Genomic DNA, 57,671 nt, shown 5'->3' on the forward strand with positions numbered 1-57,671 from the left:
GTTTCGACGTAAAATCACACCAACACCGTTGGCATTCGCAATAATGTCAGGTTTGTTGATTGTTAAGGTAACGCTTTCTAATGGGTAATACTCAAACAAAGTATCCAACATCTTTTTGCCGAGCGCCTCTAACAATTGAAAACTGCTATTGCTAGCCACTTGAGACAGAGTTTCTGCAATATGACCGTAATCAATCGTGTCTGAGATGTTATCGGTACTACTCGCCAAAGTGAGGTCGGTGGCAATTTCGATATCGACAATAACCCGTTGTTTAGCATTACGCTCAAAGTCGTACACGCCAATAATTGAGGACAACTCTAGCCCCCTAATAAATACAGTATCTTTCATATTATTTGTACATCAGACCAGTTATCACGTCGAACAAGATATCTGGAAATACGTTCGACAGTTTAGTACCCTTGACTGTTAGTTTATCTAATTGCCTGTTGCAAGTACATGACAACGTGGATAGTTTTTTACATCATTTTAGCCTATTTTGCTGGCGCAATATCTAGCGCAATATTGATATGCAAACTATTTAATAAGCCTGATCCTCGGTCTCAAGGTTCAAAAAACCCTGGCGCGACAAATGTACTGAGAGTCGCAGGAAAACTACCTGCAATACTTGTGCTTGTTTTTGATGTATTGAAAGGCGCACTACCTACGTACGCGGCGTATATTCATGGTATCGACGGTTGGGCATTGGGCATCGTCGGGATTTGTGCATGCTTAGGCCACATGTATCCTGTCTATTTTAAGTTTAGCGGTGGCAAAGCAGTAGCAACCGCACTTGGCGCAATGTTTCCCATTGGTTGGCCGCTCGCATTAAGTTTGCTAGGTACGTGGCTTATTGTATTTCGCTTAAGTGCCTACTCATCGCTTGCAGCCATTATCACGCTGCTACTCGCGCCAGTATATACCCATTTTTACAAGCCCGAATTTACACTTGCCGTCGCCATGCTATCGATGCTGATTTTAGTGAAACATAAATCAAACATATCACGCTTAATTCGCGGTGAAGAAAAAGCGATCAAATCCAAGAAAGACTAGGGCGTGTTGATATGGTTTACGGAATTTAAATCGCCGACAGGCTTTCTAACGGCCAACGCGGCATAGACCTTGCTGAAATATCCGTGCGTTCACCAGCAAGTAGTCGCTTGCATCCCGCATAGGCAATCATGGCACCGTTGTCAGTACAGTATTCAAAACTCGGATAAAATACCGTGTATTTTTCTTTTTTGCTTGCAAGGTCAAATGACGCGCGCAAACGTTTGTTAGCCGCCACGCCACCCGCCATGACTAGACGCTTACGACCCGTTTGTTTTAATGCCCTGCGACATTTAATCAATAAGGTGTCAACAATCGCTTCTTCAAACGCCAGCGCAATGTTTGCGTGAGTTTGCAATGCGCCGTCACTGGCACGTATTGTGTTTGCCGCGAACGTTTTAAGGCCACTAAAACTAAAATCTAACCCTGGCCTGTCAGTCATTGGTCTTGGAAACTTGTAGTGTCCGGCGTGACCTTGCTCAGCAAGTTTTGATAATAAAGGCCCACCCGGGTAGTCTAATCCAAGTAATTTAGCCGTTTTATCGAAGGCTTCCCCGGCGGCATCGTCAACCGACTCGCCAAGCACAACATAGTTACCAATACCTTTTACATCGACTAACATTGAATGTCCGCCAGAGACTAACAAGGCGACAAAGGGAAACGCAGGGGCGTTTTCATCTAACATAGGCGCTAAAAGATGCCCTTCCATATGATGAACACCCACCATCGGTTTTTGCCATGCATACGCTAGCCCACGCGCCATTGACGAACCTACGAGTAAAGCACCTATTAAACCGGGGCCTCGAGTATAGGCAATACCATCAATGTCATCTTTGCCTAGACCAGCGGATTTCAGCGTACGCTCAACAAGCGGGACAATTTTGCGTACATGATCACGCGAGGCAAGCTCAGGCACGACACCACCATAGTCGGCATGCATCTTTACTTGGCTATATAATTCATGCGCAAGCAAGCCATTCTTATCATCGTATATGGCAATGCCTGTTTCATCGCAAGATGTTTCTATTCCAAGAACTTTCATGGGTACCTCTCCGTTAAGGCTGCGAAGTATAATTCGTTGACGCAAAACGTCAAAACAAAACTGTAAAAATGCGTTATACTGCTCTCCCATCAATGAAGACTCATGTATCCGTGTTTTTTTGTATAAAACCCGCTAATATTTGTGAATTAAACCTTTACATCTTTGCGTTAAAAAAGTATTATTCCGCACCATTTTTTAGCCCGGGTAATTAAATTAACGCAGAGATACCCGGTTGATTTAATTTCTGAGGTGAGACCTGAATGCCAATTGTTAAAGTAAGAGATAACGAACCGTTTGACATCGCTCTAAGAAGATTCAAACGTTCATGTGAAAAAGCTGGTGTACTTTCTGAAGTACGTCGTCGCGAGTTTTTCGAAAAGCCTACGTGGGAACGTAAGCGTAAGAAAGCTGCAGCGAAAAAGCGTCACATGAAAAAATTGGCGCGTGAAAACGCACGTCGCGTAAAGCTTTACTAAAGCATTAGCGAAAGTTTTCAAAAAAGGCGTCGAATGACGCCTTTTTTTGTGAGCGAAAAAGCTTACAATATAAAATTCAGCATCAAAAACATATAACTAAAAGCAAGAAAAGGAAGCCAAATATGTCGTTATTAGAAACCCTTAAGTCAGCGCAAAAAGACGCTATGCGTGCAAAAGATAAGCTCACGCTAGGTACAATTCGTATGGCGCTTGCTGCTGTAAAACAAAAAGAAGTAGACGAACGCGTTGAAGTAACTGAACAAGATGTATTACAAATATTGACAAAAATGGTTAAACAACGTCAAGAAGCGGCAAGTCAATTTGTGCAAGGAGAACGTCAAGACCTAGCAGATAAAGAACACCAAGAAATTGACGTACTAAAACGTTTTTTGCCAGCCCCATTAAGTGAAGACGAAATTGCCGAGATCATTGAAAAAGCAGTGGCAGATGCCGGCGCAACTAACATCAAAGACATGGGGAAAGTCATGGGAATCGTTCGCCCTCAGGTTCAAGGCAAAGCTGACATGGGCAAGGTAAGTGGATTAATAAAGAGCAAGTTGGCTTAGTGCAAAAACGTATCGCCTAGTTATGGCAGGTCGTATCCCTCAAGACTTCATAGAAGACATTGTTGCACGTTGCGACATTGTCGACATTATTGATAGTCGCGTAAAACTAAAGAAAGCAGGCAGAAATTATCAGGCCTGCTGCCCTTTTCATAACGAGAAAACCCCCTCTTTTTCGGTCAGCCAAGAAAAACAGTTTTATTATTGTTTTGGGTGCGGCGCCAAAGGCAACGCCATCGGCTTTTTAATGGAATACGATCGCTTAGAGTTTGTCGAAGCAATTGAAGAATTAGCAAGTACGTTAGGCTTGCAAGTACCACGAGAAGGTTCAACAGCCAACGCAACACCCACCCGAAGTAAAAGCGAACGAGAACTTGATTACCAAGTAATGGAAGACGTTTCTCGTTTTTACGAATTTCAATTAAAGCAACACAAGAATAGACAAAAAGTCATCGATTACCTCAAAGGCCGTGGTTTATCAGGAGAAATCGTCAAATATTGGGGAATAGGATATGCACCTGATGAATGGGACACTGTATTAGGCCAATTTGGTGAATCGACTGCCCGCCAATCCCAATTATTAGCCTTAAAACTGGTCAACGAAAACGACAACAAAAAACGTTATGACTTTTTTAGAAACCGATTGATGTTTCCCATCCGCGACAAACGAGGAAGAGTGGTCGCATTCGGTGGCCGAGTCATTGATGATGACGGCCCAAAATATTTAAACTCACCCGAAACACGTATATTTCACAAAAGTAACGAGTTATACGGTTTATACCAAGCCAGAAAAGAAAACCGCTCACTGGCTAAGCTGCTGGTTGTCGAAGGCTATATGGATGTGGTTGCGCTATCGCAGTTTGGCATAAACTACGCGGTAGCGGCGCTTGGCACAGCTACAACGCCTGAACATATACAAACAATGTTTAAATCCACACAGGAAGTGGTCTGCTGTTATGACGGAGACAGAGCGGGTCGAGACGCCGCATGGCGTGCCTTAGAAAACGCCCTACCCTATCTAAAAGATGGCGTAATAATGAAGTTTTTATTTTTACCCGACGGCGAAGACCCCGACACCATGGTAAGACAAGAGGGCAAAGAAAATTTTGAAGAGCGCCTTAATGGCGCGATGCCTTTGTCTCAATTTTTCTTCTCGACAATGCGCGAAAAGCACAGTTTAACAAGTATCGAAGGTAAAGCCGCCTTAAAAGCTGATGCAATGCCCTTGATAAATAAAATTATTGGTGAAAACCAAAAAGATATGATGCTTGCCGAGCTAAACAAACTGTGTGGCGACGGGCATAGTTTTACCACGCAGTTAGACATAAAAAAGGCGAAACAATACGCAAAGCCTAAAGATAAAACGTTTCAAAAGGTGACGGTAAAACAATCACCGGTTAGACTAATGATGAGGTTGTTGCTTGATACCCCAATCCTCGCGACAAATCACCCACAGGTCAAAATCCAAGCATTCATGAATGCTGATATTCCAGGTATCCAAGTGCTAGGCGATTTACATCAATATTGTGTTGAACACCCATCGGCTAATACCGGCAGTATTTTAGAGGCATTTAGACAACACCCTAACATTCAGCATTTAGCTAAATTACTTGCCACGGAATTACATGAAGGGACTGACGTAAATAAAGAATATGTCGCATGTTTTAAAACGCTACTAAAACAGTATTTTGATGCGCGATTAAATGCGCTTCAGTATATGGCAACATCGCCGCAGGGTTTAAGCCCTGAACAAGAAAAAGAACTCAATTTTTTAATCACTAAAAAATCAGCCATGTAACAACTTGCTATGCGATATTGGTTCAGTATTACGTAAAATTAAGGGGCGCTAATTATCCATTATTACGCATCTAAATTACTTTCAACAAATCCAAACCCCCTTTGTTTCACGTACAGATTTTAAGTTGGAATTTTAAGCGAAAAACATGCTATACTAGGTGATTCGCTGCAAAGTGGTACGACAAGTAAGTATGGCCAATATTAGTTGGCATATTTATCTTCAATATAGAGGCTTCTGTGATTGTTTTATTTCAATCGCAACTAACGTGTAAGGTATATTGTGCAAAGTAAGCAATCCCAGATTAAACTCCTGATTGCCAAAGGCAAAGAGCAAGGATATTTAACATTTGCTGAGGTAAACGATCACTTACCTGCAGATATCGTTGATTCAGACCAAATCGAAGATATCATCCGCATGATCAATGATATGGGAATTCAGGTATTCGAATCTGCTCCTGATTCCGATGAGCTCTTGATGCAAGAGACCACCACAGATGAAGAAGTAGCTGAAGCGGCTGCTCAAGCACTTGCTACGGTTGAAAGTGAAATCGGTCGAACAACTGACCCCGTGCGTATGTACATGCGCGAAATGGGTACTGTAGAGCTTTTAACACGTGAAGGCGAGATTGAAATTGCTAAGCGCATCGAAGATGGCATTAATCAAGTGCAATGTTCTGTTGCTGAATACCCCGAAGCAATTACCTACCTACTAGACCAATGGGATTTATACGAAGCAGAAGAAATACGCCTAAGCGATATTATTTTAGGCTTTGTCGATCCTAACGAAGAAGATGTTGCCCCTACCGCTACTCACATTGGTTCTGAATTGTCTGAAGAAGAATTAGACGACGAAGATGATGATGACGATGATGATGACGAAGACGAGGAAGATGACAACAGCATCGATCCTGAGTTGGCGAGAGAGAAGTTTTCTGCACTGCGTGACCAATACTCAAAAGCACGAGATGTTATTGAGAACAAAGGTCGTGCACACAAAGATGCTAAAGAACAAATTGCCGCATTAAGTGAAGTATTTAAAGAGTTTAGGTTAGTACCTAAGCAATTTGATCGCATGGTTAGAAACATGCGCGAAATGATGGATCGTGTACGTATTCAAGAACGTTTGGTAATGAAGTTTTGTGTCATAAAAGCCAAAATGCCAAAGAAAGATTTCATTCGCATGTTTGCTGGCAACGAAACAACCACTGATTGGTTAAAAGAAGCATTAGCTGGTGACGCGATATATGTGCCGAAACTACAGATCTTCAGAGAAGAAATAGAACGTTGCGTTAGCAAAATGAACGCTGTTGAGCAAGAAACCGGCTTAACAATACTCGACATCAAAGACATTAACCGTCGTATGTCGATTGGCGAAGCTAAAGCACGCCGTGCGAAAAAAGAAATGGTAGAAGCCAACTTACGTTTGGTTATCTCAATTGCGAAAAAATACACTAACCGTGGCCTTCAGTTCTTGGATCTTATCCAAGAAGGTAATATTGGTTTGATGAAAGCAGTAGATAAATTTGAGTATCGTCGTGGTTATAAGTTCTCAACTTATGCAACATGGTGGATACGCCAAGCAATTACTCGCTCTATTGCAGACCAAGCACGTACTATTCGTATTCCGGTGCATATGATTGAGACCATCAATAAACTTAATCGTATTTCGCGCCAAATGCTGCAAGAAATGGGGCGTGAACCCACCCCAGAAGAATTGTCGGAGCGCATGCTAATGCCTGAAGACAAGATTCGCAAAGTCCTTAAAATTGCTAAAGAGCCAATTTCGATGGAAACACCTATTGGCGATGATGAAGATTCGCATCTTGGTGACTTTATTGAAGATACAACGATTACACAGCCACTTGACAACGCGACAGGCAACAGTCTGAAAAATGCCACTCAAGAAGTTCTTGCAGGCCTTACTGCAAGAGAGGCTAAAGTACTGCGTATGCGCTTTGGTATCGACATGAACACCGACCATACGCTTGAAGAAGTAGGCAAGCAATTTGATGTAACGCGCGAACGTATACGTCAGATTGAAGCAAAAGCACTACGTAAATTACGTCACCCGAGCCGCTCAGAGCAACTTAAGAGTTTCTTGGACGAATAAAAAGCGTTTGTAAGAATGAAAAAGCGTTGGGCTCGAAATCCAGCGCTTTTTTTATTTTCAGCGCTTAACTAACATTTACGACTACGCAAGAATTTTAGTTGCTACGTGACCATGCACATCGGTCAATCTAAAATCTCTACCTTGACTTCGATAAGTTAGCCTGGCGTGATCTATGCCAAGTAGATAGAGCAATGTTGCATGTAAATCGTGCACGTGCATTTGCTTATCCACAACCGAGTACCCCAAATCATCTGACTTACCGTAAACCATTCCCGGTTTAATTCCTCCGCCAGCCATCCACATTGAAAAACAATTAATATGGTGATCTCGACCTGATCCCTGAGACATGGGCGTGCGGCCAAACTCCCCTCCCCATATCACTAGCGTATCTTCCAATAAGCCCCGCTGTTCTAGATCTAGCACCAGCGCCGCTGACGCCTGATCTACTGTTTTACATATATTAGGAAGTTGCCCATCAATATTACTGTGGTGATCCCAACCTCGATGATATAACTGAATAAAACGAGAACCGCCTTCAACCATCTTTCTTGCCAACAAACAGTTACGAGCAAAACTGTCGTTGCCCTTACCTATTCCATACATGTCTTTAATATAGTCTGGTTCATCATCAATATTCGCTAATTGGGGTAGACTCTTTTGCATTTTAAACGCCATTTCATATTGCAAGCTACGAGTCAATTCCTCTGGATCACGCAACCTTTCTGACGATATCTTATTCATTTGTTTAATGTACTCTACCACTTGTTGCTGGTGTTCTCTTGCAGTACCAGGGTTTTGTAGATAATGAACAGGCACCGCACCAGATTGAAATTCTATGCCTTGAAAACGACTAGGTAAAAAGCCTGAATGCCATTGACTTGCCGCGAGAGGTTGCGGACTGCCAGCTAACTCTTTAGATACCATGACGACATAGGGAGGTAAATCATGAGCATCCGCACCTAAGGCGTAATCGACCCAAGAACCAACGCAGGGACGTCCAGCGACTCCATGCCCTGTATTCATAAAGTTGTGCGCGGTTGCATGATTGATTTGTTCTGTCTTCATTGAGTTAATTAAGCACATTTTATCTGCTAAATTTTCGCCAATATTAGGCAACAAGCTAGACATGTTAAGGCCCGATTGCCCATAACGCTTATATTCAAAACTAGGAGCGCGAACTTTCAGCTCTTTCCCCTGTAGCTGAGCCAGTTGTTGACCTTTAGTAAGAGATTCAGGCATCGCCGTGTCATGATATTTTATTAAATCAGGCTTAAAATCAAATAAATCAACATGGGATGGTCCGCCTGCCATATACAACCAAATCACCCGTTTGGCTCGCGGCGTTGCATGATATTGTGGTAAAGCGCCAAGCCACTTACCTTGGTTTAAATTAATGTTAGCTAAAGCAGGAAGAACGGATGTCATTCCTATACCAGTTGCCGCGCTTGCAGCTGAAAATTTTAAAAAACTTCGACGTGAAATTTGCATTCTCTTCTCCTACAACCGCGTCACAGTTTCGTGCAGATTTAAAATAATTCTGGCAATACTCGTCCATGCAGCTAATTCATATTTATCTAAATGTGTTGGTGGTATTTGATTCCCTTTCGCTAGTAATGCATCGGCGTCACTTTCGTTCTCTCGAAAATAACGTAAATTAGTAGTATATGCCTGAACCAATGTATCTAACTCTTGTTGTGACGCCGTTGGCCGCGCTAACGCAATCTCTAAGGCCCAATCAACTTTTTCTTCCGTGCTTCCAGAATGCTGCAAGATACTACTACCAAATACACGAGCCGCCTCTACAAAACTAGGGTCATTCAGCAGAGTTAAGGCCTGCAACGGCGTATTTGAGACCACTCGTTGGGCAAGTCCTTCGCTACGTGCGGGAGCGTCAAAAGTATGCATCATTGGATGTAATCGAGTGCGTTGCCAAAATGTGTAAAGACCTCTTCTATACTGATTATCATCCCTTTCCGCACGCCAATAACGCTTAGGAAACTCTAGGTCGGATAAATAACCCTCAGGTTGATAGGGCCTTACACTCGCACCGCCAACTTGCCTATTGAGTAAATTTGCAATGGCTAACACATTGTCGCGAATAACTTCCGCAGGTAAGCGCACTTGCGCTTGTCGCGCATAGTAGCGATTAAGAACGTCCTTTTCGCGCACGCCTTCGGTTACTGCTGAAGACTGCCGATAAGTCGCAGATGACACCATTAGCCGCACAATATGTTTTACATCCCACCCTGACTCTATAAACTCTACGGCAAGCCAATCTAATAAATCCGGATGAGTTGGCCACTCTCCTTGTGAGCCTAAGTCATCTAGCACTTTTGATAAACCAATACCAAAAAACGTTTTCCATAGTCGATTCACCATCACTCTAGCGGTTAGCGGGTTTTCAGGACTAATTAACCAATTAGCTAAGTCAAGGCGATTGACAGGGCGATCTTTAATCTCAAGTTCTCCTAAAAACGCAGGTATCGCTGGAGTTACCAGTTCGCCACTCTCGTCCATCCAATCACCTCTAGGTAACACTCGAACCTCTCTTGGTTTTTCACGTGTCTTTGTTACCCACGTACGAGGATATTCTTTCCCAAAGAGCATTAGCTTAATATCCGATTGCATAATATTACGTTCTACCGCCACTGCCTCAGGGCTAAACAAATTGTAATATTTGTTTAAGAACTCTTTTTCTAAAGCACTGTGGTCTTGCTGTTTCACTAAGTTAATAACATCATCAGGCAGAGGCCCTAATTCACTTACATCGGTAACCTTGATTTGCGTAGACGGAAGAATCGTAGGTCCCATATTGTCTAAACCAAATCGCCAAGCTAGCTCTAACTCAAGCAAAAAGGTATCGCCATCTTGCCAATCTAGGGGCTTTTCTAAGAATAATATGAGATTCTTGCCAGTTAGCCCTTCACGATTACCTATTGCAAAGTCATGATTATAGTTAACCTCTAACTTTGCTCGAGGAATAGAGTAATAACCAAAATCTACAGGTTTAAGACTGTGACCTAATACATGATATTCCACTTGAGTCTGCGTGCGCGTGCCATCAGGACGAATAATTGCAGCAGTCACGTTTTTAATAGAAAACGGGACCCCCTTGGCTTTGCGATCATTTGTTGGGTCATCTTCCAAGCTCAGAAAATCTAACTTTAGCGCCCGTATCTTGTTTGGGAAGTTGCCTTCCCCCTGAATCAAATACCGTTCAGGTCTTTCAGTCTTTATCCACTTACTTTTTATCGTATCTCGTTCAATGACCGCGCTATCTTGCGAGGTTTCAATATTCCTTAAATTCATTACATGCCAAACTGATTTGCCACTAGCTGCCTGTTGGCGAGCACCCTCTAACCAACGATTGTAGCCGTCTAACGGCTTTTCAATAACTGCATTTGATAGAGAGCTAAAGGGCAAAAGTGAGCTATTTAATACGTGCGGCTCATGCCCCTTGCTTTGCGTCGGTTTACCTGTTTTTGCAACGCGTTTACTCGCGTAGTCGTTGTATTCATTAAAAAGGTTATTAAATGTCTCCCGTTCTTGTTCAGAGCCTACAAATTCGATTGGAAACTTCTTAAAAATATTACTACCAACGCGTGAGCTTCCCCAAAAACCCTTTTCCTTGATATCGGAGAAGAACGCACCAAGGCTATATATATCTTTAGCTGAATATGGGTCAAACTTATGATCATGGCACACCGCACAACCTGTAGTACTCCCTAACCAAGTAGTTCCGATATTTGTCACTCTATCGACCATCGACCTAACTAAGTACTCTTTATCTTGAGCACCACCTTCTTGTGTAATATTGATTAACATATTATATGTTGAAGCTGTGAGCCCCTTAAAACCTGTTTCTGGCATCAAGTCGCCGGCAATTTGCTCCCTTGTAAACTCAGAAAACGGCATGTTTTCATTAAACGCATTAATCACATAATCTCGATATGGCCATACTTCTCGTTCGTTGTCTCCGTGGTAGCCCCAAGTGTCTGCATAACGAACAACGTCCAGCCAATCTATTGCCATGCGCTCGCCAAAATGCTTTGAATCAAGGAACTTGTTTACAAGCGACTCATAAGCGTCAGGCTGATTGTTATTTACAAATTCAGTAATATCCTCTCGACTAGGAGGAAGCCCCAACAAATCTAGACTCAGTCGTCGAATTAAAGTCCGCTTGTCTGCTTCAACTGATGCCACTAAACCTTGCGTTCGGTGCTTTCTTGCAACAAAACGGTCTATGGCGTTTTTTGCCCAACCTTGGCCGTCGTTTGGGACATCGACTCTTTTTGGCACATTGTAAGACCAATGTTTTTCATACTCTGCACCTTGTCCTATCCACCGTTTGATCAACAATATCTCTTTAGCTGAGAGTGTTTTCTCTGTCGATTTCGGCGGCATACGGTCAGCTATATTTGGGTGCGCCATTCGCTTCAATATTTCGCTGGCTTCTGGATTACCTGGGACTATAGCTGTAAACCCGTCAGATCTTGGCGTCGTCGCATCTACATAGTTTGCAAAACTTAAATCAGCTTTACGGTTCGTTTTGTCGTTACCATGGCAGGCAAAACAGTTATTCGAAAGAATCGGCCGGATATGACGATTGAAGCTAACCGTTGCCGGTAAAGAAGATTCATCAAAATTCTTAATATCGTCGAGCAAGGCGTCATCCGCAGCTTTACCAAATGCCGAATTGACTAAAATAAGTAGTGCGATGGTAAGCGTCAACTGAGTACTTTTCACAATTCAACTCCCTCAATATTTTTTGTAGATGTTTTCACTGGCGTTTTACGTCGTTTTGTAGCGGAAGCATTAGTCTGTACAAGTGCTATATTTGAAGTAATTTTGATACTTGGATATGCCAGCTTTAATTGATCAAGTTGCTCAGTTTCTATTGGATTTTTCCATAGGTACAACCTTTCTAAACGAGGCAAGCCTATTACTTCATTGACGCCGTCAATACTAATTTCATTGGAAGTAAGATTGAGGACAACCAAGTGTTTTAATTGTGCAATAGGCGCAATAAGATCGTCATTTAGAGCAGAATTACTGAGGATTAATTGAGTTATTTGCGAACACTCACTGATTAACTCACTTACTTCCTTGGTAATTTTATTGTTTGACAAGTTTAACCAAGCAATATTGTGCTTTAACGGCGCAAGTAACTGAGTTAACTGCTGAGGAGAATAGCTATGTAATGATAAGTTCACCATCAGCAGTGGATTGGTTTTACTTATTTCTTTAACACTCGCGCCAGTCCTTCGTAGCATTTCAATTGCCGTAGCATCAGCTGGCTCCGCGTTTTCGCCCAAAATATCTGCAAGGAAAGTACTTGGCCCACTAGCCTCTCCGGCCCAAGGTGCACCGTTTTCAATCCAATCCATTAATGCGACCAACTCTTCAGCGCTGGGTCGTGGTTTGCCATCCGGCGGCATCGCTTTTTTATTCTCTCGTAACATAAACAAACGACGAATCGCTTCACTGTTTAGTGCTGAGCCTGGTGTAATAGCAGCAACACCGCTATCACCGCCTGCCAGAGCCATATCTTGTTTATTTAAATTCAGCCCCCCCTGTTGTTTGCTTTCGCCATGACATTGGTAACAATAATGTTTCAAGATTGGCTCAATTTGCGTAGTAAAGGTATCGGTAGTTAAATATTTGTCCGTAGCAGCGCGGTTTGTTGTTTTACCTAACCACGAAGCCATGGGTTCGGGCGCTGCGCTTGATAAGAAGTTATCGCCATGAGTCAACATGCCGCCATAATGACCAGTCACAAAAATTGCGCTCACGCATAAGAACAAGGTAGTTGTGTATGCGTATTTAAAAGACGCCATCTTTTTTTGCAGGCTAAGCCGCTTAAAGAGCAAAGCTAAAATTGCGAGCAAAGCGACAGCTAGCCCGAAACGTTTATGCCAATATATGGTATCGCCGACATAACCTCCATGATGTGCCAAAGACCAGCCCATTGCCGCAGTCACTGCCGCAGACAAAGCGCCAACAATTAAGATGAAATATATTGTCGATTGAAATATAGGACTATTTGTAATGCCGCGAAATCGAGCAAAAACTTCAACGATCACAACAGCAATAAGTAATGCCACTGGAAAGTGCAAAACAAGTGGATGTAAACGACCCAAAAACAGCAATAGACTTGGTTCAGAAATTCCCATAACTTATAAAACTAACAGTGTACTAAGATAACGATAGCTAAAAGTATATTGAATTAAGAAAGTGGTAGCCTTAAGAAAACAACTCACTTAGATCTTGAAAATATTGAACCATCGATTACTTAAAAAACAACAAGTTGAAGTTTTATTTAAACTTATTATTTGTTAAATCTTGTTGGTAATGCGTAGGACTTTGGCCCGTTATTTTCTTAAAAACAGTACTAAAATAGTTCGCATCATTAAATCCGACAGAAAAAGCCGTATCAGTTACAGACATAGTGGCTAAGAGTATTTTTGCCTGCTCAATGCGATATTCAGATAAATATTGATTAATCGTTTGCTTAGTGTCTTTTTTGAACTTGCGACGCATATAGGATTCACTAACGCTAACTTGCTGCGCCAAGTCACTTGTATCAAATTGCTCATGGTATTTTTCGCGAATATAAATTTTCACCTTCTCCACCAGATGCTCGGAGCGGTTGGTAGGTATATTTTGTATGGCTTCAGACAATTCCAACATTTCAGACGTTGCCAGCTCTCGAACGGATTGGATATCTTTACTCTGCGCAATCGCTTTAATTTTAGCTTCGTTTCGGTCGAGTAATTCGCGCTTATTACCGCCGGCATCAATGGTATTCGACGTCAACAAACTTAAGATGTCTCTTATTTTCAATTTGTAATGATGAATATCTCCTTGAGATTGCAACTCAATGTTTTCAAGCATTTGACGCAGCTCAGGTCTAATATTTTTATTCCCTGACCGTAGTAGAAAATTTAACTCCTCGGTTAATAAGAGTGTCTTGCCTTTCAATTCATTTATGTCTAGGTATACCGCCCATCCCCAGAAGCCCGCTAATAGCGCCGCACCAATGCCATATATCCAGTGAAAACTAAAGAAAAACATACTCAGTAAAAAGAAAATGCCGAAACAAAGCGCCCCGGCTAAAAATGAAAGCGTAATTTTACTTTTTGCTTCAATCAGTTGACGGTAAAGCAAGTATAAACATGGCAATATTAGCATCGAACAAATACCAAACATTGCTGTATACCTGTGCGTTGACCGGTTCGGCTCGAAAGGAAAAAGTGGTTTAATACTGGCGGAAAAAAATATTTCATGATGTGTAATATCGTGCGATAGGACATAAATGACTGAAGTCAGCGGACCAAGAATGTAAGGCGCAACCCAAAGTAATTTATGCATGTCGATTTTGCTCTGCAAGAATAAAGCTGACAATAAACAGGGAAGCCCAACAGAAAAAAGCAAACTGACACGCAAATACAATAAAAATAGGCCTTGGCTTCCACCTGTGAGTTCTTGTGCGGAACGACATAGTAAAAACGCAATGAATATTGCTAAAGAAATAGTAAAGAGATTACGCCCTTTGAGCACACCTCGATAAATCACAACAAAATATAGCAATACCATTAATAACAACTGAGATGAAATTATTGGCATTAGAAAATACTGGAATGTGAGGCTAGTGATTTGCAATTCCATACTGAACGGCACGACTCATTTGTTAACAAAGCTCACGCATTATTAACAAATTTTAAAAACCTGCAAGTAATTTAGCCGATGGGGATGTCACTAATCATTGTTTTTAACCCTGTAATTCAGGCATGCTGTTCCTATGTATTGGACTGATACCTCATCGCCACGTTGCACCGTTCATAATGCCCGCCATACGTTTGCATGATTTTTTCGCAATGCACAAAACCCAATTTTTCATATAAGTGGATGGCAGATTCACACTTTTTGTTCGTCAATAAATAAAGCTTTTTTACTTTCATTGCTTTAGCTTGTTCTATGACATATTGAAGAAGTTTTTCACCAATTTTTTGGCCTCGCATTGACGACAATACGCCCATCTTGGTTAACTCAAATTCACCTTCACCTGTTTTCAATAAAGCGCAGGTCCCCACAATGCCATATAGTGCGTGCTTGGCAAACCAAATATGCCCACCTTGTTTAATAATATTCTCTTCAGGCTGCTGCAACACTTTCTTGTCGATATCTTCGAGTACAAACATATCTTCAACCCATTCGGTGTTTATCACATTAAAAAAAGAAGAGAGCTTTTTTTCAAATGGCAAAAATACAATTTCTTCATTCTTTGTCGCCTGGAGGTGCTCTTTGGTTCTTTCAAGTAAACTCTTTCTTGAAAGTGAACTCTCAAACGCCAACACCGCCTGATAAAAATCATTGCCCTCTTCTTTGCTGAGTTCAATCGCTGCTTTTTCAACACCAGCCCAAACTGGTTGGACGTTTTCTAAGACTACAATACCTTTTGCACTCAACTGCATGATTTTTTTACGCGCATCCTTGTCATCCGCAGCTAGTTCAATTAGCTTCTCATCGAGTAATTGCCGACAGAATTGACTAAGCGCTGGCTGAGACAAACCTAAACGTTCAGACGCGTCGACAACTGACACGCTATGCTTAGCGCGCAACATGGCCAATAAACTAAACCATTTAGGTTGAATGGGGAGTTCGAATTCTGTATATACCGATTGTGCGTCACTCATTAATCTATCACTAAGGCGCTTTAGGCGGCTGCCTAACCCTAGTTCGCCAATTTCATTAAAGTAGTCCATTCTTGCTTCCTTAAACGTTAACCAAACTAGATGAATAATCATTTATATAATCAATTATGTAAATGATTATTTTGTTTGTCAACAGAGAAATTAAGATACCCTAGGCGTGTATATGCACTAGTCTAATGTTCACGATATCAAGTAGTATGATTTCACTTGATATCGTGTGAATGCTTCCGTCGATTTGCTTTATAGACTTAGGCCTTTGAACCTTGCTCTAACGTCGAGCCCTCTACTGGATTTTCACCTTTTGTGTAGGGTAACTCTTCCTCCAACTTTTCTAGCTTACGCGATCTAAGTTCTGGCGAACCTGTGTTTCGAGCTAGGTAGCTGTATGCCGTCGGAATGATAAACAAGGTCATAAAAGTAGAAAATATGACACCGGCAAAAATCACCATCCCTATTACCATACGAGATTCGGCACCAGGTCCAGACGCTAAAACTAACGGCAGCGCACTAAACACTGTCGTAAAGCCGGTCATTACAATTGGCCGCAAACGTTGAGTGGCTGCTTTTTTGATGGCTTCCTCAAATTCTACACCTGAGTCACGCAGTTGATTCGTAAACTCTACAATCAAAATACCATTCTTAGCAGCTAATCCTATCAACATCACCAAGCCAATTTGACTGTAAATATTTATCGACATATCCGCTAAATACAAACCAACATAAGCACCAACAAGCGCCAACGGGACAGTAAACATGATAACGAGAGGGTGTACCCAACTCTCAAACTGTGCGGCTAGCACCAAATAGGTCACAGCTAACGCCAATGCAAAAATGAACACGAAACTAGAGCCAGACTCTTGGTACAACTGCGATTCGCCTTTGTAATCAATCGATACCTGGTCTGGTAGTTCATTTGCGACAATATCTTCCAAAAAGGTAAGTGCTTCCGCAATCGTGTAGTCGTCCGCTAGATTGGCACTGATTGTCACTGCGCGCATTCTGTTGTATCGATTCAAGGTAGTCGATGTCGCTTGCTCTTTTACTGTGACCAAATTATCAAGCGGTATTAGGCGTCCAGTGCGATCAGAACGAACATAAATATTATCGATACTTTCTGGACTTCGATAATCTTCTTCGTTCCCCTCAATGATCACATCGTACTCTTGGCCACGGTCTAAAAAGGTAGACACCCGCCGTTGCCCCAACATGGTTTCCAGCGTTCTTCCAATTTCAGAAATGGACACGCCTAAATCTGCTGCTCTGTCTCGATTTATATCAACCAATAACTGTGGCGATGTTTCTTTGTAATCGGAGTCAATTCTAACCAGTCCCGGATTTTCTCTCGCTTTATTTATGACAATATCTCGCCACGCTACGAGCTCTTCATATGTGTTGCCTTGCAAAACAAATTGAACTGGCCGGCCCAAGCCTCGCCCGCCAATCGCTGAGCGCATAATTGCAAAAGCTCGCACATCTGGTACTTGAGACAATTTACCACTCATCTCACGCATGACATCAAAGGTCGATCGCGTTCGGCTTTCCCAGTCACTCATGCCAACAATTGCAATGCCTGCTCTTCCACCAAACCCTGGGGTTCTTACTAACAAGCGTTCTATCTCACCAGATTCACGATAAGGCATCAAAATTTCTTCAATCTTCTTTAAGTTACGAGAATTACTTTCAAAACTCGCCCCTTCTTGCGCCTGCATTAATATAAAGAAGTTGCCCCTATCTTCTCTGGGTACAAACTCCTCTTTTAATTTACCTTGCATTTGCCAAATTAAAGCGACCGCACCGACCATCATTAACAGCATTAGTATTGGTTGTTTTAAGGTTGTTGTAAGCGCTTTGTAATAACTCGCTTCAAACCGCCCAAATGCCTTGTCCATCCATGCGCCAAAACCAGAGCTTCGTTCGCGTTTTTTCAGTAACTTTGATGCCATCATGGGAGACAAAGTCAACGCAGTAAAACTCGAAAAGGCTACTGCTGCTGCTATCGCTAATGCAAACTCCGTAAATAATCTGCCGATGTTACCTTCTAAAAATACTAAAGGTATAAAGACAGAAATAAGCACCAAGGTTGTTGCTATTACAGCAAAGCCAACTTCCCGAGCGCCTCTATACGCAGCTAGTATTGGCGGTTCACCTAACTCTATCCGTCGATATATATTCTCAAGTACAACAATGGCGTCATCTACCACTAGACCAATGGCTAGCACTAAGGCGAGTAAGGTAAGTAAATTGATAGAAAACCCAAGTGCAAACATGACAATAAATGCGGCAACTAATGAGACAGGCACCGTTACCGCGGGAATGAGTGTCGCCCGCACGTTACCTAAAAATAAATAAATAACGATAACGACCATAATCATTGCAATTGCGAGAGTGTTGTATACTTCGTCTATTGATTCTTCTATAAAAATAGAAGAGTCATAACTTGCTACAATAAAAATATTATCAGGTAAGGTTTTTTCAATTCGATTTATAGCGTCGCGAGCCGAGCGTGCTACCTCCAGCGTATTCGCCTTGGATTGCTTAACAATACCAAGGCCAATCATATTAACACCATCACCCCTAAAATCTGTTTCGTCATCCGCAGCGGTCAATTCTACTGTCGCTACTTCTCGTAGCTTGACCAAATAGCCATCAGCACCGGCAGCAACTGTTAATTCCGCAAAGTCTTCCGGCGACAAAAAGCTTCTTGCTACCCTAACGTCAAAATCACGGTCAGTAGACTCAACTCTTCCTGCGGGCAACTCTACATTTTCACTTCGGATGACCCGCTCAATATCACTAACAGTAATACCGCGAGCTGCCATCGCATTACGATCAAGCCAGACTTTCATTGCATACGTTCGTCCACCGCCTAACTGAACGCGGGCAACACCCTCCGCAATAGACAATCTATCCACCACAAAGCGGTCGGCATAATCGGTCAGCTCCATCACGTTTAGGTTGGTACTGCGCAGGTTGTACCAAATGATTGGGCTTTCATCGGAGTTTGATTTCGCGACTTCTGGGGGCAACGCTTGGTCCGGCAAATTATTCAAGGCACGCGATATTCGCTCTCTTACATCATTTGCTGCAGCATCAATATCTCTATTTAATTGAAACTCAATAGTGATGCTGGAGCGGCCATTTCGGCTAGAAGAAGAAATGTTCTTTATACCTTCAATACCACTGATTCGGTCTTCCAATAATTGGGTAATTCTGCTTTCAATGATATCTGCAGATGCGCCCGGATACTGCGTATTTATTGAGACAATTGGTGGGTCTATATCGGGGTATTCACGTAGCGATAAAAAAGTAATCGCTACCAAACCGAATACCAGTAAGAGTAAATTTACGACTGACGCAAATACGGGTCGTTTAACAGAAAGATCTGAAATAAGCATGCTAACCTCCCCTTACCCAATAATCTTAACCAAAGACCCATCTCGGATACGCAAGGTACCCTCAACGATAACTTTTTCGCCAACAGAAACCCCATCCAAGATTTGAACCAACCCGGGTTTTCTTTCCCCAACCGTTACTTCAACCTTTACAGCTTTGTTGTCGCCATTCACGGTATACAAATATTGTTTGTCGCCATCTGGCACCAACGCGCTTTCAGGCACAACTAGGGCATTTAGCACGCGTTTTTCGATATTGACTTGCAACAGTAGACCTGGTCTTAATTTTAGATCTTCATTGTCAATTTTTGCGCGCACCCTAATAGAGCGAGTAACGGGGTCGATACGCGATTCTACGTTACTTATTTGTCCTGAAAAAATTTCACCCGGATACGCCACTGATGTAGCCGCAATATTTTGCCCATCTGCAAGACTAGACAAGTGGTTTTCACTGACATTAAAGTCAACTTTTATAGTACGCAAGTCATCAAGTGTTGTAATCGTGTCGCCCGGTCTAACTAGACTACCCACACTCACCATTCGCGTGCCTAAGCGCCCGCTAAATGGCGCAATCACTTTAAGTTCTTCAAGTTCAGCTTTTGCAACTTCACGTTGCGCAGATAAGGCTTTAACTCTCGCTTGTTGTTCTTCGAGCAATTGCTGCGAAGCCGCTCGCTCACGCGCAAGCCCCTTAATTCTGCTAAGTTGGCGTTTGGCGTCGGCTAAGTTAATTTCAATTTCATTTAACTTAGCTATCTCGGCGCGATTATTTAGCTGCGCAAGCAGTTGACCTTGCTCAACGGCATCTCCGTCATCAAACAAAATTTCTGTAAGAGTCTCTGCTTGCTGAGCAGTAATATTGACGGACTCATTAGCGACTGCTGTCCCTAGGGCTTCAACCACGACAGGAAAAGATTCTTGTGAGGCTGCTTTTACAGCGACAGGGGTTTGCCCTCCGCCACGTGCATCGCTTGCAACAGGCTGCTGAGGCAGGTTCATATAGGCAATAAAGCCTCCCAACACTATCACACCCAATAGTAGAGGCGATATTTTAATTATTCTACGCATAGTACTCCTCGCTCGCCGACAATATGTCTTCGTTTATTAGGTATTAATGGATCTTTATAAATTTTTTACTTGAGTCTATCTGATACGGTAAGTAGAGTTTGTCACTTATTACTTTGTCAATATACGTGAATTATGACAACTGGATTTAAACTTTACACTTTACCTGTGCTAATACTATTACTTAGTGCATGCAACAAACAAGAAGTATCTGCACCGAGCTGTCGCGTCGACACTAATTTTCATAGTGGATTTAAATCTTCAGGCACGTGCCTAGTGCGAGTAGAAAATAAATTACTCGCTCTCACATATTCCGACAATACATATGACCTGCCAACACGTAAAAATCTTCCAAACGAATCTGGACAATGTGCTGCACATAGAGCTGTGTGGGAAGATACAGGGCTAAATGTACAAGTAAGTGCGCCTTTAGGTGTGTTAGAAAATGGCTCTTGGTTATACGCGTGCCATATGCACGGTGGCTTTGATGGTTCTGAAATTAATATTCCCGTGCCTTCCTGGGCAAACAAACAATTGCTGAACATTGCATTTATCGACCCTTTTACAATTGACGTAAAACAATGGCGTCAACCTGATGATTTTATCAATGTTCGAGACGGCTACATAGCGAGTAAACAACTGCAAAAACCACAGTTAGATAATACGCCCTGAGACTGTATCAAGACAACAGGCACACATCTTATCGAATGAAGACCCCTTACACCTGTATGTTTTTTGAACTTTAGTGTAATTTTTAGTACTATACATAAGTAGTAAAAAAATAATAAGTAATTACTAAAATAAGAAAAATAAATAAAAACGTATAAACGTTTGATAAACCATGGTGCGCATATGAAAATCTTTCTAATTGATGAGGATGCGAAGGAACGTGAGTGGTTAATAGCGACATTAAAAATACTAACCCAAGTAGACGACATTGTTTGTCACGAACGAGGATACGAGTTAGAGGTTGAAGAAAACAGCTTCAATGCTGCATTTATCGTTGTTACTCAAGAACAATTTATTCCTTTACGACGACAACTTTCAAAACAATATTCAGCGAAGGAACTGCCATGTCCGATCTTAGTATTAACCGAAAGTTTTGATAGCTTTGATGTCAGTGGCTACCGCAATTATACATTAGATGCGTTTCCTACACATGCCGTTACACCTGAAATCCTGCGCTACCTATTGAATACCTTAAAAAGAGATTTTAGAAAAGACATGCGTCTCAAACGCCTTGCTCATTATGATGCATTAACTGGCGCCTGTAATAGATACTTATTCAGCGACCGAGCAAAACAAGCAATTACGAGTTCTAGACGTCAGCAAGAACGTATTGCATTTATGTATTTTGACCTCGACAAATTTAAACAGATTAATGATAAATATGGACATGCTACTGGAGATGAATATCTAAAGCGGTTTGTCGCAACGGTAACCGAAAATATACGGGATATGGATACACTTGGCCGTTTTGGTGGTGATGAGTTCGGCCTACTGCTACCAAAGTCAACAGAACTTAACGCAATAAAACTGGCTAAACGCATTTTAGACGCACTCAGTATCCCTCAAGAGATTGATGAGCAAACACTCTCAATTGCGACATCTATTGGCATCGTAGCCTTTCACGGCAATGAATCAAGCGAAGTACTCAACTACAAAAATATTACCGATTGGGCTGATTCAGCTTTATTTTCTGCTAAAAAGAAAGGTAAACACAAATACGCTGTATTCGACCATGCAAAGCTTGTCAACCGTAACGCGGAAGTTGCTTAAAAGTTCAAATAGCTTAAATACAATGCGTGTTGTGGAAACAAAGTACGAATAGTGAATAAAAAAATGCCCGAACAACGTCGGGCATTTTTATGACTTAATTTTTTAGTTATAGGCCAATAACTTAGCTATTCCTTAAAAACTGGATATACAACAATACCCAAGCGGATGTATCGGCACGATTTACCACGCCATCGTTATTGATATCAGCGTCCGGATTGAACCTGTCATCACCTTCACTAGTATTCATTGCCGAAATGATAACAATATAGTCCTGAATACTTAAGGTACCATCATCGTTCAAATCTCCAACGATATCTGCAGCTCCAAGAGCTAGACTAACAAGCACTGGATCATGATCAGAAGAACGGAAAGCTGACTCATCATAATAAGAAACAGGCTTGTCAACACTGGAGCGTGGGAACTGCAAATTATAGTCAAAAGCTTCAGGTTCCGTTGAATTAATATTCCATTCAGCAATACCCGACACCAAATCAACAGCAACTTGATTCGCCATAACGTAATCTAACGTGCCAAATTCACCTCTAAACTGATAACTGAAAGCCTCAGTTCCTAAGTTTTCTGCAAGTAAATTTACAAAACCACCCGCTTCTAACTCGGCAATTGGGTCTTCTTTAGCATACGAATTTAAATCGCCTAAGATGAAAATTGCTTTGCCATCATAATTGTCACCTAACCATGCTTTCATTGCTTTTGCGGCACGTACTCTCGTCAAGTTACATGAGGCTTGTCCATTGTCACTATCATCTCCTGCTCCACATGGACTGCCTTTAGACTTAAGATGATTTATATTAGCTACAAATGTTTGGCCGGAGTCAGACGTAATAAACTCTTGTGCAAACGAAGGCCTATTTCTTCTTGTATTAAATAGCGGGCCATTGTCATCAACAATCGAATTTTCTTCGGTTAAGACTTGTAAAGCACCTCTAGGCTGCACGACGCTGGGTTTATATAACAAACCGACCGTAATAACATCTGTACCCTGAGGCGCACCTGCATCTATATAGGCATATGTATCTGCCCCCATCACAGCATTTAACGCATCTGTCAATTGTGCGATAGCACTATCAGCACCGTAGCCATCATTTTCTAACTCCACAAGACCTACGACATCAGCGTTCATCTCACTGATTGCTGACACGGTTTTTTCTAGTTGACGTTGATACTCGTCAAACGTCGCCGCCCCTCTTGGTGTTGGAAATCCACCACCGATGCCATCACCGTTGAACAGGTTCAACACATTGAAACTAGAAATCGACAAGTTTCCGTCCAATCTTGGAGCATCAGGCCTTCCAGCTACTTCAAAGGTAATATTGCTTACTGGACGCAAGCGGTAATTGCTGAAACCGAAATCTACAACATATTGATTCCCAGAAAATACACGAGTACCAATACGTAAAGGATTAGTCGTCGATAGTTCACCGTCAAACGTCTCTGGAATGCCCGTATAAGATCCATCTGTCAGGTTATCTAAGATCAACTTATTGAGTGCATTTTCTTCTGCTAACGCAACCGCTTCGGTACTTCCTGGTAAGTGAATTTGTGTCGGTGTGAAAATCACATCACTCGACAGCACTACCTCACCAAATCGCGCGTAGTTAGCAATATCACTCACAATTAGGTCAGTCGAGTTTTCGACTAACATATTTTCGAGTGCTTCTAGGCTAGTATTAGACACCAAAGGTAATTCAATGGTAGACGCAAAAACAGTGCCTGTAGAACAACTCCTAGATATCTCATCTGCCACTACCTGTGTTTTACCAAAAGACTCACCTGCTGTGCCTAGCACACGAACAACATCACCACTGGCTAAATTTGCATTGTCAATGTCGGCATATGAAATAAAGAGCGCTTCCGAAGTATTCGGATCGGCATCTTCATCAGCCGCTTCTTCTTGAATAAAGAATCCGCCTAAATCAGGTGTTACAAAACTCACGATTGCTTCAACAACTACTTTTTCGTTGGCCATTGGAGTCGACTCACCAGCACCTTGTACCGCAGAAATAAAGGTTGCTTCATCACCACACTGGCCTAAAACTAGTGTAGAACCGCCGCCACCAGAACCTCCACCGCCGTTTGAACCGTGCGAACCTAAACCATCAAATGTATTTTGTGGAAAACCGTCCCACTCGGTGGCAGGGTCAAAAACATCTGATCCATCGGTATCGCCAACTGAAATGCTTACCTTACGACGAATGGTACGATTTTGTGTACTTGTATCGCCAGTTCCCCATCGGCTACCCGGATCAAAACCGATTTGGCCAATAACATCAAGTGTTTCGCCTTCGCCGTTCACTAGTGCAACGGCATCATCGCCATTGAAGGTAATAGAACCACTTGTTTGATCCGCTACATTTAGTACTTCATCTACCGAGCTGGCGTTTGCAATTACAAACACGTCGTTTGCTAAAAGCACACCCTCAAGTGACGTAGTATTTGGCTCAGTGCGGCCGTTAACATATAGCTCAATGACATAAGTAGATAAATCAATATCACTATTCGTCAAGTTAACAATTTCTAGGGCTTTATTATTGCTGCTACCTTCAATATATTCCGAGAAGAAGATACCCCCTTGGGCTAGTGTAAATGCACCTAACGGAATCTGATTGCCGTCAGTTTCACCATCTAAAGTGTCACGAGGAAGCACTGTCCATTGATTGATATCAAACGTACCGTTTGCACTCGTTTCTGGTGTTCTATATGCATACGAATCTGTATATTCCCAAGCTTCGCCATTGCCACCTACATTTTGATCTCCGTATACGTCCACTAAGACTTGTTCACAAAATAGTTCAATCGCGTCGTCACCATTTATACTGGCAACATTGCTAGTATAGTCAGGGTCAAAACCAAAATAGGCGTTAAATCCACTAGTCTCAGTCGCTATATAAATAAATTCGCCAGCGTTAACGGATACGGCAGGAAAAGTAAACTCTTCACCGTCTGAACCACCACCATTATTTGCGCTACCAATCCCGCAAATACTTAAGTCAGATATGCTTTGCGTTGCAAACAGCTCGATTGCCTTCGGCAAGCCGCCAGATAAGCTACCATCAACTATCGTAGTTAACATTAATGGTGCATTGCCGCCTGTTGGCGTACCTGGGTCCGTCGGATCAGTGGGGTCCGTTGGGTCTGTAGGATCAGTAGGGTCCGTTGGGTCTATAGGATCCGTAGGTGGTTGATCACAGGTCGCTGCAGAATAAATTAAATCAACCCATGCTGGATTATCTATATAAGGGTTTCTGTTCCCTTGGTATTGATATATTTTGTCGTGTCGATTGATTTCCGCTGCATCAACAGGATCTGTTTCATGCCATACGATAAGTTGACATAATTTACCCAATTCTGGATCTCCAGAATTAGTAATTCTGTTCAACAACACCAAATCTGGTGTTTCTTCGCCTTGAGCACCTTGGTAGCGAGTGTCCATATAGAACATCATCCGCGCTACATCACCCTTGATTTCATCTCGAGGTTCAAATGAATCGCCATCAATACGATTAATTGGAGATTCAGACAATTCATTATCAGAATTATCGAAATCTAAATTGCCACGAGAAGAGTTAATCGAAATATCTGTCGGACGCAAATGATGAATATCAGTGAAAGCTTCTTCTGAACGATTTCCAAAGCCATGACTGCTCGGCCAAGAATGTTCACGATTCCAATTGTCCGGATTAGTGCTCTGTGAGCCACTGCCATTGGTAAACTTGCCCTGTGAACGCCCAGAATACCACAATATTACGTTGTCAGTGTTTGACGGATCTTCGTCCGTTGCTGTGAGAGCGCTCCATACTTGCGAATAAGTAAGATTTACTTGGTCTTCTTTCGCCTTCATAGACAATGCTTCTTTGATTTGTTCAGCACTTTGTCCAGCGTCAATCAAGGCTTGAACGCTCGCGTAAAAGTTTTGACTATCAAATGTTGTGGGGTCGGCAACTGCTGATAAATCAGGGCAATTAAAACACGGCGCAACTAAGTCAGGGTCGCCTGGTGTTGGGTCGACCGGGTCTGGATCAACAGGATCAGGGTCTGCGGGGCCACCGTTTATCGTATGTTGACCTAAATTTCCAATAAAATCTCTTGCTTCCGCGGTAAATTCAACACTCGGATCAAATGCATTATTCTCTACGTTATCACCTGTCGAAATCTGAGGATTACGTATTAATGTTGCGTTTTGAGTCGATACACCGCCATTATTCCAAGCACTGCCTGGGTCAACGCCGACTTGTCCAATGCTATCAAGAATGGTGCCGTTGTTTTTCAACACAATTGCATCATCGCCGTTGAAAAAGCTTGAATTACTCGTAAGTTGAGCTAGGGCTAGAATGGAATCGTTCGCATCATTATCTGCAACAACATAAGTGCTGCCGCTAGCTAAATTGCCTGACAACGTAATAGTTGAACCCGGCGATGTCGAGCCATTGAAGTAAAATTCTAAAGTATAAGTTGAAAGATCTATTGAAGCGTCACCAGCATTATAAATCTCTATTGCTTTATTATTCGACGAGCCTTCTATGTATTCAGAAATGAATACGTCAGCTTGTGCAGTAGAGATTGCAGCAGTGGCAAACGCGATTGTCGTTAGTAAGCGTTTCATCACAATTTTCCATTGTTGTTAGTATTTAACCGCTCATCAACACCCTTGTACTGATGATCACGGTTATTAAAAAAACCTGACCAAAGGTACAGGTTTTATATTAACTATATGTGACAAATTGCTTACGTTCTACATAAATTTTTAGGTAGCTATCGTTGATCTATTCAACACAATAAAAACCCCGCTTGAATCGCGGGGTTAAAGTACAAATTTTTTTGTGGGAAACACGCCTTACTTATATAAAATATTGCATATTACGAATTTATTACCTGTTTAAACTCTTTTTCAAACCACTCTGAGATCATTTCTCTCTCATAAAATAAGGCTCGGTGCCTTTGTATCGTCGATAAACCGTCTAAAAAATTCATATCTTTGATTTTAACTTGGTTGTTAGACACAATACTCCCATTTGCGTCTTTCAACTGATATGAAAATTCCATACGAGGTATATCTATACGTTGCAGTACTCGTACGTTATTGAAATTTCTGCGAGTATCACCCGCCATATCTAAATCGGTAACCAATAGCTCCAAGGCATAACCTTCTGGTAGCTTTTCAGACAGTTTTTCGAAGTGCTTATGTAAACGATTGAATACAAATTTTCTATATTTGGGCCTTGGACTGATATGCCCTGACGGAATAACATCATGGAATTCTTTCGGTTTAACCCACTCAATCGACACCTTGCCGTTGTCGATTTCAGAAACATAATTTTCTTCTTCGTCTGCTAATACGACTGACGACGTAAACATTGCAGTAAACATTACTGCGCAAGTAAGCTTTCGTTTATTCATAATAATTCAGCCTCAACAAGGTGTTGTTTTTAAAAGGTGTATTAAAAATATATACACTACGCTAAGATTATTCAAGGAGACCACAGCCAACATATGTATCTAGCTCTGAAACCATAAGTCATCTAGCACCGATTGGTAGAATGCCAGAAGACGTAATTTCTTGACAAAACTTGTCCAAATTCCGACCAAATAAATATGGATTTTTATCATCGCCCGCGCAATACAAACGGTGAAATCTTTGAATACCTTGTATTGTATCAGTTACCTCAAATACATAATCTGTTTGATGCGATTGCAACGACATGTTGTTCCGCATAAAGGCGTCACGCAGCGATGCTATTTTTTGGCGATCGGGCACAGTCAGTACACCGGTCACCCAAGCACTAATTGTCGTTTGCGTCGACGAAAAGAGTTGTTGAACCCAATTTGTTTGCAATAACCATATTATCAATAATATCTGCACAAAAATTATTATGTTGCGCCACATAAACTACACTTCCTATGTCTCCAACCTTAGAGCACGCCCTAGTGTACTTCATTTTCTTTTTTCAAACAGTATTCAAAACTATGCTTAATTATATGACGCATAAAATTCAATTAAGTTCAGCGTCACCCAACTGTCTCTATATTTTTAACAAATGTATAGGGACAAAATTGAAAATATTGATCTTGAATAAGGATCATCATACAAATATTGCTATACTTTCGTTATACATTGCTGCTATTGCCGTGCCTAAGTTGACGATTCAATGAATGACAAAATTAATGTCAAAGACATTACCCCCGTAAAAATTCAAAAGCCTACAAAACCAAAGAATCAGGGGAGTTATTCCGCAAGGAATCGTATTTACGTGCGAGCAGTTAAAGGCTCGTTAGAGAATATTCGCCGTTTTTTTGGGCTCATTTTTCTTGGCATATTTGCCATCATTCCTTGGCTTCAATACAACGGTCAGCAAGCCGTTTTGTTAGATATTGCTGAACAACGTTTCAATATTTTTGCGATGACACTTTGGCCTCAAGATCTTACGGTTGTGGCATATATCTTCATCGTGTCAGCCTTTGCTCTATTTTTTATCACTACATTCGCGGGGCGCGTTTGGTGTGGATTCATGTGTCCACAGACAACTTGGACATTCATTTATATTTGGTTCGAAGAAAAAATTGAAGGGCCACGCAATAAACGAATGAAGCTCGACCAGCGAAATCTAGACTTTGATAAATTCTGGCGAAAAAGCTTGAAGCATTTTTCGTGGCTAGCGGTAGCCGTTCTTACATCACTTACTTTTGTTGGTTACTTTACTGAAATTGATCTATTGTTTATCGAGTTTTTTACCTTCAATACCACCTTCTGGCTCGGTTTTTGGGTCGTATTTTTTGCTGCTTGCACATATGGAAATGCTGGCTTTATGCGAGAGATCATGTGTACTCATATGTGCCCCTATGCGCGCTTTCAGTCTGCAATGTTTGATAAAGACACATTTACCGTATCTTATAACGCCGCTAGAGGCGAACATAGAGGCCCCAGAACTCGAAAAATGCCTAAGGAAACTTTGATTGAAAAAGGGCTAGGTGACTGCATCGATTGTAACCTTTGTGTTCAAGTATGCCCTACTGGCATCGATATTCGCAACGGCCTTCAGTATGAATGCATAAATTGTGGCGCATGCGTTGACGCTTGCAATGGTGTGATGGAAAAAATGGGCTACGAACCAAAACTTATCAGTTTTACATCCGAGCATGAGCTTTCAGGTGGCACTACCAAAATAATTAGACCTAAACTCATTGGGTATGCATTTGTACTGATAATTATGACCGGTATGTTAGTCTTTGATATCGCGACACGAGTCCCTATCGAAATTGACATTATAAGAGACAGAAACTCGCTGGATAGAGAGACAATAGACGGCTTAATCGAGAACGTATATACCGTAAAAATACTAAATAAGTCCCAGCACGATAAAGTCTTTACCCTGAGTATAAAAGGGCTTTCTAGTCCAGTTTTGTACGGTGACAATCAAGTTGCCGTAGCCGGCGGTGAAGTATATACCTTGCCGGTCAGCGTTGCAGTAGACCCGTCAGATTTAGAGATAGGTACAGAACAAATATACATTAGTGTTAAGACGACGGATGAAAACGGGGAAACAATCGTTGTAGATGAATCAACAACGTTCATTTTCACTGGTTTTTAATGCAATGCGTCCTTGGGAGGTGCAGCACTAAATGGTATGCTTCGGCAATAAACGCTTTTCCTAAGTTGGTAAATTACCTTTGTCTGCGCAAGATTTCAGTTTTCAAAATTTAACCCCCGACCTGATTCTAGATGCTATTGAAAGTTTAGATGTGCGAGTAGACTCTGGATTGCTAGCACTTAATAGCTATGAAAATAGAGTCTATCAGTTTCGTCTTGACGACAATGAGCGATATGTTGCTAAATTTTATCGTCCAGAACGGTGGACGAAAGCCCAAATTATCGAAGAACATACGTTTGCGCGAGAACTTCAGGAAGCTGAATTACCGGTAGTCGCGCCAACACTATTTGATGGGAAAAGCTTACATGAATTTCAAGGATATTGGTTTTCACTGTTTCCTTCGGTAGGAGGACGACAATTTGAAGTCGACAATCTAGATCAAATTGAATGGATGGGCAGATTAATTGGCAGGATCCATAAAGTCGCAAGTACTAAAAACTTTGCCCATCGACCAGATATTTCAATTGTTGCTTACCTAAATGAACCTCGCGAACGTCTTGCAAATTCAAGCATTCTACCGCACCATTTACAACACCCTTTTATGGTAATTTTAGAACAAGTAATCGAAGAAACGGTGTCACAGTATAATACCAATGATACGCAAATTCGTTTGCATGGCGACTGTCACCCGGGCAACATATTATGGCAAGACGGGCCAATTTTTGTAGATTTAGATGACTGTAGGCAAGGACCAGCAATACAAGACTTATGGATGATGCTAAGTGGAGATCGACAACAACAGTTACTGCAAATTGATACACTGATTGAAGCGTACGACGAATTTCACCATTTTGACCACAAACAGTTAGCGCAAATTGAACCTTTACGTGCTATGCGAATGGTACATTACATGGCTTGGTTAGATAAGCGCTGGCAAGACCCCGCATTTCCTGCTGCTTTTCCTTGGTTTGGTGAAGATAAATATTGGGAAAATCAAATTCTAGCACTCAAAGAACAACTATCTAGCTTAAGAGAACCACCACTTAGCCTTCAACTTCAAATCTAAGTAAAGTTGGAGTAACCTTGTGTCCAGGTTAACTAGATTTGTTGGGGGTGTAGTTCTCTTTAGGTTTATGTTTATCTATCACTAATGTTTCAGATATTTTATCTTGAATCGCTTGCCGATTTGCATCCCAATAAATTTGGAAAAATCCAAGTAATCCTGTTGCAATGCCAGCGCCATATCCACCGTACCGGCCAAAGCTCTCCCAAATGTTTAGATCACTGCCATCCAATTTGATAACTTTTACACCCAGCAATAACTTTCCAAATGTCTGGCCCTTAAATAAGGTCGTCAAGGCAGTAAAATACACTGCTGCCCAACCAAAACCGATGCCCAAATCAGTAGCAATGCCCTTTACCCATGAAATTATACTATAGTCACTCGTCTGCTTATTTATTTCACTTTGTTTATTGTCGTCATGGAGCGTTGGGTCAGAAGGCTGCGACTCAGTCGATAAAGTACTTTCGCTTGCAGACTCTGGTTTAATTTGATTTTGGGGCGCGTAGCTATCCATCCAATAGAAATCTAGCGCAGATAAAATCACAATGATGCTAGCGACTATTACTAAAATGCGTTGCCACGTTCTAAATCTATCTTCTCGCCGAAAACGTTTGCTAACGAACAATAACAAGACAGCAATCAATATTGCTAAAGCATGCCCGCTGACACCTGAGATCGCACTTATGATGACAAGATCAAAACCGATGGCTATTACTCGCCGAGACGGGCTAGCTAAGGGAGTACCATACAAGCCAGCTGATACACCAAAAGCATAAGGAGTAATGATATCCTTTCTATCTTTTTTGTTTAGACTTGCAGATTGCTGATCTACTTCCAAATTATCGGACTGAGGGTTTCTTGGCTTTATAGATTCGGACACAGCGTATTAGTCAATTTAAGGTATTAAAAATTATTTCCTCATAGCATACGATAATTGTCAACGCTTTCAGCATATCTCCTAGCCATGAAACATTTTGAATAACAGTTGTTGATCAAAGATACTCTCTATCTCAATGTCCGTATTGTGGGCGTAAGTTTTGACTGCATCCTTAAAATTCGTCGTGATTTCAGCATTAATATCACCCGAAAATATGTTTAAATCGGAGAGTTTCTGTTTCATACGCATAACAACTTGGTCGTATACAACATAAGTTTTACTGTTAGCGGAGAAAGTGACCGCACTTTTATAGAGATCAATTTTTTCAGTCCCTAGTTTGGTCACCATATCAGTTGCCGCCTGAAAAAAAGATTTTTCAGTATTAAGTATGCAATGTTGGTACATATAGTTGCCTAAGGTCTCAACATTTTCCCAAGACGTCAGATCAAAAGTATCGATGAGATGTTGATTGTGAGACGTAATAAAGCCGTTTAGCCAACCGGCAAATAGATACTTTTGTTGATTATTCGACTGAATAATAGACACATAAGATTTACAACCTACATTTCCCACGCCTTTAATGGCAAATTGTCCATTCTTATCTGCACCGATGGCTTGGCAAGACATTAGAACGATTAGCATAGAAATGATTCTAGTCATATTTCATCCGTGATGAAGAGACGCTTATGGACGGAAAAGTCCATAAGCGCACAGAGTAGCATTAAGCGACAAGTTTACGCCTTGTAATGAAGAACACAAGGCCAGCAACGACAAACAAAATTGTAGCAGGACTCGTTACCGATGGTGTCGGTGTAGTACTCGCCAAAATAGCATCCATCGTCATACGCGACGCTACACCGGACCAATCAAGAAACAGCGGAAATGCCCTAACTAAGTCAGGATCATCAATATCGAGTAAGCGATCTAAACCAACCAATGAAAATGACGAAACCATGCTTGCCAAGGTAGTAAAATCAAATATATCCCCTGGCGCCAATGTGGTCACAAACATGCCGTCAACAAATAAATCAATATCGCCAAAGCCGAACGAAGCATCGGGTGTTTCAAGCATAGTAAAGTATGCACCGCCTTCAAGTTCATATGCAAACCCTTCAGCGTAAGGTGGATCAAACCAAAAACCTGGCTCAGGAGATTCAAATACAAATTCGCCCGGCGCAGGTACAAATGGCAAAATAGGGTTATCTGGCGTAGAACCAAGTTCTACACCGCCTACACCACCAAATGCGAATAAGAATGTAGCCGGTTCGCCTAAACCTGGCGACGCCGCTTGTTGGCCAAGACTATAGACGTCTGCCTGCAATGTGGTCAGTGCAGATAATGCATCCGCCTCAGAGCCAGCAGATCCATAAAAGATATTAAACGTTCTCGAGTCGCCAGCAGCCAAGTCACCAAACGCGAAATCAAACACTGAACCATGATCTGCAGGCCCATTATCAACAAAATCGACATTTACGGTTGAAAAGTCTTGCGCGCCCGCTGCTGAGTTGGGGTTAGCCGAGGCAAAACCATTATCACTGGCATAGCGCACATTCCCACCCGCTGACTCCAAATTAGCTTCGACACCACTATGAGTAACAAACTCATTAAACTCAGTGGGTGGAATATCCCAGTCCATAACACGACGATACACTACATCATCAATGGTACTTGAAGTATTATTCCGGATGGTGACTGAGCCTTGAAATACGCCTTCAGCAAGCGAAAAGCCATAAGCATGCGTGACCGAAATGTCGGCATCTGAAAGGTTGACCAAGGACGTGATTGATGTGTCGGTTGAACCAAATGTTCCACCATCAATGCCAAATACACCATCTACGGCAATATTAGCACCGGCACCAAGCCTTGCAGTACCAACCGTCGCAGCCACGCCCCAGCCCTCGCACAAACAACCGGGTGACGTTGAATCACCAATACCGTTGCGCCAAAGACCAACTGGAGAGCCACCAAATTCAGCTAGGAACTCGTCTGAAATTCCGTCAACATCCGAAGGAAACACATTTAAATGCCCTTCATTGTTGACCCCAAGATATGAATCGCCATATTGGATAATGGCATTTGAATGAGCATTAAACGGAACTACTATGCTAGATGCAAGTAGAGCCGCAACAGCAAGCCCTTTTCGAGTAAAGTTAAGTGACGTTAATGTCTTCATTATGTTTTCCTTGTTGAACGACTAATTTAACTACATTTACTACATAGACTACTTTATAAACTACATTTGATTAACAAATAAGCAAAAAATAAGCCATAGAATTTTGTTAATAATTTCATTAACTTAAGTTTTCAATCAGTTGCAATTGTGTTTAGTTGTAAATTTTACTGACACAAAAATTCATTAATGTGCTGAAACCGACAACCAACACCATTGAAAATAAATGAAGTAAAATCAGGAAATTATCTATTAGGAAAAAGACATCAATGCCCTATTTAACGTGTTAATGGGAACTATTTTCATATTGAATCGGTCAAGTACTAGGATAAGTTGTAAATTGAATTGACATTACGCACTAACTATTGAGTATTTCGTGCGATGACACTTGTACTTGGCATTCGTCATTAATAGGATACAATTGTCAGTGATAATACGGCAAAGACAACGCACACTATTTATTGTGTTAGTTGCCCATAAGATAGCTAGCACTAAAACTATATGGTTTTTAAATTAGGACTTTACATGAAAAAATTTTTACTCGGCCTTAGCATTGCCCTTCTTTTTCCACTTCAAGCATTGGCGCAAGTGACCCTATGGCAAGAAGGCACTCACTATACAGTCATAAGTGACAAAGCCAGCGCTAAACCCGTAGTGCAAGAATACTTTTCTTTTTGGTGCCCTGCGTGCTTTAGATTTGAACCGTTAATGCAAGAAGTAAAGTCGAAGCTCGATGACGGCGTAAAATTCGATAAAATTCATGTGAATTTCATGCGTTTTACATCACCTGAAATCCAGGACGCAGCCACAAGAGCAATGATGATTGGGCGTCAACTTAAACTAGACAATAAGCTAAATGATGCAATTTTCAGTTTGATTCACGTGCAAGGTAAAGGACAAGAAATTAAAAGTATCGACGACTTTAAAGCTGCATTTGTTGCCAATGGCGTTGATAGTGAAGAGTTTGACAAACTAGCTTCCAGTTTTGGTGTCACCAGTCTTGTAAACAGAAATAACAAGCAAATCCAAAAAAATAGAGAAAACATCAGCGGCGTACCAAACGTAATCGTTAACGGTAAATACCAAATTAAAGGCGGTGTTAAATCTGCAGAAGAATATGTTCAATTAGTGAATTGGTTAGCAAAACAAAAATAACCAATACTTAATACTAGTAGCATAAAATCATCAACAGGTATTATTGATGATTTTATGTTAACCCGTCCATACTAGTTTATGAATGAATAGAGCGCCTGTCGCTAAATCGTCAGACGCCTTACCCTTCAAATCATTCAAATAAAACAGAACTACCCTAATTTATCTGACACAATTCGATAACGCGGGTCTTCATTTACATTTATCTCTACATAGTCACTGGCTTTCTTAAGCAAAGTTTGACACTCAGAGCTAATATGTCGAATGTGCAGTGTTTTACCTTGAGCTTTGTATTTGTCTGCTAGTCCATCTAAGGCATCTATGCCAGATGAGTCCCAGATGCGCGATTCTTTGAAGTCAATGACCACATCTTTCGGATCATTTTGTGGGTCAAATATGTCTTTAAAGTAACTCACTGAACCAAAAAACAGTGGTCCATCCAAGTCATACACTTTCCAACCATCTTCATCAGTATGGGTTTTCGCTACAATATGCGTTGCATGCTTCCACGCAAAGACTAAGGCCGATACGATAACACCAACGACTACCGCTATGGCTAAATCAGCAATGACCGTTATGCCTGTGACAAGGAACAACACAAACGCGTCCTCTTTGTTTACGCCTCGAATAATGCGAAAACTCGCCCATTCGAAAGTACCAATTACGACAACGAACATTACGCCAACAAGTGCCGCTAGCGGAATCATTTCAATTAATGGCGCAGCGAACAGAATAAAGCCTAATAGCACTAATGCCGCTGAAATACCGGATAAACGGCCGCGACCTCCACTGTTAATATTAATCATACTTTGACCAATCATGGCACAACCACCCATCCCGCCAAAGAAGCCATTGACAGTATTGGCAACGCCCTGACCCACACACTCTTTGTTGCCGCGACCACGAGTATCAGTCATCTCATCAATGAGCGTTAGCGTAAGGAGTGACTCAATCAAGCCAACTAAGGCTAAAATAATTGCAGTAGGTAAAATGATATAAAGGGTGTCTAAATTAAAAGGTACCATTGGTATCGAAAAGCTGGGCAGTTCGCCAGCCAAGGTTACCGTCGCTTTTTCATTTTCAGGCACCATGTCACGCACAAAATCAATTACCGTGCGAGCTTCTAGATCTAAACCATGAACGAGTAAGGTCACAGAAATAATAGCGACCAACGACGCAGGCACTGCTTTCGTTAATTTTGGCAACAAATAAATAATTGCCATTGTTAAGCCAACTAAGCCAAGCATCCAATACAACATTGAACCGCTCATCCATGTTAAATCACCAAGCGCATTGGTGACTTTAAATTGCCCTAGCTGCGCTAGAAAAATAACGATTGCTAAACCATTCACAAAACCCAACATGACTGGGTATGGCACTAAACGTATGAATTTTCCGAGCTTAAAAACGCCTGCCAATATCTGTAATATTCCAGCCAATACCACCGCAGCAAATAAATATTGCACACCATGCTGTGCGACTAATGCAACCATTACAACAGCCATCGCACCCGTTGCACCTGAGATCATGCCCGGACGACCACCAATAGCTGAGGTAATCAACCCCATCATGAAAGCGGCGTAAAGTCCGATCATTGGCTCTACACCAGCAACGAAGGCAAAAGCGACTGCTTCCGGCACAAGTGCAAGTGCAACGGTAATCCCCGACAATAAGTCATTTTTGACATTGCCTTGAGTACCATTAAAATTATTAAACATACTAAAATAGCTCTAAAACATACGAGGGGCGCGAGTCTATCAAAAAATAATCAACATTTCCTACAATAGATTGTTAATTGGGATACAACGCCTTAGCGCCAAAGGCGAAAAACAAACTCAATACAACAACGATTAACGGAGACAGAGAAAAGCGTTTGAGCAATACAAACGCCAGTGCAACAAATATGAGATCAGCTATGTGACCAATAGAAGCCAACAATAGTGGATTTATGAAAGCAGCAGCAAGTACACCAACAACCGCCGCATTTATGCCTGCCACTGCATTTGCAATTAAAGTAAAACGCTGCATTTTATACCAGTACGGGAGTACACCGACCATTAATAGAAAACCCGGTAAAAATATTGCCACAGTCGCTAATAACACTACTGCAGTTGGAGGTAGACTAGATGATATGTTTGCACCCAAATAGGCAGCAAATGAAAATAAAGGTCCAGGCAAGCTTTGAGAAGCGCCATAACCAGCCAGAAACGTTTGCTCGCTTAACCAAGCGTTATTTACAGTAAGATCTTCGAGTAACGGCAATACGACATGACCTCCACCAAAAACTAAGGCACCCGCTTGATAAAATCCACCTGCAATTTGTGCGCTATTTTCTCCATAAGGCGCCACAAAAACAGCCATAAGCAATAAAACAAAAAATAAGATTAAACAAGCACGCGCTATGTGCTTGTTTACCTGAAGCGCTGTATTTAACGCCAGTGCATTGGTCCTATCTGCGCTGCTAGCAGTGAAAAAATAACCACCAATCACCGCCGCTACCAGCAATACAATCAACTGCAATCCGATAATTGGAAAGGCAATTAAGACAACAGCACTGACAACCGCTAATGACTTTAGTAGCAGCGTAGAACAAAGTTTCGCCCACATCCCCCAAACGGCGTCAGCAACAATGATACAGGCAGCGAGCTTTAAACCATGAATCAGCATAGTTTGCACTTCGATAGAAACAAATTCGATGATGTAAGCGAAACCAAGTAATAAGCACACTGAGGGCGCAGTAAATGCGATAAAAGCCGCAAATGCGCCAGCAAATCCAGCTTGTGAATACCCCAAGGCAAAACCAACTTGACTACTTGCTGGGCCAGGTAAAAATTGGCATAAACTCACTAACTCTGCATATTGCCTGTCACTTAGCCATTGACGCTTTTCAATTAAACTTTGTCTAAAATACCCCAGATGGGCAACTGGACCACCAAAAGATGTGCAACCTAAGACCAAAAAGCGCCAAAATACATCTATTACATTGTTAATTGTGTTCATATTCACTAAAACCCCTTGCAGGTAGTGACAAGTAACTTGTCGCTCGTTGATTCAGTGCTAAGCAGAAAACCAATGCCGTGTTTTGTTTACGAACCATACTAAAGATAACATCACCGGCACTTCGACTAACACACCAACTACCGTAGCTAGCGCGGCACCAGAATGAAAGCCAAACAGTGAAATAGCGACCGCCACCGCGAGTTCGAAAAAGTTTGACGTGCCAATCATACAAGCTGGTGCAGCAATATTATGTGGTAACTTCATGTACTTTGCCGCCCAGTAAGCAATGACAAAAATACCATATGTTTGAAGTAATAAGGGAATCGCAATCAATACAATGGCTTCAGGCTCAGAGAGTATCTTTTCTGATTGAAAACCAAACAACAAGATAACCGTACCAAGTAACCCAATAATCGACCAAGGCTTAATTTTATTAAGGGTGTGAGTTAGTTGCGTTAAACCGGTATTTTTTTCAAACCAATGCCGAGATACAACCCCAGCAATAAGCGGAACGAGCACATACAACACGACTGAAAGAATCAGTGTATCCCAAGGTACAGTAATGTCGGTGATGCCCAGCAACAGCCCCGCAATAGGCGCGAATGCAAAAATCATGATTACGTCATTGATGGAGACCTGCACCAAAGTGTAATTAGCATCCCCTTTAGTTAGCTGACTCCATACAAAGACCATAGCAGTGCAAGGTGCAACGCCAAGCAAAATCATACCGGCAATGTATTCATTCGCAGTTTGAGGATCTACCCAATCGGCAAATATCCCCTTAAAAAACAACCAACCTAAAAAGGCCATGGTGAAAGGTTTAATAAGCCAATTGACAACAAGCGTGAGCAAAAGGCCTTTAGGGTTTTTGCCTACTTGCTTGATTGAAGAAAAATCAATTTGTAACATCATTGGGTAAATCATTACCCAAATAAGTACAGCAATCACTAGGTTAACATGCGCATATTCTACGCTAGCCACAAATTGGAAAACACTCGGTACAATGCTGCCCGCGGCAATACCTAAAACAATCGCCAAGCCAACCCACAATGATAAATAACGTTCGAATAGCCCCATCATTCTTTACTCTGTCGATTCATTCACACGCTTACTTAATTCCGCCGCAGACTCCACTCTCTCTGAGTATCTGTCAACAAAATGCGATTTGTTGTCCCGTAAGAGCAACGTAAACTTCATCAGCTCTTCCATTACATCAACAATACGGTTGTAATATGGCGATGGCTTCATTCGGCCATTGTCTTCAAATTCCAAAAAGGCTTTTGCTACCGAAGACTGATTAGGAATAGTCACCATCCGCATCCAGCGCCCTAAAATACGCATTTGATTGACGGCATTAAAAGACTGCGAGCCACCACACACCTGCATTACCGCCAAGGTTTTTCCTTGTGTCGGACGCACGCCGCCAAGACTAAGCGGTACCCAATCAATCTGGCTTTTTAAAATACCCGTCATTGCACCATGACGCTCTGGCGAACACCAAACCTGCCCTTCAGACCACAGCATCAGCTCACGCAACTCCTGCACTTTTGGGTGGGAGCTATCTTCACCATCAGGCAGTGGCAAACCTTTCGGGTTAAAGATTTGTACTTCCGCGCCAAAATCCGTTAGTAATCTTGCACACTCTTCAATCACTAAGCGACTATATGAGCGTTCTCTGAGTGAGCCGTATAAGAGTAAAATACGAGGTTTATGCTTACTGAAGCTCTTGCTAAAATTTTCTGTGTTTGGCGTAGGTAATTCGGAAAAATTTACGTTAAGTAGGTCGGTACTTGGCAAATCGCGACGATGTAAATCATCGCTTATCGAATCTTTGTTTCCAGACATACTTATTCGCGCCCTTCTATTTCAGATTTGATTTGCAGGGCATTTAGCCCTTTATTTTTTAAATCAATGAGTAAGGTAACTCGTGCTTCAATTGTGCGAATACAAGTATTAAACGCTTCAGCAATTTCCATTGATGTCCCGCTTACCTTTGATGGATCGGCAAGCCCCCAATGCATTTGGTTGGTATTAGAAAAATATACTGGACAAGTTTCGTTTGCGGCAGAATCACATACCGTAATGACTAAATCGGGAGAGAAACTTTCAAACTCATCCCAAGATTGACTCTTAAGGCCCTTAGTACTATATGCATTTGCATCTAAATACTCGATAGACAGAGGATGTACTTGGCCGACCGGCTGGCTACCAGCACTTTTTGCTGAAATTTGATGATCAGCCCCAAGTTGATTAGTAATCGCTTCTGACAAAATACTGCGACATCGATTGTGCGTACAAATATATAAAATTTTCATGATTAAACGTCTCTGGTATTTGCGCTTGTTTATCCGTAAAGGACTAATCTTGTTTAGTTTAAAGCGCAAGTGTTACAACTGTTGCATCCACTTATTGGCGATTTAGTTAGATGTTCCATTCTTAACTAGACATCGCAACACGCTCGTTGAAGAGATAAGTTAAGCCGGGTAAGGGATTGTTCAATGTACTTCGTATTGTTCTCGTATGCCGAGCGAATTGTCTGACATGCCCAAGCAGGTAACGCAGGATGTAAGCGATAAAAAACCCACTTTCCACGCCGATAGTCTTTTACAATTTCATATTTACGTAAAAACGACAAATTACGAGATAATTTAGGTTGATCAATATCTAGTGCATGTTGAAGATCGCACACGCACGCCTCTTGGACAGCACTAATTAGCATCAACACTTTTAAACGATTGTCGTCAGACAAACACTTAAAAAATGTTACTGGCGAGCACAAGTCAGTATGTTTCGCCATCGGCCCACTTTGCGCATTCTGCAAACGCTACTCCATTCATTAAACATACATAATACAAAACATATACATGTGAAAATACACATATGTGAATATTTACATATATTAACCCAGCATTCAATGTAAATTATGTATATGACATCCAGTTAAGGCTTGTTTAGCTATCTCAACCTTGCCGCCCGCTATGCTAGCCTATCGACCACCGCCAAGACAATTCGGTGAGTCAGGTGACTGTTGGTTTTTGCCTTCCCATTCATTAGGCGTGTAGGTATGTAAGGCAAGCGCATGCACCGGCCCGGCCAATTCTTCTGAAAGTACCTTGTTTATTGTGCGGTGTCGCTGAAGTAGACGTTTACCATCAAAAGCGTCAGCAGCAATGGTGACTTTAAAATGCGTTTCCGAGTTTGCCGGTACATTATGCATATGGCTTTCGTTTTCGACGGTTAAAAAGCTAGGGGAAAGCTCTCTTTGTAGTTTTTCTGCAATGGCGTTTTCTACTAACATGTTACTGCCTCAAATAATTACTGATATACGTATCTAAACGTTAAATTTATACGTGGATTGTTTACACGCTTTGTTTTATTCATACCGTGTTGCCAGTATTGCTGTGTATTACCTTGCATCACCAACAAAGAGCCGTGTTCAAGCACCAGCGAATATTTTTGCTTATTAAGCTTGTGCTTAAATATGAAGTTTCGCGCAGCACCTAAAGTAAGTGATGCAATCGTTGGTTTCGTGCCCAGTTCCGGCTCATCATCCGCGTGCATCCCCATACTGTCGGCACCATTACGATACAGGTTTGCAAGCACTGAGTTAAACTGTTTATTGCATTGCTTTTCGCACCGCGATTTTAACCGATCCAAACTCTCTGTCCAAGGCATTGCTTGCATCAACAAGCCAGAATACATGTAACTTGCGTTACTGTCTCCATACCATGCCTGAAGCCTTGGAATCTTCACCTTTTTGCCAAAAAGCACAATATTGTCCTGACGCCATTCAAGCGTTGCCGCGAGTTCTTCAAACGCAATATTCGCCTCATCTACACTCAAAAAGTTTGGTGCGTATGAAACACACGCATCAGTCATCGGTAATTGCTGAAAGTTAAGCGAACCATCCCCACTTAACCGCACAGGAGGAAAAACACTCTCTTCACAAAAGTCAAAAGCGGATTGGCCAATTTTAAATGACATCTTTAGTGCCTACTTATCCTAAAATCATTGGTGATCTGGGCCCTTTTCGGCGAACGCACATATCAACCCATGCTAACAATGGTATACTCCTCAACAAGCAAATACTTAAGAGTTCCTTCAGTTGAGTAACACCGAACTATTGATTAACGATACCCCGCTCTCCTTGCATAGGTTTCCGGCTTCTAGAGATAAATCTCTGCAAGCATGGGACGCTAGTGACGAATTTATTATACGCCACATTGAAGAACAAGATCTTTACAGTAAACTTGGAAACTTGGCTATTATCAATGATGAATTTGGCGCATTGACATGTTTTTACGCCGATTATTCACCACAAGTCGTGTCTGACTCATGGTTATCACATTGTGCAATTCGGCAAAATTTATCAAGAAACGAAAAAAACAATGATATCAACATTAGCGATGCGCTCGCCATGGAAGAACTAAAACGGCCGTTGAGCGCAGTGTTAATAAAAGTCCCGCGTACCCTCGCAATGCTTGAACATCAATTGATTGCTTTACAAACATTGGTAAATGAAGATACTTTATTTATAGCTGCCGGCAAAGTTAAATCAATCACGAATACTGTGTTGTCTTTAGTATCGAAACATTTGGGTGAACCCAAAACCTCCCTAGCAAAAAAGAAAGCCCGCTTGATATTTTGTAATATTGACGCCACGAAATCCTCTGAGATGCCGTATCCAAGTACTGTCAGCGACCCGAGTATTCCCTTTGATTTAATTAACCACGCTAACGTATTTTGCCGAGAGCATCTAGACATTGGCGCACGCATGTTGCTTAAGCATCTGCCAAGTGGCAGCAATAGTATTTATCCAAATCTTTATGGCAGCGATGATGAGATATCCCATCCTTCACAAAAAAAGAGCGTTATCGACCTTGGCTGCGGAAACGGAGTCATTGGTATTCAATACTTGTTAAATAACAAAGATGATGAAGTGTTATTTATCGACGAATCGTTTATGGCAATAGCCTCCGCAAAGGCCGGGGCAGAAAAAGCCGGTGTATCCGCGCGTGCGCAGTTTATTGTCAGTGATTGTTTTTCTGAATTATCAGCAAATGACATAAATGCGTACGATTTAATTTTGTGCAACCCACCGTTTCATCAGCAAAATACAATTACCGATGACATAGCCTGGCGCATGTTTTCGCAGGCCCAAAAGTATTTAAAACTGAATGGAGAGCTTAGGGTTGTTGCGAATCGCCATTTAGATTATGTTAATAAATTCAAGCGCCTATTTGGTGGCGCAACGGTAGTCGGCAATAACAAAAAGTTTATTGTGCTAAGTGCACAAAAAATGCGTTAATTAAAGGAAAATACATGTTTTATAAGTCATCTAGTACCAAGGCCTCGCGTTTCTTCCCCTTGTTATTGATAACCGTCATGGCACTTATTTTTTCGTCATTTACTGCTTATGCCTTGCCTTCAAAGAAACAAAAAGGTTCAGAAATTCAACCAGATAACTATTATCCTCGCGTATTGTTCGAAACCACAATGGGCAATATTACGATAGAGCTGAATCGTCGAAAAGCGCCAATTACAGTGAATAACTTTTTGCGCTACGTAAATTATGAGGAATATGATAACACCCTGTTTCAACGCATTATTCCAAATTACATTGTGCAAGGTGGCGGTTATAGTCCTGATTTTAAAGTAAAAACGACGTTTTCATCTATATTCAATGAGTCGGGCAATGGTTTAAAAAATCGCATGTACAGCATCGCGATGGCACGAAAAGACGATCCGCATTCAGCCATCAGGCAGTTCTTTTTTAATGTGAGCGACAACACCAATCTAGATCCGGGTAGAGGCTGGGGATACACGGTTTTCGGCGAAATTATCGACGGTACTGACGTTGTCGACAAGATGTCAGAAGTGGAGACCGAATATAATGTGCAATCTGGTTTTCGTGATGTCCCGGTAAACCCTATTATTTTAAATAAAGCGACCATACTGCCCGAAATTAAATAGTCGTATCGCTTACTTACGTTGTATTTTGCTTGTTTACAAACGCTACTTAAAAGGTTGTTGAAGCATCATGTTTGTAAATTTAGCCGGGGAAATAGCTGGACTAAATACATAGCCCTGTACTATATCGCACTTAAAAAGGCGTAATATGTCAAGTGTATCATGGTCTTCAACGCCTTCAGCAACAACACGAATACCGATGCTATGGCAGCATTCAATTAGTTTACAAACCAGTGTTTGCTTATTCTTGGACGCACTTAAGTCTTTGATTAAGCATCGGTCTAATTTAAGAATATCTAATGGCAACTCCGCTAAATAGTTGTATGCCGTGCTGCCTGCGCCAAAGTCATCCATACTGATCCCCACGCCGAGTTGCTTCAAACTCGTCATCATTGGAATAACCTTTTCGATATCTTGAGCGATGCATGTCTCAGTTATTTCTAGCTCAATTTTTTGAGGGTCTACATCATACTTGTCAATCACGTGTTTTAACTGCGAAACTAAACTGTCACTATATAATTGGCGAGACGACAGGTTAATTGAGATAGATTTTAGCGTAGGCGACGTGCGTGACATCATTGCAGCTAATGCAACACTTCGATCAACAACCCAACTCCCTAACTCTGTTATTTGACCATCTATCTCCGCTAAACGTATAAACTCCTCTGGTGAAAGCCAGCCTAAGGTTGAATGTTCCCAGCGCAATAACACTTCAGCGCTATCGACAAGGTTAGTACTTAAATCTATCTTTGGTTGAACCGCCAAGCTGAATTTCCCGTCATTTAGTTGTTCACTAATTGAGGTGCGAATAAGGCGTTCCCTAGCAAGTTTTTCGCTCAATTCTGTATCGATGTTTAAAGTCGGTTTAAACGCGTTAGTTGTATTCAAATTTTGTTTGAGTTCTTCCAACAAAAATTCAAGGGTAGTAAAACACTTATCTATGGTTCGATACGCAATACGCATATCAAGCTGAATAGAAGGGCTATGTTGCCGCGCTTTTCGCACAATATGACTTCGCAGTTTAGTCAGTATCTCTAAACATGTGTCGTGGTCAAACCCAGGAAAACAAAACACGACCGAACTAGGAGAATTCCAATATGAAAAACAACCTGTAGGCAATGTCGCGTGGGCATTTGAAATCATGTCAGATTGCAGTTTTTCGCACGCCTTTTGGCCTAGCTTTTCTGAAATATCAGTCGTATTTGTTAGATTGAGTAGACAAATAACGACTTTTTGCTTTTTTCCTAACTCTACTGCAAGCAAACGTTCGAACTCGTGTTGCGCTTTACAAAAAGAGGAAGTATTTAGTCGTTGCTGCCAGCTTGAATGGTTCATTTGATGATAATGTGTAAAGGCTTGACGAACTGCATTAACCAAATCGCTTTTTAACCACGGCTTTTTTATGAACTTAACTATGCTTTTTGAAGACATCAAATCAACAACTTGTTCATAGTCAGCCTGCCCACTAAGCATCAATGAAACAACCTCAGGATAACTAGAAGAAACGTTTGCTATAAGCTCTGCGCCGCTCTCATTAGGCATTTTGAAGTCAGTCATCATTACCTGAATATCATTTGTTGCTAATATTTCGTAAGCATCATTCGCTGATTCAGCGGTAAAGACTTCAAAAGGTTGCTTCATTAGATTACGTTTTAACGCTGACAACACGCTTTTCTCGTCGTCTACTAGTAGAAGTTTTTGCATAACGGATACCTTCTATGACAAGTTAATATGACCAGCGAGCTTCAATACGAAATCGATTGCTCTTGATGGTGTTTCCATAAAGGCTGTTAACGCTGCTAAAGCGAGTACCTATCCATGCCTTTTTATTTAGTTTATATCTCCAACGAAAATCCCATCCAGAAAAATTTGTCGTTAACGCCGCCGCTCGCGCATTTTGTCCAAATTCTCTAACAACAGCATAGCGTTCGACGTGACTATAGCTAATTTGTAAGAGCCAATCCTTCTGACGCTTTAGGCCGCCATAGCGCAGTTCACTAGTAATGCTAAGGTTTTGCTTATTTTGTTGATCTGGCGTATCAAATGCAAACCCAGTATCAATACCTATTTGCCATTTTTTGTACTTTAATGCAGAGGATAATCGTAGCGAGCGATGGTCATATTGCGTATCGCGAGATGCATATTGAGCGCCAAATTGACCGTTGAATACCGCAAACCATGGCGCAAACGTAAATTTGAGTTTATCCATTTGGTTTACGTATTTGTATTGCCCGAGATACATCTGGCCAATGGTTCCACTCTCACCGTCCAGCGGCATAAGTATTGCGGCTTGTATATTATGTTTTGGAGAAAATTGATGCCCTACAGCGAGCCCAATTGGATTTAAGTGCCTATCCCAAAAAACATCAGTAACGTTATATAACTGCCAAGGAAGCTTCCCTGCGCTTATACGCAGTGCAGACTGCGTATATTGGACAAATGCCTGGTCGATATACAAGTCATTGTCAGGCTGAGCCTGCTCAGTAAAGCGGTATAAGGTAAGCGCTGGCACATTCTGTTTATTCTTTAGGCCCGTACTTAGTCTGATAGTTGATTGCCACTTTGATGTCCATGTTGTTTTCAGGCCTCCCTGCGCAATTAGGCGTATACGTTCTCTATCAGGTTTATTCGTTAGTTCTGTCTCATTCTCGTAACGCAATAGGGCGTAACCAAAAAAATCATTCGTAATTTCAGCTGCTTTAACAGCAGTAGAGTTAGCGCTTAGTCCATAAAAAATATGGGCTAGAGTAAATATGATTAGATACTTTTGCATCAGATACGACTCCTACTTAATGAATTCTGATGGTTATATAATACACAGATTGTCACATTTGTCACATTTTATTTATTTGTCTTATTTAATTTAATTGTCGCATTTGTAATTAATGACATATTAAGTTATTGTATTCATGCATTCTAAAAATGAGTTTTAAGAGGCAGTAGTGCAAACAAGTGAATTGAAGTCTTTTACAAGTGGTGAAATAGCAAAGTTCTGTGGCGTTACACTGCGCACAGTGATTCGCTGGATTGATAGCGGAAAATTGAAAGGTTACAAACTGCCGGGCCGCGGGAATAACCGCGTATTGCAAACTGATTTACTGCAGTTCTTGAATGAACACAATATGCCCATCCCTAGCAGTTTAAAAAACAAAGAAGCGCCCGTTGTACTAATCGTTGATGATGAATTATCGATGGCAAAGGCTATTCAACGCCTTGCGCGAAAGGCGGGTTTACGCAGTGTTATTGCTGAAAATGGTTTTCAAGCTGGCATGTTACTCAATGAACATAAACCAGATTTAATGACGTTGGATCTCAGTATGCCTGGCTTAAATGGCTTTGAAGTTATCAAACATACCCGCGCAAACGCCACGTTTGATCAATTGAAAATAGTTGTTATTTCAGCGCTACCAGAAGACAAATTGTCAGAAGCGAAAACTTTGGGCGCGAATTACGCATTCCCCAAACCTTTCGAGCCACACACTTTACTAGGGTTATTTGAATCTATCCTAGAGTAAAACTCGCAGCAGGAGATAATGAAATGAAATCACGTGTTATTACAATGTTTTTACTAGTTATTTTAACGTTACCCAGTGCCGCAGAAACCTTAGTCTTTGGCGTAGTACCTCAACAATCTGCAAAAAAACTGGCGGAGTCTTGGGCACCAATGCTAGCGTATTTAAGCGCCAATTCTGAAATACAAATTGTATTTGCGACCGCTAAAGATATACCAACATTCGAAAAACGCTTGGCCAACAGTGAATATGATATTGCTTACATGAATCCATATCATTTCGTTGTATTCAGTGAACACAACGGTTATCAAGCATTGGCGAGACAAAAGAATAAAAGTATTCAAGGCATTATCGTCGTTCCAAAAAAGAGTAAGATTCAATCACTCGCTGACTTAGATGGCAAAACGCTCGCATTTCCAGCCCCTGCTGCATTCGCTGCGACCATCATCCCTCAATCGACACTTAAGTCTGCTGGTATCATGATTAATACGCAATATGTTTCATCACATGATTCTGTATATCTGACTGTTTCACGCGAAATTTTCCCGGCAGGCGGTGGCGTTTTGCGCACACTCAATGCAACACAAGATGAAGCTAGAAACAACCTACGGATCCTTTGGAAAAGCCCTAAATATACGCCTCACGCCATTGCAACCGCTAAAAGCGTAAGTGAAGCCTCAAGAAATAAATTATTGCATGCAATGCTCCAAGCAAATGATGATATTGCCGCAGAAACACTACTCAAAGGCATTGCTTTTAAGGGTTTCGAACCAAGTAAAAACGAAGATTGGAATGATGTAAGAGCACTTGGTATTAATCGCATTGAGGCTAAGTAGCCATGAAGATTTCGTTGCGAAGCAAAACAATTAGCGGCGTTGCCGTCATAGAAGCAATTTTACTTGTGATTCTGATTGTCACGGCCGTTAGCTTCATGACTCGAATTGTAGACGAAATGCTTGTAAACAGAGCAAAGACGACCGCTGATTTATTTGCAACGACGACTAAAGATGCCGTCTTATCTTATGATCTGGCATCGCTAGAAGTATTTGCAGAAGAGCTAATGAGCAACCCCGATATTGCTTATGTAAGAGTAAAAAATCAAAATGGGCAAGTACTTACCCAACGCGGTAAACCTGAAGACCTAGCCCGCCCGTTTATCGCTGACATCAGTTTAATGGAGGTTCAAGACGGTATCTTCGATGCGCAAGCACTAATCAAGCAAGGTGACTTCACCTATGGCCAAATTGAATTGGGTATCAGCATTCAAAACACACAAAAAGCGATCGCCAAAGTACGAAACTGGTCAATTTCGATTGCACTATTAGAATTGCTGCTCGTGGGCCTATTTTCATTCTTGTTGGGCAGTTACCTTACAAGACAGCTATCGTTGCTACGTGCAGGCTCAAAACGAGTACGAGAAGCAATTAAGACTGGCGATTTCAATGATGTAAACGTTTCCGTTAAAGGTAGCGACGAACTCTCCGAATTGGCAGTGTCTTTCAATAAATTGATCGATTCCTTAAAAAAGGAACTTGCTTTAAATGCAGAGCAAAAACAAGAATTACAAATTTTAAACGAGAATTTGGAGGCAAAAGTAATCGCAAGAACACAGGCGCTATCCGAAAAAAACAATGACTTACTTAATGCAAATAGAGAAATAAAAGAAACTCAACAACAGCTACTGCAAGCTGAAAAGATGGCCTCTGTTGGGCAATTGGCTGCGGGAGTAGCCCATGAAATCAATAATCCCATTGGCTTCATTAATAGTAATTTACTAACCTTAAAAGACTATGTCTCGGCATATCAATTAATAATCTACGAGACAGAGCAGCTTTGCGAAAGTAAGGCAGATGAGCTCAATACAAAATTGGATAACTTAAAGAATTTACTTGCCAAAGAAAATGTAGAGTTCATCAACGAAGACATAAATGACTTACTGAGCGAATCAAACGAAGGCTTGCAACGTGTGACAGAGATTGTTAGCGGTTTAAAATTATTCTCACGTGTCGACAGTGACGAAATGCAGCCTTTTAACGTAAACGAATGTATAAAAACAACGTTAAACATGGTTAAAAATGAACTTAAATATGCTTGCGATATAAAAATGGATTTAGGTACATTGCCAAAAATACCCATGAATGTAGGCAAAATTAGTCAAGTACTCACCAATATCCTGATCAATGCTGCGCATGCCATCAAGGCTACGGATAAGTTTGGCCTTGTGACAATATCGACTCAGTTGGATCAAGAAGACATTCTGATTAAGATTTCTGATACAGGGACAGGTATTCCTGAGTCTGCAAAAGCAAAGTTGTTTAATCCATTTTTTACAACTAAAGAAGAGGGTGAAGGCACCGGTCTAGGTTTATCAATTAGCATCGGTATTGTTACAGAGCACGGCGGCACAATTGATATTGAGAGCGAATGTGATGAAGGTGCTACGTTTATTATTCGTCTGCCTATGGGCATACAAAATATACAGGAAACACTATGACAGATAACACACAGAGTAATAAACCAAAGGTATTGTTCCTTGACGATGAGATTAATGTCCTTAAATCGTTAAAAAGAGCATTATTTAAACTTGATATCGATTTGTTATTTACCGATTCCTCTGAAAAAGCGCTGAAGATCGTGTCTACACAAACGCTTGATGTCGTAGTATCTGACATGAAAATGCCGGGTATGAATGGTGCGGAATTCTTAGCAGAAGTCGTTAAACTGCAACCAGATACGTTTCGTGTTGTTTTATCAGGTTATGCGGATATAGAGCCGCTTCAAGATGCGGTTAATCTTGGAAAAGCACACAGATTTCTTAACAAACCTTGGGACAATGATGACCTCATAAAAGTGATTGAAGAAGGGATAGAGCGAGGTCGATTAAAAGCGGAAAATGCACGCCTACAATCACTTACACTTGAGCAAAATGCATTGCTCAAAAATGTGAAGGCCGAATTGGATAAAAAAGTACAACTTCGAACCCGCCAAATTAAGAGTGTCCTTACAAACCTGCAGCGACATAGTAAAGCCTTAGAAAAAGTGCTCTACAACGTTATTGTCATTAACCCTAATATAGACGGGCAATTTGCAAGGCTGGTCAGTGACAGTGCAAATGCAGTAGCCACCGAAATGGGGATAGATGAATCTGAATGTAAAACAATCAGTTTTGCTGCACTATTGTGTGAAATAGGTATGCTAGGTTTGCCACCAGAATTCTATAACAAAGCGTTTAACACCATGAATTATGAGGAAAAAAACAGCTACATGAAGCAGGTGAGCTACGCTGAGCAAATATTATCCCCTGTGACAGATTTAGAAGCCTGTATTCAATTGATCTCAAAACAATTTGAAGAAATACATGGCAATTTAGAAGTCGTTCCTATGGGCAGCAGGATAATCAGCGTTTGCCGAGATTACTGGCGGTATCGTCAAGGTAGAATAACAGAGCATAAGCTTAGTGATGAAGACACTATTGTAGAATTACGCAAACATATTGGTACCAAATATGATGAAAGCGTATTAAAAACCTTTATCAATATTTCTAAGGAAATGTCGTTAGAACTGATTGATGGCATGATGACGTCCAAGAAATTGGAACCCGGTATGATACTGAAACAAGATTTATTCAATAATCAACACATCTTATTGCTGTCTGAAGGTCATGTATTCACAGCACAAAGTATTGCCAAGTTAATGCAATTTGAAAGGGGCGCTGCCAAGCCATTTTCATTTAACGTTGATATTCCTGAAGTGGAAGATGAAAAATAGGCAACACTAACAGTCGTCGCAAAAATATAAGCGTTGCGCATAGCTGTATTAGCTTTGCCATGAACACATCAAATATATGTGCGTAAGTTAAGGCCTATTTGCGCACCTTTTTGTTTGCCAGTGCCAATGTGAGTTTTTCAGGATCAGCGAGTAACTCAGTAATAAGTGTAAGGCCTTTTTCACACTCCCAGCGGGCTTGAGGCCCTCCCAAACACATGCGGATTGCATGCGGCGGGTTGTTGTTAGTACAAAACGCAGCGCTAGATACTACACTAACATTTTGGGTACGCAGATAAGCCGCTAGTGTGGAAGGATTAACCTCAACGCTTTTAGGAAGATGTATCCACAAATGAAATCCATCAGCATGCGCGAAGTACTTATGCCCTTGTAAAACTGTTTTTGCCAGCGTTTGTCTTGCCTGAGATTCTCGCCTTATTTCCGACGTCATTTGCTCGACCGTACCATCTTGCAACCACATTGTTGCCAATTTATTAGTAATTGGACTCGACATAACTGACAACGCTCTCATCGCCCCCGCTAGGCGGTTTGCGGATGCTTTATTTGGCGCATGCACATACGCTGTGCGCAATCCTGCGCCAAAGTATTTAGCTAGGCCGGTAATGTAATATGTCAGCTCTGGCGCTAAGTTTGCTATGGCCGACGTAGGTGTTTCGGGCAACATACCATATGCATCGTCTTCGATAATAGGAATACTATATCGAATCGCTATGTCTGCAATTGCCTCGCGCCTTGCCTTATTTATCGTATGTGTTGTCGGGTTTTGAATCGTTGGATTTAAGTAGATTGCAGCAATGTCCTTACTCTTGCAAAGTGCTTCCATTTGATAGATCAGCGGTCCATCACTATCGCCGTCTATAGCGACAAGCGGGACTTTTAATTGTGCTGCAATCGCCTTCAGCCCCGGATAAACAAGACTTTCTACACAAATAGACATGCCATCTGTTGCCAAAGAGCTTAACAAACCAAGTAACACACTATGAGTGCCTGGACATGCTAACACACACTCAACTTTTGGCTCGTCGAGCGTTTTACTCAATAAGGTAGTACCGGCCTGTTTATCATCATATGTACCCCCAAAATTTTGATAACGCAGTAAACTTGTAATGCAATCAGACCCGGCGATGTTCGTGAATCCTTGATTCAATTTATCAAGCAGTGCTGGATTGGATGGCTCAGGCGGAGAGTTCATTGTCATCTCAATGTCAGTACCTCCGCGCAACGATAACGATACTGACTTGCCTTTTACATATGAGCCTGCCCCCGGGCTAGAATCAATAAGACCACGTTCTCTGGCTTCTTTGTATGCTCGTGCGACAGTGGTGTAATCTAATGCCAACATGGACGACAACTCTCGTAACGTTGGTAATTTATCTCTCACGTGCAATACACCGCTTTCGATGTCTGCTGCAATCAAATCTGCAATCATTAGATATGCAGGACGCCGATCTTTATTAGCCAACGCAAATCGCCAGTGTCGATATTGATTGTTACTCAAAATACTGCTCATCTAATCGCAAACCTTAAGGGCTACCCGCAAGTTTCATTCCAAACTGCGAATTAGCTAATGATTGGATTTATACAGTGACATTGATTGGATTATTTACTAAACACGCATCATCGTTGGTGCAAACAATCGCAATTTCGCACACTGTTAGTGCGCCTTTTAATGGCGCTTTCAGCTCCCGGCAACACCTACAAACACAAACTTAAAAATATTTTCTATCGCCTAAATTTTGTTCCACATATTTGATTGGATATTGATTGGATCATCACCCACATACCTTGGCATCAGCGTTGCAGTATTCAATATGTATTACACAAGCCTCAATTTAACTAAAACAAGGATCTACTATGCCTAAGATTACAGCCCCAATGCACAAAGACGGTGACTTTTTTGTCGATTATGAAGAAAAAGTGTTTGAAGATGTTCAAGCAAACGAAGGCGAAAAAGCACTCGTCACTTTTCATACCGTCGCATTCGAAGGGTCAATCGGTTTCGTAAATATGCTGCAAGCTACTCGCCTACAAAGAAAAGGTTACGAGACTTCAATTTTACTATATGGCCCCGGCGTAACACTAGGCCTACAACGAGGGTTTCCTACATTAGGTGCTGAGGCATTCCCAGGACATCAAAACTTCACCAATCAATTGAAAAAATTCATGAGTGAAGGCGGTAAAATATATGCTTGTCGTTTTGCGCTGCAAGCCCTTTATGGTCACGGCGAGCCATCGCTCATCGAAGGTATCCGTCCAATTAGTCCGCTAGATGTATTGGATATCAAACTACTTCATACGCGTGACAATGCAGTAATTATTGATACCTGGACCGTGTAAAAGGAGCAGCGACCATGTCTCAAAAGAGAGTCGTAAAAGTCGCTGCCGCTCAGCTTTCTCCGGATTTGCAGACAGCGGTTGGCACACTAGATAAAGTCATTGGCGCCATTGAAGATGCGTCCCGTAAAGGCGCCGAACTTATCGTCTTTCCGGAGACATTTGTCCCCTACTACCCATATTTTTCATTTATTTGTCCGCCGGTAAAAAGCGGCAAAGAACATATGCGATTATACGAACAAGCCGTGATTGTGCCCGGCCCGATAACAGACGCCGTAAGCCAATGCGCCAAACGCTGCGGTGTTGTGGTTGTATTGGGAGTAAACGAACGCGATCATGGTTCAATATACAATACCCAGTTAGTATTTGATGCGAATGGCGAGTTGGTGCTTAAGCGCCGGAAAATAACTCCGACCTTTCATGAACGGATGATTTGGGGGCAAGGTGACGCATCAGGCCTAAAGGTCGCAGACACTAAAATAGGCAAAGTTGGGGCACTTGCGTGCTGGGAACATTACAATCCATTAGCGAGGTATGCCTTGATGACCCAACACGAAGAAATTCATTGTAGTCAATTTCCAGGCTCCCTTGTTGGTCCAATATTTGCCGAGCAAATTGAAGTCACTATTCGTCACCATGCACTGGAATCAGGATGTTTTGTCGTTAACTCAACGGGTTGGTTAACCGATGCACAAATAGAGTCCATTACAGATGATCAAAGCATGCAGCCAGCCCTTCGAGATGGATGTATGACGGCAATAATATCGCCAGAAGGCTCTCATGTTGTAGACCCCCTGACAACAGGCGAAGGTTTGCTCATTGCCGATTTAGATATGTCATTAATCACTAAACGAAAGCGCATGATGGATTCTGTCGGACACTATGCGCGCCCTGAACTACTTAGCCTGTTTATCAATAACAAAAAAACCGAATACTCGCATTCGCCTACAGCAGCGATGCCCACATCCACAAATAAAACGACTGACATACATAAGGAGGTTGCAGATGAACCAAAGCCAGCAAATGCAACAACTTATAACTGAGATCCAATCAAAAGGTGTTCGTTTAGCCTCAAGTGAGCAAGAACACGTTAGCCGACGCGGCGGAGCAGGCCCGAGCGATCACCAAGCCATGGTCATTGATGGTACGCCAGTCATGGTACCAGTGCACACACAATCTGCGAATTATTCGCCATTTACCTTATCCCAAGAAAAGGATGGTAGCACTAAGCTAATTGGCGAAGGCATTCCCATTACAGATGTCACCTTCGCTAAAGATCCCAAATTTTACTCATTAAAAACGTCAGACGGTACGCCATACTCGCACATTGCTACCTTACATAGTACAGATGTACTTGCAACCACTGTCTTACAAAACTGTATACGCTATGGCGGTATTAATAAAACATGCAAATTTTGTTCTATCGAGCAATCTCTTGCTGCCGGAAGAACGATTGCATACAAACGCCCAGCACAATTGGCAGAAGTGGCAAAAGCGGCCGTTGAGCTAGATGGTGTAAAACATATGGTAATGACCACCGGAACACCATCAACACCCGACCGAGGTGCAAAAGTACTTTGCGACAGTGTGCGTGCAGTAAAGCAAGCGGTCGACTTACCGGTACAAGTGCAATGCGAACCACCGACTGATCACAGTTGGTTTAAAAAACTCAAAGACGCAGGCGCTGATGCATTAGGCATGCACATTGAAGTAGTAACGCCAAGCCTGAGAAAATTCATGATGCCAAGCAAATCACAAATTACCATAGACGAATATATGGACGCATTTCGCGCCGCAGTCCCTATTTTTGGTTGGGGTCAAGTGAGCACTTATATTTTAGCGGGTCTAGGTGATTCAACAGAAGACATATTGTCATTGTGCGATGAACTAATTGACATCGGTGTTTACCCTTTTGTCGTGCCGTTCGTGCCAATTAGAGGCACACCGCTTGAAGATCACAAAGCGCCAAGCGCTGAATTCATGCGCAGTATTATTGAGCCACTAGGCGCGAAAACTTCAGCAGCAAATATGTTAGCCGAAAACGTAAAAGCAGGATGCGCAAAATGTGGGGCATGTTCTTCACTCAAAAAATATGAAGAAAGTCATTCGCAAGTGCTTAATTAACACCTGCTGAATTAACCAAGAGCCATCGCTTGAGCCACAAACTCGGCGCCATCAATAAGGGTAAATATGATGAAAAACAATCGCAGCGAACACTTTTCCGATTTTACCATCAAATGGGCAACTCTTGAGTGGGAAAAGCAACAAGCCTACGCATTGAGGCGACAAATATTCTGTGGCGAACAAGCTATTTTTGATAAGGACGACAGAGACGACATTGACGACTATGCGCAAGTACTCGTCGCCATTGCTAATCATGGAGGGTGGCATGACCGCATCGTAGGTACTGTGCGTATTCATGATGAAGGTGATCATGTATGGTGGGGATCAAGATTAGCAGTAGACCCATCGTTTCGTACACAGGTGGGGTTGGGCTCTTTACTTATTAAGCTAGCTGTTTCTAGCGCTCATGCCCTTGGTTGCCAAGTATTTTTAGCGCAAGTCCAAAAGCAAAACGAGCGCCTATTTCAACGCTTAAATTGGAAAAGCCAGTATGAACTTACGCTTAAGCAACATCCTCATGTAATGATGAAGGCAGATTTATCGGCTTTCCCTCCTTGCTTTCAACCAAATAGCGGATTTGTTGTAAGTAATCGTCATAACTCACGCACTATCGAAGACGCCACGCCCTTTCTTCAACAAATACAGGCAGAGGAAAGAAATGCAGCTTAATACCTTATTGACCGAACTTCGAGAATACTCAGGTATTCAAAATAAGAAAGATATTGCCGCAATAAAAGGCCTAATAAAAAATGCCTATCGTCACTTTGACCACCCAAATGGGGATGACACCGCGGCAATCAAAACATCCACAGGTTACGACTTATTTGCTACTGAGGGTTTTTTAAGCGCGTTTGTAGCACAAGATCCATGGTTTGCAGGCTGGTGTGGCGTGATGGTAAATGTTAGTGACGTTGCTGCTATGGGCGGTCACCCTACGGCTATTGTCAATACTATATGGGCGCAAGCTGGAGAGAGAACCAATGCAATATATGACGGCATGGTCGCTGCTTCACAAGTATATCAAGTGCCTATTGTCGGCGGACATACTAACTTACATACGCAAGACACACACCTATGTGTGTCTATCTTAGGTAAAGCCAAACGTTTACTCAGTAGTTTTGATGCTAAACCGAATGACGAATTAGTAGTTGCCATCGATTTACGCGGTGAGTTTAGAGCGCCCTTTTTAAACTGGAATGCAGCCACAAACGCACCACCCGAAAGACTTAGAGCAGACTTAGCCTTGTTACCACAAATTGCTGAGAATAACATCGCCAGTGCTGCTAAAGATATTAGCCAAGCTGGCATTTTAGGTACGTGCACAATGCTCTTGGAAAGCTCCGGGGTTGGGGCTGAAATAGAACTAGAAAACATTCCTAAGCCTGCACACGTAAATTGGCACGATTGGTTACGGGCGTTTCCTAGCTACGGCTATGTTTTTGCCTGCAATAGTGACAATGCAGACACCTTAGTCGCGACGTTTGCTCAACGTGGTATTAGTGCGGCAAAAGTAGGCACAGTAACAAATACGCCTAGCATTAACATACATGCTGATGGGCAATCTTGTCAGTTTTGGAATATCGAAGAAGAACACTTAACCGATATGACGATTAAAAACAACGCACTACATATAAGAGAACAACACTATGCCTGAGAAACGATTTGAAGTCCGCTGGCCTGATGGCGAAGTGGAAAGCTGTTATTCCCCTTCAAGCGTGATTAGTCAGTACTTCCGCGCAGGGCAGACGCTTTCTTTAGATGAATTTGTAAACTTAAGCGAACAAGGCCTGAAACACGCTAGCAAAAGGGTGGAAGAAACCTATGGCTATGCCTGTTCAAGCGCAATGGATCAGTTATCAAGAATACAAAGGAAAGCCAAACGACTCGAAGCGCAGGACGCCCTTCAAGTACACATTATTAGCGTTGGCTAAAAACAATATTTAGGAAATCACTTATGAGCTACACAACAACAAATGGCACAACTGTGCAGAAAAACGACCACTTCCCAGTTATTATAATTGGCGCAGGTCAAGCAGGCCTTTCAAGCAGTTACTACTTGAAGCAAGCTAGCGTTGAACACTTGGTAATTGAAAA

49 protein-coding genes (2 of these 49 only partly in view) are annotated in these 57,671 nt (G+C 41.8%); 23 read left to right on the top strand and 26 right to left on the bottom strand.

Features of this window, described 5'->3' with window-relative positions:
- Nucleotides 1–348: the 5' portion of a dihydroneopterin aldolase gene (folB, locus tag QQK00_RS10580; RefSeq protein WP_284217476.1), read on the bottom strand. It extends 114 nt beyond the left edge of the window; only the first 348 of its 462 coding nucleotides appear in the window; the start codon lies at nt 346–348; the stop codon falls past the left edge of the window.
- A gap of 108 nt (nt 349–456) precedes the next feature.
- Here folB and plsY point away from each other — a divergent pair, with 108 nt between their 5' ends.
- Nucleotides 457–1,050, top strand: a complete 594-nt coding sequence (gene plsY, locus QQK00_RS10585) for a glycerol-3-phosphate 1-O-acyltransferase PlsY (RefSeq protein ID WP_284217477.1) — start codon at nt 457–459, stop codon at nt 1,048–1,050.
- Between the two features lie 25 nt (nt 1,051–1,075).
- On the opposite strand, the gene tsaD is transcribed toward plsY, so the two are convergent.
- Nucleotides 1,076–2,089 (bottom strand): tRNA (adenosine(37)-N6)-threonylcarbamoyltransferase complex transferase subunit TsaD, encoded by a 1,014-nt coding sequence (gene tsaD / locus QQK00_RS10590; RefSeq protein ID WP_284217478.1) that lies wholly within the window; start codon nt 2,087–2,089, stop codon nt 1,076–1,078.
- A gap of 260 nt (nt 2,090–2,349) precedes the next feature.
- On the opposite strand from tsaD, the gene rpsU reads away from it, so the two are divergent.
- From rpsU to rpoD, 4 genes are all read left to right on the top strand, one after another.
- On the top strand, nt 2,350–2,565 hold the full coding sequence (gene rpsU / locus QQK00_RS10595) for a 30S ribosomal protein S21 (RefSeq protein WP_110430302.1): 216 nt from the start codon (nt 2,350–2,352) through the stop codon (nt 2,563–2,565).
- A 122-nt stretch (nt 2,566–2,687) separates the two neighbouring features.
- Nucleotides 2,688–3,131 carry a GatB/YqeY domain-containing protein gene (locus tag QQK00_RS10600; protein ID WP_284217479.1) on the top strand — a complete coding sequence of 148 codons (444 nt, stop codon included), beginning with the start codon at nt 2,688–2,690 and terminating at the stop codon, nt 3,129–3,131.
- Between the two features lie 22 nt (nt 3,132–3,153).
- Nucleotides 3,154–4,926 carry a DNA primase gene (dnaG, locus tag QQK00_RS10605; RefSeq protein WP_284217480.1) on the top strand — a complete coding sequence of 591 codons (1,773 nt, stop codon included), beginning with the start codon at nt 3,154–3,156 and terminating at the stop codon, nt 4,924–4,926.
- Between the two features lie 276 nt (nt 4,927–5,202).
- Entirely contained in the window at nt 5,203–7,035 is a 1,833-nt protein-coding gene (gene rpoD / locus QQK00_RS10610) for an RNA polymerase sigma factor RpoD (RefSeq protein WP_284217597.1), read from the top strand.
- An 81-nt stretch (nt 7,036–7,116) separates the two neighbouring features.
- Here the strand turns inward: rpoD and QQK00_RS10615 are convergent, their stop codons facing one another.
- From QQK00_RS10615 to QQK00_RS10645, 7 genes are all read right to left on the bottom strand, one after another.
- Nucleotides 7,117–8,523, bottom strand: coding sequence for a DUF1501 domain-containing protein (locus tag QQK00_RS10615; protein ID WP_284217481.1), 1,407 nt, complete (start codon nt 8,521–8,523; stop codon nt 7,117–7,119).
- A gap of 9 nt (nt 8,524–8,532) precedes the next feature.
- The gene (locus QQK00_RS10620; protein WP_284217482.1) at nt 8,533–11,781 is read right to left on the bottom strand and encodes a PSD1 and planctomycete cytochrome C domain-containing protein; all 3,249 of its coding nucleotides are present in this window, start codon (nt 11,779–11,781) and stop codon (nt 8,533–8,535) included.
- A complete protein-coding gene (locus tag QQK00_RS10625) occupies nt 11,778–13,208 on the bottom strand; it encodes a c-type cytochrome domain-containing protein (protein WP_284217483.1) in 1,431 nt (476 codons plus the stop codon). The genes QQK00_RS10620 and QQK00_RS10625 overlap by 4 nt, the downstream gene beginning before the upstream one ends.
- 142 nt (nt 13,209–13,350) lie before the next feature.
- A complete protein-coding gene (locus tag QQK00_RS10630; RefSeq protein WP_284217484.1) occupies nt 13,351–14,661 on the bottom strand; it encodes a helix-turn-helix transcriptional regulator in 1,311 nt (436 codons plus the stop codon).
- Between the two features lie 173 nt (nt 14,662–14,834).
- On the bottom strand, nt 14,835–15,800 hold the full coding sequence (locus QQK00_RS10635) for a bifunctional helix-turn-helix transcriptional regulator/GNAT family N-acetyltransferase (RefSeq protein ID WP_284217485.1): 966 nt from the start codon (nt 15,798–15,800) through the stop codon (nt 14,835–14,837).
- Between the two features lie 197 nt (nt 15,801–15,997).
- Nucleotides 15,998–19,144 (bottom strand): efflux RND transporter permease subunit, encoded by a 3,147-nt coding sequence (locus QQK00_RS10640; RefSeq protein WP_284217486.1) that lies wholly within the window; start codon nt 19,142–19,144, stop codon nt 15,998–16,000.
- 12 nt (nt 19,145–19,156) lie between these two features.
- Nucleotides 19,157–20,209, bottom strand: a complete 1,053-nt coding sequence (locus tag QQK00_RS10645) for an efflux RND transporter periplasmic adaptor subunit (RefSeq protein WP_284217487.1) — start codon at nt 20,207–20,209, stop codon at nt 19,157–19,159.
- A gap of 132 nt (nt 20,210–20,341) precedes the next feature.
- Between QQK00_RS10645 and QQK00_RS10650 the strand changes: the two genes are divergently transcribed.
- Both QQK00_RS10650 and QQK00_RS10655 read left to right on the top strand, forming a co-directional pair.
- A complete protein-coding gene (locus tag QQK00_RS10650) occupies nt 20,342–20,878 on the top strand; it encodes an NUDIX hydrolase (RefSeq protein ID WP_284217488.1) in 537 nt (178 codons plus the stop codon).
- A gap of 180 nt (nt 20,879–21,058) precedes the next feature.
- Entirely contained in the window at nt 21,059–21,985 is a 927-nt protein-coding gene (locus QQK00_RS10655) for a GGDEF domain-containing protein (RefSeq protein WP_284217489.1), read from the top strand.
- Nucleotides 21,986–22,106: 121 nt separating this feature from the next.
- On the opposite strand, the gene QQK00_RS10660 is transcribed toward QQK00_RS10655, so the two are convergent.
- The 3 genes from QQK00_RS10660 to QQK00_RS10670 all read right to left on the bottom strand — a co-directional run bounded on the left by QQK00_RS10660 (nt 22,107) and on the right by QQK00_RS10670 (nt 27,851).
- A complete protein-coding gene (locus QQK00_RS10660; protein WP_284217490.1) occupies nt 22,107–26,606 on the bottom strand; it encodes an ExeM/NucH family extracellular endonuclease in 4,500 nt (1,499 codons plus the stop codon).
- Nucleotides 26,607–26,860: 254 nt separating this feature from the next.
- The gene (locus QQK00_RS10665; RefSeq protein ID WP_284217491.1) at nt 26,861–27,400 is read right to left on the bottom strand and encodes a DUF3016 domain-containing protein; all 540 of its coding nucleotides are present in this window, start codon (nt 27,398–27,400) and stop codon (nt 26,861–26,863) included.
- Nucleotides 27,401–27,518: 118 nt separating this feature from the next.
- Nucleotides 27,519–27,851, bottom strand: coding sequence for a hypothetical protein (locus QQK00_RS10670; protein ID WP_284217492.1), 333 nt, complete (start codon nt 27,849–27,851; stop codon nt 27,519–27,521).
- Between the two features lie 298 nt (nt 27,852–28,149).
- Between QQK00_RS10670 and ccoG the strand changes: the two genes are divergently transcribed.
- The gene (gene ccoG / locus QQK00_RS10675) at nt 28,150–29,589 is read left to right on the top strand and encodes a cytochrome c oxidase accessory protein CcoG (RefSeq protein ID WP_284217493.1); all 1,440 of its coding nucleotides are present in this window, start codon (nt 28,150–28,152) and stop codon (nt 29,587–29,589) included.
- A gap of 79 nt (nt 29,590–29,668) precedes the next feature.
- Nucleotides 29,669–30,655, top strand: coding sequence for a serine/threonine protein kinase (locus QQK00_RS10680; protein ID WP_284217494.1), 987 nt, complete (start codon nt 29,669–29,671; stop codon nt 30,653–30,655).
- A 28-nt stretch (nt 30,656–30,683) separates the two neighbouring features.
- Here the strand turns inward: QQK00_RS10680 and QQK00_RS10685 are convergent, their stop codons facing one another.
- The 3 genes from QQK00_RS10685 to QQK00_RS10695 all read right to left on the bottom strand — a co-directional run bounded on the left by QQK00_RS10685 (nt 30,684) and on the right by QQK00_RS10695 (nt 33,702).
- Complete coding sequence (locus QQK00_RS10685) at nt 30,684–31,532, bottom strand: RDD family protein (protein ID WP_284217495.1); 849 nt, start codon at nt 31,530–31,532, stop codon at nt 30,684–30,686.
- 78 nt (nt 31,533–31,610) lie between these two features.
- Nucleotides 31,611–32,189 carry a hypothetical protein gene (locus tag QQK00_RS10690; RefSeq protein ID WP_284217496.1) on the bottom strand — a complete coding sequence of 193 codons (579 nt, stop codon included), beginning with the start codon at nt 32,187–32,189 and terminating at the stop codon, nt 31,611–31,613.
- 61 nt (nt 32,190–32,250) lie between these two features.
- Complete coding sequence (locus QQK00_RS10695; RefSeq protein ID WP_284217497.1) at nt 32,251–33,702, bottom strand: hypothetical protein; 1,452 nt, start codon at nt 33,700–33,702, stop codon at nt 32,251–32,253.
- Nucleotides 33,703–34,224: 522 nt separating this feature from the next.
- On the opposite strand from QQK00_RS10695, the gene QQK00_RS10700 reads away from it, so the two are divergent.
- Nucleotides 34,225–34,854 carry a thiol:disulfide interchange protein DsbA/DsbL gene (locus QQK00_RS10700; RefSeq protein ID WP_284217498.1) on the top strand — a complete coding sequence of 210 codons (630 nt, stop codon included), beginning with the start codon at nt 34,225–34,227 and terminating at the stop codon, nt 34,852–34,854.
- 149 nt (nt 34,855–35,003) lie between these two features.
- Here QQK00_RS10700 and QQK00_RS10705 read toward each other — a convergent pair whose 3' ends face one another.
- The 8 genes from QQK00_RS10705 to QQK00_RS10740 all read right to left on the bottom strand — a co-directional run bounded on the left by QQK00_RS10705 (nt 35,004) and on the right by QQK00_RS10740 (nt 41,835).
- On the bottom strand, nt 35,004–36,569 hold the full coding sequence (locus QQK00_RS10705; protein WP_284217499.1) for a SulP family inorganic anion transporter: 1,566 nt from the start codon (nt 36,567–36,569) through the stop codon (nt 35,004–35,006).
- A gap of 73 nt (nt 36,570–36,642) precedes the next feature.
- Complete coding sequence (gene chrA, locus QQK00_RS10710; protein ID WP_284217500.1) at nt 36,643–37,851, bottom strand: chromate efflux transporter; 1,209 nt, start codon at nt 37,849–37,851, stop codon at nt 36,643–36,645.
- Between the two features lie 57 nt (nt 37,852–37,908).
- Complete coding sequence (gene arsB, locus QQK00_RS10715; protein ID WP_284217598.1) at nt 37,909–38,928, bottom strand: ACR3 family arsenite efflux transporter; 1,020 nt, start codon at nt 38,926–38,928, stop codon at nt 37,909–37,911.
- A gap of 6 nt (nt 38,929–38,934) precedes the next feature.
- Nucleotides 38,935–39,696, bottom strand: a complete 762-nt coding sequence (gene arsH, locus QQK00_RS10720; RefSeq protein ID WP_284217501.1) for an arsenical resistance protein ArsH — start codon at nt 39,694–39,696, stop codon at nt 38,935–38,937.
- A gap of 2 nt (nt 39,697–39,698) precedes the next feature.
- Nucleotides 39,699–40,166, bottom strand: coding sequence for an arsenate reductase ArsC (locus QQK00_RS10725; protein WP_284217502.1), 468 nt, complete (start codon nt 40,164–40,166; stop codon nt 39,699–39,701).
- A 125-nt stretch (nt 40,167–40,291) separates the two neighbouring features.
- The gene (locus tag QQK00_RS10730; protein WP_284217503.1) at nt 40,292–40,672 is read right to left on the bottom strand and encodes a metalloregulator ArsR/SmtB family transcription factor; all 381 of its coding nucleotides are present in this window, start codon (nt 40,670–40,672) and stop codon (nt 40,292–40,294) included.
- Nucleotides 40,673–40,837: 165 nt separating this feature from the next.
- Nucleotides 40,838–41,149 (bottom strand): BolA family protein, encoded by a 312-nt coding sequence (locus QQK00_RS10735; protein ID WP_284217504.1) that lies wholly within the window; start codon nt 41,147–41,149, stop codon nt 40,838–40,840.
- A 17-nt stretch (nt 41,150–41,166) separates the two neighbouring features.
- Nucleotides 41,167–41,835 carry an alpha-ketoglutarate-dependent dioxygenase AlkB family protein gene (locus QQK00_RS10740; RefSeq protein ID WP_284217505.1) on the bottom strand — a complete coding sequence of 223 codons (669 nt, stop codon included), beginning with the start codon at nt 41,833–41,835 and terminating at the stop codon, nt 41,167–41,169.
- Between the two features lie 121 nt (nt 41,836–41,956).
- Here QQK00_RS10740 and QQK00_RS10745 point away from each other — a divergent pair, with 121 nt between their 5' ends.
- Nucleotides 41,957–43,159 (top strand): methyltransferase, encoded by a 1,203-nt coding sequence (locus tag QQK00_RS10745; RefSeq protein ID WP_284217506.1) that lies wholly within the window; start codon nt 41,957–41,959, stop codon nt 43,157–43,159.
- Nucleotides 43,160–43,173: 14 nt separating this feature from the next.
- Nucleotides 43,174–43,824 (top strand): peptidylprolyl isomerase, encoded by a 651-nt coding sequence (locus QQK00_RS10750; protein ID WP_431307727.1) that lies wholly within the window; start codon nt 43,174–43,176, stop codon nt 43,822–43,824.
- Nucleotides 43,825–43,866: 42 nt separating this feature from the next.
- Here QQK00_RS10750 and QQK00_RS10755 read toward each other — a convergent pair whose 3' ends face one another.
- Entirely contained in the window at nt 43,867–45,525 is a 1,659-nt protein-coding gene (locus tag QQK00_RS10755; RefSeq protein ID WP_284217507.1) for a two-component system response regulator, read from the bottom strand.
- 22 nt (nt 45,526–45,547) lie between these two features.
- Nucleotides 45,548–46,594 carry a putative porin gene (locus tag QQK00_RS10760; protein ID WP_284217508.1) on the bottom strand — a complete coding sequence of 349 codons (1,047 nt, stop codon included), beginning with the start codon at nt 46,592–46,594 and terminating at the stop codon, nt 45,548–45,550.
- A gap of 169 nt (nt 46,595–46,763) precedes the next feature.
- Here QQK00_RS10760 and QQK00_RS10765 point away from each other — a divergent pair, with 169 nt between their 5' ends.
- Genes QQK00_RS10765 through QQK00_RS10780 form a run of 4 tightly spaced genes read left to right on the top strand, consistent with a single transcriptional unit; the run spans nt 46,764 to nt 51,101 of the window.
- Nucleotides 46,764–47,336, top strand: coding sequence for a response regulator (locus QQK00_RS10765; RefSeq protein ID WP_284217509.1), 573 nt, complete (start codon nt 46,764–46,766; stop codon nt 47,334–47,336).
- Nucleotides 47,337–47,359: 23 nt separating this feature from the next.
- Nucleotides 47,360–48,169 (top strand): phosphate/phosphite/phosphonate ABC transporter substrate-binding protein, encoded by an 810-nt coding sequence (locus tag QQK00_RS10770; RefSeq protein ID WP_284217510.1) that lies wholly within the window; start codon nt 47,360–47,362, stop codon nt 48,167–48,169.
- A 2-nt stretch (nt 48,170–48,171) separates the two neighbouring features.
- On the top strand, nt 48,172–49,827 hold the full coding sequence (locus QQK00_RS10775; protein WP_284217511.1) for an ATP-binding protein: 1,656 nt from the start codon (nt 48,172–48,174) through the stop codon (nt 49,825–49,827).
- Nucleotides 49,824–51,101 carry a response regulator gene (locus tag QQK00_RS10780; RefSeq protein WP_284217512.1) on the top strand — a complete coding sequence of 426 codons (1,278 nt, stop codon included), beginning with the start codon at nt 49,824–49,826 and terminating at the stop codon, nt 51,099–51,101. The genes QQK00_RS10775 and QQK00_RS10780 overlap by 4 nt, the downstream gene beginning before the upstream one ends.
- A gap of 94 nt (nt 51,102–51,195) precedes the next feature.
- On the opposite strand, the gene QQK00_RS10785 is transcribed toward QQK00_RS10780, so the two are convergent.
- Nucleotides 51,196–52,629, bottom strand: coding sequence for an aminotransferase-like domain-containing protein (locus QQK00_RS10785; protein WP_284217513.1), 1,434 nt, complete (start codon nt 52,627–52,629; stop codon nt 51,196–51,198).
- Between the two features lie 344 nt (nt 52,630–52,973).
- On the opposite strand from QQK00_RS10785, the gene QQK00_RS10790 reads away from it, so the two are divergent.
- The 7 genes from QQK00_RS10790 to QQK00_RS10820 all read left to right on the top strand — a co-directional run.
- Nucleotides 52,974–53,456, top strand: coding sequence for an MSMEG_0572/Sll0783 family nitrogen starvation response protein (locus tag QQK00_RS10790; protein WP_284217514.1), 483 nt, complete (start codon nt 52,974–52,976; stop codon nt 53,454–53,456).
- Nucleotides 53,457–53,470: 14 nt separating this feature from the next.
- On the top strand, nt 53,471–54,496 hold the full coding sequence (locus tag QQK00_RS10795; RefSeq protein ID WP_284217515.1) for a Nit6803 family nitrilase: 1,026 nt from the start codon (nt 53,471–53,473) through the stop codon (nt 54,494–54,496).
- Nucleotides 54,459–55,577, top strand: a complete 1,119-nt coding sequence (locus QQK00_RS10800) for an MSMEG_0568 family radical SAM protein (protein ID WP_284217516.1) — start codon at nt 54,459–54,461, stop codon at nt 55,575–55,577. Before QQK00_RS10795 ends, QQK00_RS10800 begins: the two co-directional genes overlap by 38 nt.
- Before the next feature lie 66 nt (nt 55,578–55,643).
- On the top strand, nt 55,644–56,246 hold the full coding sequence (locus tag QQK00_RS10805) for an MSMEG_0567/Sll0786 family nitrogen starvation N-acetyltransferase (RefSeq protein ID WP_284217517.1): 603 nt from the start codon (nt 55,644–55,646) through the stop codon (nt 56,244–56,246).
- A complete protein-coding gene (locus QQK00_RS10810; protein WP_284217518.1) occupies nt 56,236–57,231 on the top strand; it encodes a sll0787 family AIR synthase-like protein in 996 nt (331 codons plus the stop codon). Before QQK00_RS10805 ends, QQK00_RS10810 begins: the two co-directional genes overlap by 11 nt.
- On the top strand, nt 57,224–57,508 hold the full coding sequence (locus QQK00_RS10815) for an MSMEG_0570 family nitrogen starvation response protein (RefSeq protein ID WP_284217519.1): 285 nt from the start codon (nt 57,224–57,226) through the stop codon (nt 57,506–57,508). The genes QQK00_RS10810 and QQK00_RS10815 overlap by 8 nt, the downstream gene beginning before the upstream one ends.
- A gap of 23 nt (nt 57,509–57,531) precedes the next feature.
- Nucleotides 57,532–57,671: the beginning of an MSMEG_0569 family flavin-dependent oxidoreductase gene (locus QQK00_RS10820; protein WP_284217520.1), read on the top strand. It continues 1,156 nt past the right edge of the window; the window shows 140 of its 1,296 coding nt (coding positions 1–140); the start codon lies at nt 57,532–57,534; its stop codon lies off the right edge, out of view.

It is taken from the genome of Agaribacter marinus (assembly GCF_030160655.1).
Classification (GTDB): domain Bacteria; phylum Pseudomonadota; class Gammaproteobacteria; order Enterobacterales; family Alteromonadaceae; genus Glaciecola; species Glaciecola marina.

Coding starts and splice junctions, on each gene's coding strand:
- plsY (WP_284217477.1), top strand. CDS start 457: ATGACAACGTGGATAGTTTTTTACATCATTTTAGCCTATTTTGCTGGC.
- tsaD (WP_284217478.1), bottom strand. CDS start 2,089: ATGAAAGTTCTTGGAATAGAAACATCTTGCGATGAAACAGGCATTGCC.
- rpsU (WP_110430302.1), top strand. CDS start 2,350: ATGCCAATTGTTAAAGTAAGAGATAACGAACCGTTTGACATCGCTCTA.
- QQK00_RS10600 (WP_284217479.1), top strand. CDS start 2,688: ATGTCGTTATTAGAAACCCTTAAGTCAGCGCAAAAAGACGCTATGCGT.
- dnaG (WP_284217480.1), top strand. CDS start 3,154: ATGGCAGGTCGTATCCCTCAAGACTTCATAGAAGACATTGTTGCACGT.
- QQK00_RS10615 (WP_284217481.1), bottom strand. CDS start 8,523: ATGCAAATTTCACGTCGAAGTTTTTTAAAATTTTCAGCTGCAAGCGCG.
- QQK00_RS10625 (WP_284217483.1), bottom strand. CDS start 13,208: ATGGGAATTTCTGAACCAAGTCTATTGCTGTTTTTGGGTCGTTTACAT.
- QQK00_RS10630 (WP_284217484.1), bottom strand. CDS start 14,661: ATGCCAATAATTTCATCTCAGTTGTTATTAATGGTATTGCTATATTTT.
- QQK00_RS10635 (WP_284217485.1), bottom strand. CDS start 15,800: ATGGACTACTTTAATGAAATTGGCGAACTAGGGTTAGGCAGCCGCCTA.
- QQK00_RS10640 (WP_284217486.1), bottom strand. CDS start 19,144: ATGCTTATTTCAGATCTTTCTGTTAAACGACCCGTATTTGCGTCAGTC.
- QQK00_RS10645 (WP_284217487.1), bottom strand. CDS start 20,209: ATGCGTAGAATAATTAAAATATCGCCTCTACTATTGGGTGTGATAGTG.
- QQK00_RS10650 (WP_284217488.1), top strand. CDS start 20,342: ATGACAACTGGATTTAAACTTTACACTTTACCTGTGCTAATACTATTA.
- QQK00_RS10655 (WP_284217489.1), top strand. CDS start 21,059: ATGAAAATCTTTCTAATTGATGAGGATGCGAAGGAACGTGAGTGGTTA.
- QQK00_RS10660 (WP_284217490.1), bottom strand. CDS start 26,606: ATGAAACGCTTACTAACGACAATCGCGTTTGCCACTGCTGCAATCTCT.
- QQK00_RS10665 (WP_284217491.1), bottom strand. CDS start 27,400: ATGAATAAACGAAAGCTTACTTGCGCAGTAATGTTTACTGCAATGTTT.
- ccoG (WP_284217493.1), top strand. CDS start 28,150: ATGAATGACAAAATTAATGTCAAAGACATTACCCCCGTAAAAATTCAA.
- QQK00_RS10690 (WP_284217496.1), bottom strand. CDS start 32,189: ATGACTAGAATCATTTCTATGCTAATCGTTCTAATGTCTTGCCAAGCC.
- QQK00_RS10695 (WP_284217497.1), bottom strand. CDS start 33,702: ATGAAGACATTAACGTCACTTAACTTTACTCGAAAAGGGCTTGCTGTT.
- QQK00_RS10700 (WP_284217498.1), top strand. CDS start 34,225: ATGAAAAAATTTTTACTCGGCCTTAGCATTGCCCTTCTTTTTCCACTT.
- QQK00_RS10705 (WP_284217499.1), bottom strand. CDS start 36,569: ATGTTTAATAATTTTAATGGTACTCAAGGCAATGTCAAAAATGACTTA.
- chrA (WP_284217500.1), bottom strand. CDS start 37,851: ATGAACACAATTAACAATGTAATAGATGTATTTTGGCGCTTTTTGGTC.
- arsB (WP_284217598.1), bottom strand. CDS start 38,928: ATGGGGCTATTCGAACGTTATTTATCATTGTGGGTTGGCTTGGCGATT.
- arsH (WP_284217501.1), bottom strand. CDS start 39,696: ATGTCTGGAAACAAAGATTCGATAAGCGATGATTTACATCGTCGCGAT.
- QQK00_RS10725 (WP_284217502.1), bottom strand. CDS start 40,166: ATGAAAATTTTATATATTTGTACGCACAATCGATGTCGCAGTATTTTG.
- QQK00_RS10735 (WP_284217504.1), bottom strand. CDS start 41,149: ATGTTAGTAGAAAACGCCATTGCAGAAAAACTACAAAGAGAGCTTTCC.
- QQK00_RS10740 (WP_284217505.1), bottom strand. CDS start 41,835: ATGTCATTTAAAATTGGCCAATCCGCTTTTGACTTTTGTGAAGAGAGT.
- QQK00_RS10750 (WP_431307727.1), top strand. CDS start 43,174: ATGTTTTATAAGTCATCTAGTACCAAGGCCTCGCGTTTCTTCCCCTTG.
- QQK00_RS10755 (WP_284217507.1), bottom strand. CDS start 45,525: ATGCAAAAACTTCTACTAGTAGACGACGAGAAAAGCGTGTTGTCAGCG.
- QQK00_RS10760 (WP_284217508.1), bottom strand. CDS start 46,594: ATGCAAAAGTATCTAATCATATTTACTCTAGCCCATATTTTTTATGGA.
- QQK00_RS10770 (WP_284217510.1), top strand. CDS start 47,360: ATGAAATCACGTGTTATTACAATGTTTTTACTAGTTATTTTAACGTTA.
- QQK00_RS10775 (WP_284217511.1), top strand. CDS start 48,172: ATGAAGATTTCGTTGCGAAGCAAAACAATTAGCGGCGTTGCCGTCATA.
- QQK00_RS10780 (WP_284217512.1), top strand. CDS start 49,824: ATGACAGATAACACACAGAGTAATAAACCAAAGGTATTGTTCCTTGAC.
- QQK00_RS10785 (WP_284217513.1), bottom strand. CDS start 52,629: ATGAGCAGTATTTTGAGTAACAATCAATATCGACACTGGCGATTTGCG.
- QQK00_RS10790 (WP_284217514.1), top strand. CDS start 52,974: ATGCCTAAGATTACAGCCCCAATGCACAAAGACGGTGACTTTTTTGTC.
- QQK00_RS10795 (WP_284217515.1), top strand. CDS start 53,471: ATGTCTCAAAAGAGAGTCGTAAAAGTCGCTGCCGCTCAGCTTTCTCCG.
- QQK00_RS10800 (WP_284217516.1), top strand. CDS start 54,459: ATGAACCAAAGCCAGCAAATGCAACAACTTATAACTGAGATCCAATCA.
- QQK00_RS10805 (WP_284217517.1), top strand. CDS start 55,644: ATGATGAAAAACAATCGCAGCGAACACTTTTCCGATTTTACCATCAAA.
- QQK00_RS10810 (WP_284217518.1), top strand. CDS start 56,236: ATGCAGCTTAATACCTTATTGACCGAACTTCGAGAATACTCAGGTATT.
- QQK00_RS10815 (WP_284217519.1), top strand. CDS start 57,224: ATGCCTGAGAAACGATTTGAAGTCCGCTGGCCTGATGGCGAAGTGGAA.